We start from the raw sequence: 57242 nt of genomic DNA, 5'->3' as shown, positions 1-57242 counted from the left end.
ATAGTCGCGGTTCTTGTAGTACGAAAGTGGGATGAAACCGAGATTGGCAAATTCAAACTCGCGCGTTTCCGGGATCATCACTTCGGAAGGGATCTTGACCTGATTGCCAGTGCCCAAGTCGTAGAGGTGGATCGGCAACTCAGTGACGGCACCGCCCGATTGCGGCCCACGAATCTGCACGCACCAGCCGTTGGTGACGAAGCTCTTGACCATGTTGGCGGCAAAGGCAAACGACGCATTGGTCCACAGGTACTTGTCGTGATCTGGCCCTTTTACGCTTTCGATGTAATTGAAGCTGCGTACGGGAACGGTGTCGGGCCCATAGGGCAGCCGACCCAGAACGCGTGGCATGACCAAGCCGATATAGCGTGCATCATCACTGTCACGCAATGCCTTCCACTTGATGTATTCGGCACGGTCAAAGTAGTTGCCGATGTCTTTTATCGCGGCGACCTCTTCCATAGAATCTTTGCCAAAGAAGGCCGGGCCTACGGAACCCACAAACGGCATATGCGCAGCGGCGGCTACTTTTGAAATATTGCGCAACAAGGCAATGTCCTGAGGACTGCGGTCGAATTCGTAGTTGGAGATGGCCGAGGCAATCGGCTCACCCCCCGGGGTATCATATTCCTGAGTATAAGTATGCAGATACAAACCACTCTGGGCGATTTCCGGAGCATCCTCGAAATCCTGCACCAGGTGATCCTTGCTAATATCCAACAGTTCTATACGAACGTTCTGACGGAAGTCTGTCTGGTCGATCAGCGATTTCACGCCACGCCACGTTGACTCAACGCGTTGAAAGTCAGGATGGTGCATGACCACGTCAAGTTGGCGACTGATCTGCATATCCAGCAAAGCGATGTGCTCGTCCAGCAGAATCTTGTCCAGCCGCTCGACTTTTTGTGTAGATTGCTTAATCAACTTTAAAAAGACATTCACGGCGGCCGTTACCCGCTCATCAGCCGAGACCTCAGACAGCGCCTCAGAATTCTGGAAAACTTCGATACCTCCCAACTCAGTAACTGGGCTTAAGTTGATCTTGTTAAACAAGGTGGCATAAACACCACTGTTATGTTCAGACAATACTGTAGCGCCGTGCGATTGCACGCTGGAATTTTCTGCAGGCATGATGGAACTTCCTTTTAAAACTACCGATATGAATTAACGTTCTTCCTTGGGCGCCAGAGCAGCCAGCTCGGCTCGAAGTTCATCACTGAGTGCGTCATCCTTAAGGATGCGCTCCAGCTCATGACGAAAGGTCACGTTATCCAACAGGTTCGATTTGAGGTCACGCAACAGGTTGCGCATGGCCAACAAGGCGCGCAGTTGCGGAATCTGCCTCGCTACCTGCTCGGGCTCGAAGTCCTTCATGCTCTGGAAATTCAACTCGACGGAGGTGTCAGACGCATCGCCGGCCAATGTGTTATCGACTGCGAGTTTCACGCTAGGCGAAAACTCACCCAGAACATTGTCGAAGTTGTTTTTATTGATGTTGACCTTGCCTCGCTCAGAGAGCGGGCGTTGCTCCTTGCCATTGCTGTAATCACCCATGATCATCAGCTTGAGCGGCAACTCGACTTTCTTCTGGGCACCACCAGTATGCAAATCAAGCTTGATGTTGACTCGCGCCTTGGGCACTTCACTCTGAAAACTTTTTGAAGCCATGATCCCACCTCTCCAGACACTTTTTTAACAGCAGTTGCTGCCGTAAATAAAGTAAGACTGGAGCCTATACCTCCAGCCTACTCGCCAGCGCATCCACCGGCCGCAGTACATAAACTCCATTTCATGAGATCAAAAAGTGCTACGTACGATGTACTTATTTCCTTCCTCATTACAATGAAGTATCCCAATCAACCTTGACCAGCCCTCAAAGCCCTAGAGGGAACTTTCGACAACGAATTGGCGAGTTTTCCCACATGAACTGAATCGCCCCGGGTCTCGTAGACACCTCTTTGCCTTAAACTGAAGCCAATTGGGAGATGCCATGAGCAACCCGCGTTACCCCGAAGAATTCAAAATCCAAGCAGTCAATCAAGTGACCGAAAAGAAGCTGCCTGTCGCTGAGGTAGCGGGCCGTCTTGGCGTGTCGACGCATAGCCTCTATGCCTGGATAAAGCTCTACAGCAAACCTCAAGAAGAACGGCAGCAGGACGATGATCAGCACGCTGAACTGCGTCGTCTGCGAGCGGAACTCAAGCGCGTCACTGAAGATCGAGGCATATCAAAAAAATCCGCAGCGTACTTTGCCAAGGAGTGCGGCTGAAGTACGCCTTTATCAAGCAGCGCACTGGCGACTATTCGATTCGAAGGCTTTGCCTCACGCTGAAAGCCCATCCCAGCGGTTATTACGCGCGGCTGTCTGAGCCGCAATCTGTACGCGTCCAACACGAACAACGACTTCTAGGGTTGATCAAGCATTCCCGACTGGAGAGCGGCGGCGTTTACGACTATCGCAAAATCCATGACGATCTGCGCGATGAGGATTGTGGTCGTCATCGTGTGGCGAGGCGGATGCGTCTTGAAGGTCTGCATTCTCAGACAGGTTATCTACGCCGCCCTGGAAATTACGGCGGTAAGCCAGCGGTCGCCTCACCCAGTTTGCTTCGATGTCGTGGAACCCAACAAGGCTTGGGTCAGCGACATTACCTACATTCATGCGTATGAAGGCTGGTTGTATTTGGCGGTGGTGCTGGATCTGTTTTCTCGCCAGGTTGTAGGCTGGCCAATGAAGTCGCAGATGACCAGTGATTTGGCGATTTATGTGTTGTTGATGGCGGTTTGGACGCGTAAACCGAAACAAGAGGTGATGGTTCATTCCGACCAAGGCCCAGTACAGCAGTTCCGATTGGCGCAGCTTTTTGAAGGCAAACAATTTGGTTGCCAGCATGAGCCACTGAGGCAACTGCCATGATAACGCCGTGACCGAGAGCTTTTTCCAACTTCTATAGCGGGAACGGGTCAAGCGGAGAATCTACACCACGCGGGAAGATGCCAGTAGTGATGTATTCGATTACATCGGAATATTCTACAACGTAAAACGCCGCCATGGTTTCAACAATCAACTTTCACCGGTAGAGTTTGAAAAGCGTTACTCAATCAGCTTGCAAGGTGTCTAGAGAATCCTGAGCGATTCGTACAGCCTGCCATACTCGAAGATCCATTTACGATTCCCTCATCAACGTTAACGATACAAAGTCAAACACCATATCAAAATCAACACGCCTACGTCCGCTAGGTCGAACGTAATTTGCAATCTTCGACACATTGCGACGCAACTCGAATCTCTATGTTTATAGACGCTCTCTCGGCATGATTGATAGCGTTAAACGCCCGCTACATAAGTATCGACGTCCGAGGAGAAGCATATGGCAGAGTCTGCCCACTTTTACATATACAAAGACATCAAAAACGAATGGCGTTGGCGATTCATCGCTAAAAACGCAAAGATCATCGCCGTCAGTTCCGAGAGTTACCACAACCTCAAGGACTGCGAACACTCTATTGAATTAGTGAAAACACAGGACTTCGCCACCCGGGTTATTGGCGACGATTCCTTCATGCGGTTACGTACACAGTAATCAGCTTCGGCCCGTGCAGCACTGCATAGTGCTATCTCGAATCACCTCCACGCTTGATCCAGACGATCAACACCCGCCTATAAGGGGCTGCGCCCGTTGCCGATTGACGCTGCCCCGCCACCCACCATCCTCTCCAGGCTAGCGCCCAGCACTACCGACTCGTTCCGCACCCGCCCAGGTAGCCCAGATCTTCAAGGCTACGGCGCAGCAGCACCTGGATGACGAGCAACTCGAACGTCGACCTTGTCTGTTCAATGACACCCATGCGCTGATCATCACCTCAAACGCTGCGTCGACGGTGGATGACGACAGCCACCCAAATCCGGGAATAGTGGTGCAGGTGATCTACGGAGTATTTGCCCACGATTAATCACCGCCCCTCCTGGTGGGCGATCTCTATTCCGAACATCCCTTTCTACTTTTGCCTTCTTTACGGACAGTGCATTAGAAGACTGATAACCCGTCCTACTCTCGACGCCTTGGTTCAACCGCCAAATCTGCCGCGACCAAACCGCGTCCTCGAGCTGCCAAGCCACGCGCTGTTTCCACGGCCCCGACCTTGCAGACCCTCAGCTACATCGAAGCGCGCCTGGGCAACTTCAACAGCCTGATCATGATGCGCGTGCGCGAGACCGCCACCGCCGAACTGCTGATCCAGTAACTGCCTAAGGACGCGCCTGGGGATTGACCCCTTGAGCCAATAATTTGCCCGCTTCGTCCTGAAGGGAACGCGCATCACGCAAACTGACCTGCGGATAGGTGTCCAGCGACATGCGTTTTTGCTTGCCGTTCCAGCAGTAACGGAAGTGCCACGAGCGCCCGCCCGAGGCTGTCACCGCCAAGGACAGGCCGTCAATATCGCCGAGGGTGTAGTCTTTGCCAGTGGGCGTGGCCTGCCGGACGGCAGCATATGAAAGAGCCATGCTTCTAGCCTCCTGAAGGTTGAATTCAGGGCTAGATGTTCAGCAAACGACTCGTTGGGCTCCTGCAACAATCCGATCTCGAAGCCCGCCATTTTCATGGACTAGATTCTGGACTAAACACGTCCGGGTACCCGTGGCTTTCGATGAATGCTGACGGAACGAAAAAAGACGCCTAAGCGTCTTTTTTCAATGATCTACAGACTTCAATGGAACCCTGTAGATCGATATTTGGAGCGGGAAACGAGACTCGAACTCGCGACCCCGACCTTGGCAAGGTCGTGCTCTACCAACTGAGCTATTCCCGCGTCTTGGTGATGCGCATTCTATAGAATCCTCACCACCCGTCAACCCCTTGATTCAAAAAAGTTTTATTTCTTTTCCACGGTGGTGCGCAGATGGGGCCAGGCGGCGCGCAGGTATTGCAGCATGGACCACAAGGTCAGGCCGGCGGCGATCAGCAGCAAGGCGTAGCCCAGCAGCACCCAGAACGTGAAATTCGACGGGTTGGCCAGCAGGATGACCAGCGCCAGCATTTGCGCGGCGGTTTTCCATTTGCCCATGTTGGACACGGCCACATGGGCGCGTGCGCCGATTTCGGCCATCCATTCGCGCAAGGCCGAGACGACGATTTCACGACCGATGATCACGGCGGCAGGCAGGGTCAGCCACAGGTTGCCGTGCTCTTGTACGAGCAGCACCAGCGCCACGGCGACCATCAGCTTGTCGGCTACGGGGTCGAGGAACGCGCCAAACGGCGTGCTCTGCTCCAGGCGTCGTGCCAGGTAGCCGTCTAGCCAGTCGGTCGCGGCCGCGAAGGCAAAGACCGAACTGGAGGCCATGTAGCTCCATTCATAGGGCAGGTAAAACAGCAAAATGAAAATCGGAATGAGCAGGACGCGTAGAACGGTGATCAGATTAGGGATATTCATCGGCACAACTGGCTACGAGGTGAGAGGGCATTCTACTCGCTGTGTAGGTTTGCATAAATCAACTCAGCGAGCTTTTTACTGATACCAGGAGCTTTGGCTATTTCTTCAATGCTGGCACGGGACAATTCCTGCAATCCACCGAAATGTTTCAACAGTTCACGCCGCCGCTTTGGTCCTACACCCGCAACCCCTTCCAGGGTTGAGGTGCGCCGGGTCTTACCACGGCGGGCACGGTGGCCGGTAATGGCAAAGCGGTGTGCTTCATCGCGGATCTGCTGAATCAGGTGCAGCGCCGGTGAGTCGCCCTTCAAGGTGAACTCATGGGCCGCATCATTCAAGTACAACGTTTCAAAACCGGCCTTGCGCGTCGCACCCTTGGCCACGCCGAGCAGGATCAGGTCGGGCACCGCCAGTTCGTTGAGCACATCACGGGCCATGGACAACTGGCCCTTGCCGCCGTCTACCAGCAGGATATCCGGCAGCTTGCCCTCGCCGTCCTTGAGTTTGCTGAAGCGCCGGGTCAGGGCCTGGTGCATGGCGGCATAGTCATCACCAGGGGTGACGCCTTCGATGTTGTAGCGTCGATAGTCGGACTTGATCGGCCCTTCCGGACCGAAGACCACGCAGGACGCCACGGTCGCCTCGCCGCTGGAGTGGCTGATGTCGTAGCACTCCAGGCGTTGCGGCGGCTCGTCGAGCTTGAGCACGTCGGCCAGCGCCTCAAAGCGTGCGGCCACATGCTGGCGGTTGGCCAGGCGCGCGCTCAGGGCCTGCTCGGCGTTGGTCACCGCCAATTGCTGCCAGCGCGCACGGGTGCCGCGCACCCGGTGGCTGATGTCCAGTTCGCGGCCGCGCAGGGCGTGGATCGCATCGATCAGCGCAGGGAAGTCTTCGTGAACCACGTTGACGATCAATTCGCCCGGCAAGTCGCGCTCGGGGCTGCTGACGTAATACTGGCCGAGAAACGCAGCCATGACTTCGGCCACCTCCTCCTCGATCCCCGTCTGGGGAAAGAAGTTCTTGCTGCCCAGCACCCGACCGCCACGCACGCTGATCAGGTGCACACAGGCCCCGCCCGGGTTGACGAAGGCCGCAATCACGTCGACGTCACCGGTGCCGCCCTCCATGCTCTGCTGGTCCTGTACCCGGCGCAACAGCGACACCTGGTCACGCAGCTCGGCGGCCCGTTCGAAATCCAGGACACTGGCCGCCTGCTCCATGGCCCCCGACAGTTCGTCGGCCAGGGCGTTGCTGCGCCCTTCGAGGAACATCACCGAGTGACGCACGTCTTCGGCATATTCCTTAGGCTCGACCAGCCCGACACAAGGCGCCTTGCAGCGCTTGATCTGGTATTGCAGGCACGGGCGGGTACGGTTCTTGTAGAAGCTGTCTTCACATTGGCGCACGAAGAAGGTCTTTTGCAGCAGGCTCAGGCTCTCGCGGATCGCCCCGGCGCTGGGGTACGGGCCAAAATACTTGCCCTTGCGCTTCTTCGCCCCGCGATGGATGCTCAGGCGCGGAAAGTCACCGTCCGACAGAAACACGTACGGGTAGGACTTATCGTCACGCAACAGAATATTGTAGGGCGGCCGCCATTCCTTGATCAGCGTCTGCTCAAGCAGCAACGCCTCAGTTTCATTGGCGGTGATGGTGGTTTCGACCTGGGCGATACGCCCCACCAGCGCGGCGGTCTTCGGCGCCAGGCCGGTCTTGCGAAAGTAACTGGCCAGGCGCTTCTTGAGGTTCTTGGCCTTGCCGACGTACAGCAGGCGCGCCTCGCTGTCGAACATGCGATACACGCCAGGCCGGCCACTGCAGGTCGCTAGAAATGCACTGGGATCAAACGCTGCGGTTATTTCAGTGGCTTGCATTTCAGGCGCTGGCGTCCACCATGCCGTGGCGAACCGCGAGCAAGGTCAGTTCAACATCACTGCTGATGGATAGCTTCTCGAAGATTCGATAACGGTAGGTGTTCACGGTTTTCGGCGACAGGCAGAGCTTGTCCGAAATCGACTGGACCTTCTGGCAACCGACAATCATCAGGGCGATCTGGATCTCGCGCTCGGACAAGGCATCAAACGGCGAATCGCTGACCGGCTGGAAAGACTTGATCGCCAATTGCTGGGCAATCTGCGGACTGATATAGCGCTGGCCGGCAAATACCAGCCGGATAGCCTGGACCATCTCCGCAAGCCCCGCGCCTTTAGTCAGGTAACCCGCTGCACCTGCCTGCAGAAGCCTGGTAGGAAAAGGGTCTTCCTCACAAACCGTAACCACGACAACCTTGATATCCGGATGACTGCGCAGCAACTTGCAGGTCGCGCCAAGACCGCCAATCCCCGGCATCTTGACGTCCATCAAGACCACATCGGGTTTCAATTCACGCGCTTTGATAAGGGATTCCTCCCCCGACTCGGCCTGACCGACTACTTGCAGGCCATCGATGTCAGCCAGCATTCGTGTAATGCCTGTACGAACGAGATCATGGTCATCGACTACTAGCACCCTAATCAAGCAGACACCTCGCGAAATGGTCTTATAGGTTGCCGGACACCTTAGCAAAAAACCACGGCACAGACCTAGCTGAACGCGTCATATATATAGAGTTTCAATCCACTACGAACGCCTGCCGAGCGGCAGGCGGGGTTGTTTCCTGGGCAAAAGGTCAGGATTCCTTGGGGATCGGCCGGGATTTTCCGTTTGCCACAGAGCAATGCTCTGCCAAGGTGCTGGTCAGCCTGCGGATTGCATCCTGATCCTCTTTAAACATCGCGCGGTAGTTGCCCAGGACTTTTTCTTCGATCTGGCTCAGGTTGTCCAACTGGATGGGAGTTGGGCTACCTGTCAAAACAAACAGAATATCGACACCTTTTTCTGCGACGCGGGATAAGTAATCGGCCTTGGGTGCGCGGCCACCACTTTCATATTTACCTTGCGCGTTAGCCTCCACGCCTCCTATTTCACCAAAAACCTTTTGCGACAAGCCAAGTCGCTCTCTTTCTTGCCGTAAGCGCGAACCTATTCCACTCATTTGGATGTAATATCCTTTCTGGCACACCCCAAGAGGTGACGATGTCATCTCGTTTTACACAAACTTGAACGGTTTTGAACTATGCCCGGAATCCGTACCGCTGCACAAGCCAAAGCCTGGCTGGAACATCAAGGCAAATCGGTCCAGGCATTCGCCAGGGAACATGGCGTGGATCCGGCGACCACCTATCAAGTGCTCGCTGGGCGTAAAAAGGGGCGGCGGGGAGAAGCCCATAAGGTCGCGGTCCTTTTGGGCATGAAAGAGGGGATCATCCTTAACGAGGCAAAAAGCCCGGGCAATGATCAGGAGATTGGCTCCTAAGAGCAGTATGCACCGATTCAAGTCGAGCGCGAGGTTTACCGGGACGACTGCGCTGATAGACAAACGGACTCCATGCGCCAGAAACACCCCTCCTCACCGACAATACTCAGGCCCTGTCGCTGATACAGCCTTCTAGCCGGATTGGTCTTGAATACCGTCAAGCGCAGATAACCCCGCTTTTCGACATGCGCCTTGCAGATCATCTGCTCCAGCACCCAACTGCCTGCGCCCTGGCGGCGAAAAGCCTCGAGAATGTGCAGTTCGCGAATGTATAGCGCATTGTCATCGCGGCTGAGGCTGACGAACCCTACCAGCCTGTCATCCTGGCAAATCAACCAGTTTTCCCGCCCGGCCCAGGCGGTGTCGAAGCCTTTGTCGGACCATGTCAGATCGTACTGCCGATAGTAATGGCCCATCGCCTGGTGTGTCAGGCTGCGCGCAAAGGCCAGGTGTTGATCCGATGCTGCCTTGAGGGTGAATGCCATAGCAGTGGGCTCCATTGCGTCACAGGTCGCGTCCAGGCAATCATTGTGAGTATCCATCCAGCATATCGGGACATCCGCTATAGTGGTAAGCCCCTCCTCGCGATAGAAATTACTGATTGAATCCAGCGGCATGCGTCAGTTAAGCTCCACCCCATCATTTGGAGAAACACCATGTTGCAACTCACCCTCACCCAGGCTTGCCCTACTGCCAACGCACAGCGTTCGGTCGTGGCTACCCGCGTGAACGGTTTGAGCGCACTGGCCAGCTTTTATTTTGGGTATTGGTTTAGCCACTGGCGCGCCTGATACCTGAAATCGGCGCCCACTACTCAAGGGGTCGCCTGCCAGAGAAATCTAACCCCCGGTCGGCTCCCCGACCGGGGGTTTTGTTTTTTCAGCCCTGAACATTTTTTGCTACACACCGAACTTAAAGGAAACCACACCATGAACTTCAGCACTTATTACCGTTACGACACCTGCACCGCCTGGCGATTTAGCAAGCTCCGTTCGGGACAGCCTGCCGCCTCCGATCGGTCACCTCTTGGTGGCAAGCCAACACACGCAGCCAATACGGCCAATTGTCGAACACCCCAGTAGGGCAGAGCGCGCGGGAACAGCCCGCCGCTTGCCCAGGAAGCAGAACATATGAACTCCTCCATCGCCGCCCTGCCCGTCACCACCCTGTCCAGCGCCAATGAAGCGCTGACCCAGCGTTTGCCCAGCGCCCTTGAGCTCAAGCACCAATTGCCTCTGAGCCCGTTCCTGACCGAGCAAGTCAACGCTCATCGCCAGGCGATCCGCGCGATTCTCACGGGTGAAGACTCGCGCCTGCTGGTCATCGTCGGCCCCTGCTCGATCCATGACCCCGAATCCGCCATGGAATACGCGCGCAATCTGAAGAAACTGGCCAATGACGTCAGTGACCAGATGCTCCTGGTAATCCGCGCCTACGTCGAAAAACCGCGCACCACCATCGGCTGGAAAGGCCTGGCCTACGACCCGCACCTCGATGGCAGCGATGACATGGCCGCCGGCCTCACGCTGTCACGGGAATTGATGCGCGAAATGCTGCGCCTGGGCTTGCCGGTCGCCACCGAGTTGCTGCAACCAATGGCCGCCGGCTACTTCGACGATGTGCTCAGTTGGGTCGCCATCGGCGCCCGCACCACCGAATCGCAGATCCACCGGGAAATGGCCAGCGGCCTGGGCATGCCTGTCGGCTTCAAGAACGGCACCGACGGCGGCGTGGCCATCGCCTGCGACGCCATGCGTTCGGCAGCCCATCCGCACCGCCACTTTGGCGTCGACAGCCAGGGCCATCCGGCGATCATCCAGACTCCGGGCAACGCCGACACCCACCTGGTGTTGCGCGGCGGCCATCGCGGCCCGAACTACGACCGCCAGAGCGTGGCCCAGGTCAAGACCGACCTGGCCAAAAGCAAAGTGGCCACGCGGATCATGGTCGATTGCAGCCACGCCAACAGCGGCAAGGACCCGATGCGCCAGCCAGCGGTGTTCAATGACGTGCTGGAGCAGCGCTTGCAGGGCGACACCTCGCTGATCGGCATGATGCTGGAGAGTCATTTGTTCGAAGGCTGCCAGCCGCTCAGCCCGTCGATGCGCTACGGCGTCTCGGTGACCGACGGCTGCTTGGGTTGGGATGGGACTGAGCAGTTGCTGCGTGAAGCGGCCGCACGTCTGCGCGATCAAGCCTGATGTAAATCAGTGGAACTTTGCCGGGAAATAACCGCCTGAATCCGGTACGCTCACCTTTTTTATTCAAGGAGTTACCCATCATGGCTAAAGCTACCGCCCGTCACATCCTGGTTGCCACCGAAGACAAGTGCAACGAACTCAAAGCCCAGATCGAAGGCGGCGCTGATTTCGCAGAAATCGCCAAAGCCAACTCCAGCTGCCCATCGAGCCGTGATGGCGGCAACCTGGGTTCGTTCGGCCCTGGCCAGATGGTCAAGGAATTCGACACTGTCGTGTTCAGCGCCCCGGTCAACACCGTGCAGGGCCCGGTGAAAACCCAGTTCGGTTATCACCTGCTGGAAGTGACCAGCCGCCAGGACTGATCCACATCTTTGCAAAACACAACGGCCCGCCTTTTGGTGGGCCGTTGTGTTTGTGTGCCAGTGGGGTGACTGGCGACCCGCGTGCGGTTAGGGTACAAGTCCCCTTCCTTCTTCACCCGGCGCTCAAGGCTGATAATGCGACTGGACTTACTCACGTTAGTTGGCTCTACCCTGGCCCTGCTGTTGGCGAGTTCCATCTCGTTTGCTGCCCCGCAACAGGCATTGACCGTCTACGGCGAACCTGCCAAGTACCCCGCCGATTTCAAGCATTTCGACTATGTGAACCCCGATGCCCCCAAGGGCGGCAGCCTCAAGCGCTCGGCCCTCGAAGTCGGCCGCTTCGACCATGTACTGCCGTATATCGACAAAGGCATCGGCGTCAGCCAGCTGGACGGCTGGGTGTACTCGCCCCTGGCCTACCGCTCGCTGGATGAGCCCTATACCGTCTACGGCCTGGTCGCGCAAAAGATGGAGCGCGCCGAGGACGGCCTGTACCTGCGTTTTTTCCTCAACCCCAAGGCGCGATTTGCCGACGGCAAGCCGATCACCGCAGAAGACGTACGCTATAGCTTCAACCTGCTGATGACCCAGGGCAGCCTGCGCTTTCGCACGCTGTTTGCCGACGTCAAGCACGTCGAGGTCGAAGGCCCCCTGCAAGTGCGCTTTGACTTCTCCAGCAACGAGAACCGCACCCTGCCCCTGGATATCGCGACCCTGCCGGTGTTCCCCGAACATTGGTGGAAAAGCCGCGACTTCGCCAACGGCGGCGGCTATGAGGTGCCCCTGGGCAGCGGTCCGTACAAAGTCAGCAAGATCAATTCCGGCAGCACTATCACCTTCCAGCGCGACCCCGACTGGTGGGGCAAGGACTTGCCCGTGAGCCGCGGCCTGTACAACTTCGACCGCTTGAGCCTGGAGTACTTCGGCGATACCGAAGTCGCGCGCCAGGTCCTGCGCGGCGGCGCCTATGACTTCAACCGCGAGTTCTCCGCCACCGGCTATTCCATCGGCTACAACGGCCCGGCCCTGGACGATGGCCGCCTGCAACGCGCGCACCTGGCCAAGCAAGCCCCGCAAGCGGCCCAGGGCTACGTGTTCAATATGCAAAAGCCGATATTCCAGGACCGCCGCGTGCGCCAGGCCCTGGCCATGCTCTGGGATTTCGAGTGGGCCAACCGGCAGATGATGCGCAACCTGTATATCCGCCAGCAAAGCTACTTTTCCAACAGCCCGCTGGCCGCCACCCAACTGCCCGACGCCCAGGAACTGGCGATTCTCGAACCCTTGCGCGGGCAGATCCCCGACGAAGTCTTCACCCAAGTGTTCAAGGCGCCGACCACCGACGGCAGCGGCATGATCCGCGACAAGCAACTGCAAGCCCTGGCCTTGCTGGAAGACGCCGGCTGGACGCCCAAGGGCGACAAGCTGGTGAACGCTGCCGGCGAACCCCTGGAGTTCACCTTCCTAAATGTGCAAAACGGCCTCGAACGCCTGCTGCTCCCCTATAAACGCAACCTGGCGCAGATCGGCATTACCCTCAACATCCGGCGCATCGACTCATCCCAGTACGTCAACCGCCTGATGACCCGCGACTACGACATGATCGTCACCGGCTTCCCGGTCACCACCTCGCCAGGCATGGAGCTGTACAACTACTTCGGTTCATCGTCGGCCTTCGACCCGGGCAGCAACAACTACATCGTCCTGCAAAACCCGGCGGTCGACACCCTGGTCACCGGCCTGGTGCGTGCCACCACCCAGGCACAGATGCTCAGCTACGCCCATGCCCTGGACCGGGTGCTGCAATGGAATTACTACTGGATCCCCAATTACTACCCGCCCGGCACCTCGGCCGCGTGGTGGAACCGCTTCGGTCGCCCGGCCATCGAGGCCAGCAACGACGAGGCGCTGGAGTCGTGGTGGGAGGTCAGCCCCACACCCCTGACCAATGAGCAGATGAAAGCCGAACTGAACAAGCCGCGAGGTGCCCGCTGATGTTTGCCTATATCGTGCGGCGCCTGCTGCTGATCATCCCGACCCTGGTGATCATCCTGCTGGTGAACTTTGTGATCGTCCAGGCCGCGCCCGGCGGGCCGGTGGAGCAAGCCATCGCCCACTTGCAGGGGATTGGCGGCGGGGGCATCGGCGGCTCGGCCGGCGACGGCGTCAGCAGTGGCTCACGCGCCAGTCGCGGCCTGGACCCCAAGCTGATCAAGGACATCGAAAAACAATACGGCTTCGACAAATCCGCGCCCGAACGCCTGTGGCTGATGCTCAAGAACTACGCCCAGCTGGATTTTGGCAACAGCTTCTTTCGCGGCGCCACGGTGATCGACCTGATCCTGGAAAAGATGCCGGTGACCCTTTCCCTCGGCCTCTGGGCCACGCTGATCACCTACCTGGTATCGATCCCCCTGGGGATCCGCAAGGCGGTGCGCCACGGCAGCAGTTTCGATGTGTGGAGCAGCACCGCCATCGTCATTGGCTACGCGATGCCGGCCTTCCTGTTCGCGATGTTCTTGATCGTAGTCTTTGCCGGCGGCACCACCCTGAACTGGTTCCCGGTGCGGGGCCTGGTGTCGGAGAACTTCGAGCAACTGAGTACCCTGGGCAAGGTCGCCGATTATTTCTGGCACCTGGTGCTGCCGGTCAGCGCCCTGGTGATCGGTGGTTTCGCCACCTTGACCATCCTCACCAAAAACTCGTTCCTCAATGAAATCACCCGTCAGTACGTGGTCACCGCACGCGCCAAGGGCCTGAGCGAACGGCGCGTGCTCTACGGCCATGTGTTTCGCAACGCCATGCTGCTGGTGATCTCCGGGATCCCCCAGGCGTTTATCAGTGTGTTCTTCGCCGGTTCGCTGCTGATCGAGGTGATCTTCTCCCTCGACGGCCTGGGCCGCATGAGCTACGAAGCGGCGGTGTCGCGGGACTATCCGGTGGTGTTTGGCTCACTGTTTATCTTCACCCTGTTTGGCCTCTTGATAAAACTGATCGGCGACCTCTGCTACACCCTGGTGGACCCGCGTATCGACTTTGCCGCGAGGAACGCCTGATGCGCAATCTGTCTCCCGTAGCCCGTCGGCGCTTCGAACGCTTCAAGCAAAACCGTCGGGGTTGGTGGTCGCTGTGGCTGTTTATCGGCCTGTTTATCCTGACCCTGGGCGGCGAGTTGATCGCCAACGACAAACCGCTGGTGCTGAGCTATCAGGACCAGTTGTATTTCCCGGTGTTCAAGCGCTACACCGAGCAGCAGTTCGGCGGGCAACTGCCATTCCAGGCCGACTACCGCAGTGACTACGTGCAGCAACTGATCAAGCAAGACGGCGGCTGGATGCTGTTCCCGCCGATCCCCTTCAGCGATGACACGCCCAACTACGAACTGACCCGCCCTGCCCCCAGCCCGCCGTCCACGGTGAACTGGCTGGGCACCGACGACCAGTCCCGCGATGTGCTGGCGCGGGTGATCTTCGGCGCGCGGGTATCGATCCTGTTCGCCCTCGGCCTGACCGCGATCAGCGCCGTCATCGGCATTGCCGCCGGTGCCTTGCAGGGTTATTACGGCGGCTGGGTCGACCTGCTCGGCCAGCGCATCCTCGAAGTGTGGTCTGGGCTGCCGGTGCTGTACCTGCTGATCATCCTCTCGGGGTTTGTCGAGCCCAACTTCTGGTGGCTGCTGGGGATCATGGCGCTGTTTTCCTGGCTGGCCCTGGTGGATGTGGTGCGCGCCGAATTCCTGCGCGGGCGCAACCTGGAATATGTGAAAGCCGCGCGAGCCCTGGGCCTGAGTGACGGCAAGATCATCCGCCGGCACATCCTGCCGAACGCGATGACCGCCACCCTGAGCTACCTGCCTTTCATCCTGACCGGGGCGATTTCCACCCTCAGCGCCCTGGATTTCCTCGGCTTCGGCATGCCGGCGGGCAGCGCGTCCCTGGGTGAATTGATCGCCCAGGGCAAGCAAAACCTGCAGGCGCCGTGGCTCGGGCTCACGGCCTTTTTCACCCTGGCGCTGATTCTGTCGCTGCTGGTATTTATCGGCGAGGCGCTGCGTGACGCCTTCGACCCACGATCATGAAGGGCGATGCATCCATGACTGACAACCTGATCGAGATCCGCGACCTGTGCGTCGCCTTCAGCGGCCAGACCGTGGTGCGCAACCTGAGCCTGGATATCCGCCCCGGCGAGTGCCTGGCGCTGGTGGGCGAGTCGGGCTCGGGCAAATCGGTGACGGCCCATTCGATCCTGCAACTGCTGCCCCAGGCCGGCACCGCTACCACAGGGTCGGTGCGCTATCGCGGCCAGGAACTGCTCGGCGCCACCGCCAGCACCCTGCAAAAACTGCGGGGCAACCGTATCGCGATGATCTTCCAGGAGCCGATGACCTCCCTCAACCCCTTGCACAGCATCGAAAAGCAGATCGGCGAAACCCTGCTGCTGCACAAGGGCCTCGGCGGCAAGGCGGCCCAGGCGCGTATCCTCGAGCTGCTGGACCTGGTGGGCATCCGCAATCCCCAGGAACGCCTCAAGTCTTACCCCCATCAGTTGTCGGGCGGCCAGCGCCAGCGGGTGATGATTGCCATGGCCCTGGCCTGCGAGCCGGAACTGCTGATCGCCGACGAGCCGACTACCGCCCTGGATGTGACGGTGCAGCGCAAGATCCTGCTGCTGCTCAAATCCTTGCAGCAACGCCTGGGCATGTCCTTGCTGCTGATCAGCCATGACCTCAACCTGGTGCGCAGCATTGCCCAGCGCGTATGCGTGATGCAGGCCGGGGAAATCGTCGAGCAGGCCGACTGCCAAACCCTGTTCAATGCCCCACGACACCCCTACAGCCGCCTGCTGCTGGATGCCGAACCGGTCGGCACGGCACTGTGCCAGGATGCACGCGAGACGGTGTTGCAGGTCGACGGCCTGAGTGTGCGTTTCCCCATCGCTGGCGGGCTGTTCCGGCGCAGGCAGTACCTGCAAGCGGTGGATGGCATCAGCCTGGAACTGCAACGGGGCAAGACCCTGGGGATCGTCGGCGAGTCAGGCTCCGGCAAGTCCACCCTCGGCCAGGCAATCCTGCGCTTGCTCGACTCCAGCGGCAGCATCCGCTTCCAGGGCGAGGCCCTCGATAGCCTCAGCCAGAAACAGATGCGCCCGTGGCGCAAGCAGATGCAGGTGGTGTTCCAGGATCCCTATGGCAGCCTCAGCCCGCGCATGTCGGTGCAACAGATCATCAGCGAAGGCCTGGAGGTGCACGCGCCCTGCAGCCTGCAGGAGCGTGATGCGCAGGTGATCAAGGTGCTGCAGGATGTGGGCCTGGACCCGGCCAGCCGCCATCGCTACCCCCACGAATTCTCCGGTGGCCAGCGCCAACGCATCGCCATCGCCCGCGCCCTGGTGCTGCGCCCGGCCTTGATGCTGCTGGACGAGCCCACCTCGGCCCTGGATCGCACCGTGCAAAAACAAGTGGTGGCGCTGCTGCGTGAATTGCAGGAAAAGTACGGCCTGACCTACCTGTTTATCAGCCATGACCTGGCCGTTGTGCGGGCCATGGCCCACGACATGATCGTGATCAAGGACGGCAAGGTGGTCGAGCGTGGGCCGAGCCAGGCGGTGTTCGACTCACCACAGCACCCCTACACCCAGGAACTGCTGGCCGCCACGCAACTCCCTCTGTAGGAGCCGGCTTGCCGGCGATGGCGCCAGTAAAATCGCCATCGCCGGCAAACCGGCTCCTACAGGGGATCAGGTCATTCATTCATCTTTTTTGTTGGCGCCCCGAGCATGAACACCACCGAAAGCCTCAAGGACTACCCGCACGTTCGTGGCCTGGCGATCCAGTCCCTGTTCGAGATCATCGAGCAGTCCAGCGAAGGCACGGTAATTGTCGATCGCGACGCCAACATCGTGTGGATGAACGAGCGCTACGCCAAGCGCTTCGGCCTCAAAAGCGCCGACCAGGCCATCGGCCAGCCGTGCGAACAGGTGATCTCCAACAGCCTGCTACGCCAGGTGGTGCGCAGTGACCAGCCGATCCTCCTGGATATCCAGGACACGCCCAAAGGCCCGTTGGTGGTGATGCGCCTGCCGATCCACGACGATGCCGGCAAGGTCATCGGCGCCATCGGTTTTGCCCTGTTCGATGAGTTGCGCAACCTCTCGCCGATGATCGAGCGCTACCTGAGCATGCAACAGGAGTTGGCCTCGACCCGTTCGCTGCTGCGCTCGCGCCAGAGCAAATACAACTTCGCGCACTTTATCGGCACCAGCGCTGCCAGCCTGGAGGTCAAGCGCCGGGCGCGGCGCAGTGCCAGTGCCGAGTCGCCGGTGTTGCTGCTGGGCGAAACCGGCACCGGCAAGGAGCTGTTGGCCCAGGCCATCCATGGCGCCTCGCCACGCGCCCATAAGGCCTTTGTCAGCATCAACAGCGCCGCCATCCCCCACGACCTTCTGGAAGCCGAGTTTTTCGGCACCGCGCCCGGCGCATTCACCGGCGCCGACCGCAAGGGCCGCGCCGGCAAACTGCAAATCGCCCAGGGCGGGACGTTGTTTCTCGATGAAATCGGCGACATGCCGCTGCCCCTGCAAAGCAAACTGCTGCGGGTGCTGCAGGAGAAAGAGTTCGAGCCGGTGGGCTCCAACGAAATGATCCACAGCGACGTACGGGTGATCGCCGCGACCTCCACCGACCTGGAAGCCGCGATCAAGCGCGGCGAATTTCGCGCCGATTTGTATTACCGCCTCAACGTATTGCCGATCCAGGTCCCGCCCCTGCGCGAACGCCTGGATGATATTCCGGCGTTGAGCGAAGCGATCCTTGAAGAACTGCGCAGCCAGCATGAACTGGACCGCGAAGCCCTGGCGCTGCTGGCCGAGCATGCCTGGCCAGGAAACATCCGTGAGTTGCGCAACGTGCTGGAGCGCGCAGCGTTGCTCAGCGATGACCTGGTGTTGGATGCGCGGGAAATTCGTGCGGCGATTGGTACGTTCAGCCCGGTAGAGCGCAGCGCCGTGGCGCCAGTCGAGGTCCAGACCTTCAGCGCGGCACGGCAGCGGTTTGACCGGCAGTTGATTGCTGCCGCGTTGCGCCAGTGCGAGGGCAATGTGATCGAGGCGGCCAAGCAATTGGGGCTTGGGCGCTCGACGCTGTACAAAAAGATGGTGGCGCTGGGCATCGCTCAATCTCAATAAAGAGACACAAATCTATTTACCAAGACACCCCCCCTGTGGGAGCGGGCTTGCCCGCGAATGCGGTCTATCAGCAACAAATCATTGCCTGACACAGCGCTTTCGCGAGCAAGCCCGCTCCCACATTGGAATTTCATCTGTCTTGAAATAGAGACTGCGCATGAAAATCACAGCACAGAAATTATAAATATCTATATACATCAACAACTTACAAACTTGGCACGCTTCCCGCTATAGCCCCTTCCTACAGCATTACCCCACAACAATAACAATCCGATGGAGACACACCATGAGTGTGATCATTGCCCTGGCGGCGCTCGCGCTGCTGATGCTGGCCGCCTACCGTGGCTATAGCGTCATCCTGTTTGCCCCCATCGCCGCCCTTGGCGCCGTACTGCTCACCGACCCTTCCGCCGTCGCCCCCGCCTTTACCGGGGTGTTCATGGAAAAAATGGTCGGCTTTATCAAACTCTACTTCCCGGTGTTCCTGCTCGGCGCGGTGTTCGGCAAGCTGATCGAGCTGTCGGGCTTTTCGCGCTCGATCGTCGCGGCCGCCATCCGTCTGCTCGGCACCCGCCAGGCGATGCTGGTGATCGTGCTGGTGTGTGCCCTGCTGACCTACGGCGGCGTGTCGCTGTTTGTGGTGGTGTTTGCGGTGTACCCGTTCGCCGCCGAGATGTTCCGCCAGAGCAATATCCCCAAGCGCCTGATCCCGGCGACCATTGCCCTGGGCGCGTTCTCGTTCACCATGGACGCCCTGCCCGGCACGCCGCAGATCCAGAACATCATCCCCAGCACCTTCTTCAACACCACCGCCTGGGCCGCGCCGTGGCTGGGTCTGATCGGCACGATCTTTGTGTTCTGCGCCGGCATGCTGTACCTGGCACGCCAGCGCAACAAGGCCCAGCGTGCCGGCGAAGGCTATGGCACCGACTTGCGCAACGAGCCGGAAACCGCCGAAGACCTGAGCCTGCCCAACCCGTGGATCGCCCTGTCGCCGCTGATTCTGGTGGGGGTGATGAACCTGCTGTTCACCCACTGGATCCCGCAGTGGTACGGCAAGACCCACAGCCTTGCCCTGCCGGGCATGAGCGCGCCGGTGACCACGGAAATTGCCAAGCTCACCGCGATCTGGGCGGTGCAGGCCGCCTTGCTGGTGGGGATCATCATGGTCCTGGTATTCGGCTTTTCGGCGATCAAGAGCAAGCTGGCCGAAGGCAGTAAAAGCGCAGTCAGCGGCGCGCTGCTGGCGGCGATGAACACGGCTTCGGAATACGGCTTCGGTGCGGTGATCGCTTCGCTGCCGGGCTTCCTGGTGTTGGCGGACTGGCTCAAGGGCATCCCCAACCCGCTGGTCAACGAGGCGATTACCGTGACCCTGTTGGCCGGTATCACCGGCTCTGCTTCCGGCGGCATGAGCATCGCCCTGGCGGCCATGTCCGAGAGCTTTATTTCCGCGGCCCATGCCGCCAATATCCCCCTGGAAGTGCTGCACCGGGTCGCGGCCATGGCCAGCGGCGGCATGGACACCCTGCCCCACAACGGCGCGGTCATCACGCTGCTGGCGGTGACCGGGCTGACCCACCGCGAAGCCTACAAGGACATTTTCGGCATCACGATCATCAAGACCCTCGCGGTGTTCGTGGTGATCGGTACTTTCTACGCCACCGGCATTGTGTGAGGTTTTCATGACGACATTGAACGGCAAGACCGCCCTGGTCACCGGCTCCACCAGCGGCATCGGCCTGGGCATTGCACTGAGCCTGGCCAAGGCCGGCGCCAACCTGATCCTCAACGGCTTCGGCGATGCCAGCGCGGTGATCGCCCAAGTGCAGGCGTTTGGCGGCAAGGTCGGCCATCACCCGGCCGATGTCAGCGACCCGGCGCAGATCGCCGAGATGGTCGCCTACGCCGAGCGCGAGTTCGGTGGCATCGACATCCTGGTCAATAACGCGGGCATCCAGCATGTGGCGGCGGTGGAAGATTTTCCGGTGGAGCGCTGGGACTCGATCATCGCCATTAACCTGTCGTCGGTGTTCCACAGCACGCGCCTGAGCCTGCCGGGCATGAAGGCCAAGGGCTGGGGGCGGATCGTCAACATCGCTTCGGTGCACGGCCAGGTCGGCTCGGTGGGCAAGGCGGCCTACGTCGCGGCCAAGCATGGGGTAATCGGCCTGACCAAGGTCGTTGGCCTGGAAACCGCCACCAGCAACGTGACCTGCAACGCCATTTGCCCCGGCTGGGTCTTGACCCCGCTGGTGCAAAAGCAGATCGATGACCGCATTGCCGCAGGCGTCGACCCGCAACAGGCCCAGCATGACCTGCTGGCCGAGAAGCAGCCGTCATTGGAATTTGTCACGCCACCGCAGTTGGGTGAGCTGGTACTGTTCCTGTGCAGCGAGGCCGGCAGCCAGGTGCGTGGCGCGGCGTGGAACATCGATGGCGGGTGGTTGGCCCAGTAAACCCAAACACCGCAAACCCCCTGTAGAAGCTGGCTTGCCTGCAATAGCGGTCGGCCAGCCACCACCGCTATCGCAGGCAAGCCAGCTCCCACAGTTTAGATGTGTGATGCCTGGCAGATTTCATACAAGAACAAGAGAGTGCGCCATGTCCGATATCCTCTGGCAACCCAGCCCGGAACGCATCCACAACACCCGGATGGACCAGTTCCGGCGCTTTATCAATGATCGCCACGCCTTGCAGATCAACGATTACCCCAGCCTGCACCAATGGAGCATCGACCAGCGCCCGGCGTTCTGGGCGGCGATTGTCGAGTTCTTCGACGTGCAGTTTCGTACGCCGCCCGGCACAGTGCTGGTGGAAGGCGCGCAGATGCCCAGCGCGCAATGGTTTCCCGGCGCCACCCTGAACTTTGCCGAGCACCTGCTGCGCCGCCGCGATGACCACCCCGCCGTGGTCACCATCAGCGAAGACGGCCAGCGCGAACAACTGACCTATGCCGAACTGGCCCGCCACGTCGCCGGCCTGCAGCGCAGCCTGCAAGCAGCCGGCGTGGGCCAGGGAGATCGGGTGGCGGCGTGCATGCCCAATACCTGGCAAACCCTGGTGGGCATGCTTGCCACTACCAGCCTCGGGGCGATCTGGTCGTGTTCCTCGCCGGATTTCGGCACCCAAGGGGTGATCGACCGCTTCGGCCAGATCGAACCCAAGGTGCTGATCACCTGCGCCGGCTATCGCTACGCTGGCAAGCTGATCGACCAGAGCGCCAAGCTCAATGAAATCCTCGAGCGCCTGCCCACCCTGCAACAACTGATCATCGTGCCCTACGCCCGGCCCGAGGCGCGCGTCGAGGATTACCAGACCCAGGCCAACGTAGCCCTGTGGGATGACTTCTACCGCGCGGGCGGCGAACCGCAGTTTGTCGCCGTGCCCTTCGACCACCCGCTGTACATCCTCTACTCCAGCGGCACCACCGGCGTGCCCAAGTGCATCATCCACGGCACCGGTGGCGTGCTGCTGACCCACCTCAAGGAACACGGCCTGCACGCCGACCTGTCGCGCGACGACTGCTTGTTCTACTACACCACCTGCGGCTGGATGATGTGGAACTGGCTGGTCTCGGTACTGGCCATCGACGCCACGGTGGTGCTGTATGACGGCTCGCCATTTCATCCGGGGCCCGAGCGCCTGATTGACCTGATCGACCAGGAGCGCATCAGCGTGTTCGGCACCAGCCCGAAATTCCTCGCCACCCTGGAAAAAGCCGGCCTGCAACCGCGCCGCAGCCATGACCTGGGTAGCCTCAAGGGCCTGATCTCGACCGGCTCGCCACTGTCGCCCCAGAGCTACGACTACGTGTACCGCGAGATCAAGCAGGAGCTGTGCCTGTCGTCGATGTCGGGCGGTACCGACATCGTCTCCTGCTTTGTCATCGGCAACCCGGTGCTGCCGGTACGGCGCGGTGAAATGCAATGCAAGAGCCTGGCGATGGCCATCGAAGTGTGGGACGACCAGGGCCGGCCGCTGGTCGGCGAAAAAGGTGAACTGGTGTGCACCCGGCACTTCCCGGCCATGCCCATCGGCCTGTGGCATGACCCCCTGGGGGAAAAACTGCGCGCCTCGTATTTCAGCCAGTTCCCAGGTGTGTGGGCCCAGGGCGACTATGCCGAGCAACGCGCCAATGGCAGCCTGCTGATCCACGGGCGTTCGGATGCAGTGCTCAACCCCGGCGGCGTACGCATCGGCACGGCGGAGATCTACCGCCAGGTGGAAAAAGTCCCGCAGGTCCTGGAAAGCCTGGCCATCGGCCAACGCTGGCAGGACGATGTGCGCGTGGTGCTGTTTGTGCGGCTCAATGACGGCGAACACCTGGACGCCACACTCGAACAGCAGATCCGCGAGGTGATCCGCGCCAACACCACGCCGCGCCACGTGCCGGCGAAGATTCTCAGCGTGAGTGACATCCCGCGCACCATCAGCGGCAAGATCGTCGAACTGGCGGTAAGAAATGTCGTGCATGGCGAACCGGTGAAAAACACCGATGCCTTGGCCAACCCCGAGGCCCTGGAGCAGTTTCGCGACCGCCCTGAGCTGGCATAAAAGATGAAAGGTTTCAGCGCCCACACACTCATTTGAAGATAAACCCCTCAAGCATGCTATTTTTCGAGGGGTAGCCAGCCGTTTCCGCAGCACGGGATAATCGGCTTCTGTCATTCTTCAAGACGTTACGCGCGGGACACTTACATGAACGGATCACCCACCGGCAGCGAGGCCGCGGCCCTGATCGCACGGCTGGACTGGGCCACAAGCCCCCTCGGTGATGCCAGCCACTGGCCACAAAGCCTGCGCACGGCAATCGATATCGTCATCCACTCACCGATGCCGATGCTGTTGCTGTGGGGCGACGAACTCACGCAGATCTACAACGATGGCTTCGCCCTGCTGGCCGGCAACAAGCACCCCCAGGGCTTTGGCCAGCCGACCCACCGGGTCTGGCCGGAACTGCAACACTTCACCGCCCCCATCTACAGCGCCGTGCTGGCCGGCCAGGTGCGCACCTTCAGCGAGCAGCGTTTTGTCCTGCAACGCAACCACCGCGACACCGAAATCTGGCTGGACCTGACCTACAGCCCGATCCGCGACGAACGTGGCCGGGTCGCCGGGGTCCTGGTGACGGCGATTGAAACCAACGAGCGCCGGCAACTGGCCCAGGAGCTGCAACAACGCTCCGAGGCCAGCCTCAAGGCCCAGCACGATACCGAGCAACGCTTGCAACTGGCCCTGGCCGCCACCGATGCAGTGGGCACCTGGGACTGGGATATCAGCGAAGACCGCTTTATCGCCGACAGCCATTTTGCCCAATTGCATGGGGTTGATCCGGTTAACGCCCACCAGTTGCCCATCAGTGACTACCTGCAAGGCGTGCACCCGGAAGACCGCGGCATGGTGGCCCGCAGCATCAAGCATTGCATCACCCATGGCACCGAGTACGCCGAAGAATATCGCCTGCTCCAGGCCGACGGGCAGATACGCTGGGTGTTCGCCCGGGGCCGCTGCTACAAGGATCACCACGGCCGACCGGCGCGTTTTCTCGGTGCAGCCCTGGACCTGACCGAACGCAAGCACACCGAGCAAGCCCTGCGCCAGAGCCAGACCGAGCTGCAACTGATCATCAACGCGATGCCGGTGCTGATCGGCTATGTGGATCACCAGGAGCGCTTTCGCCTGAACAACAGCGCCTACCTCGACTGGTACGGCCTGACCCCGCAAGAGCTGTATGGCAAGACCATCCTCGAAGTGATCGGTGCCCAGGTGTACGCCGGGCGCGCCGACAAAATCGCTGCTGCGCTCAAGGGCAAGGCATGCAGTTTCATCACCGTCACTCCCCATCGCGACGGTCGGCCCCGGCATGCGCTGATGAAGTACCTGCCACGCTTCAGCGCCGATGGCTCGGTCAATGGCTTCTACATCTTTGTGATCGATGAGACCGAACGCAAACTCACCGAAGAAGCCCTGCGCCACCTCAACGACAACCTCGAAGAACGCGTGGCCCAGCGTACCCAGGCCCTGGCCGAGGCCAACCAGCGCCTGCAAAACGAAATGTTCGAGCGCGAGCGCGCTGAAGATGCGCTGCGCCATGCGCAAAAAATGGAAGCGGTCGGCCAGCTCACGGGCGGGATCGCCCATGACTTCAACAATATGCTCACCGGCATCATCGGCAGCCTGGACCTGATGCAACGCTACATCGCCGCCGGGCGCAGCGATGAGATCGGGCGCTTCACCGATGCCGCCGTATCCTCGGCCCATCGTGCGGCGGCCCTGACCCATCGCCTGCTGGCCTTCTCCCGGCGCCAGTCGCTGGACCGCCGGCCCCTGGACCCAAACCAGTTGGTTGCGTCCCTGGAAGACCTGTTCCGCCGTACCAAAGGCGCCCATATCGACCTCAAGGTGCAACTGGGCAGTGATATCTGGCCGGTGAACACCGACGCCAGCCAACTGGAAAACGCCCTGCTCAACCTGGTGATCAACGCCCGCGACGCCATGCCCGATGGCGGCCAACTGAGCATCGAGACGGCCAACAGCTACCTCGACGGCACCGACATCACCACCCTGGAACCGGTCAAGGCCGGCGACTACGTGATGCTCGGCGTGTGCGACAACGGCGCCGGCATGACCCCCAAGATCCTGGCCAAGGCCTTCGACCCGTTTTTCACCACCAAGCCCATCGGCCAGGGCACCGGCCTTGGGTTGTCGATGATTTATGGCTTTGCCCAGCAATCCGGCGGCCACGTCACGATCCACAGCGAACCGGGGCGTGGCACCTGCGTGCGCCTGTACCTGCCGCGCCTGCACGGCACCGCCCTGGAAAAAGTCCTGCCGCAAATCCCCGTGGAAGCCCCCGTGGCGCTGGATGGCGAAGCCGTGGTGGTGGTCGAGGACGATGCCGCAGTGCGCATGCTGGTGGTCAACCTGCTCGATGAGCTGGGCTACACCGCCCACCAGGCTGCCGATGCACGCGCGGCCTTGCCGTTGCTGGAGTCTGACCTGCGGGTGGACTTGCTGGTGACCGATGTCGGCCTGCCCGGCATGAACGGCCGGCAACTGGCGGAAATCGCCCGCCAGCACCGCCCTGAGCTCAAAGTGCTGTTCATGACCGGCTATGCCGAAACGGCCGCCGAGCGCCGCGGCTTCCTGGAAGACGGCATGGACATGGTGGCCAAGCCGTTTTCCATCGACCAGTTGGCCACGAAAATCCGCAGCATGATCGGCGTCAATGGCCAAGTTGATGCATAATCCCGCGCCTTCAAGCCCGACCGTTGCAAGGTAACTGCCCGATGAAAGCCCAAGCCCGCCATATCCTGGTCAAGACCAGCGAAGAAGCCGAACAGCTCAAGCAGCGTATTGCCAAGGGCGAAGCCTTTGATGTGCTGGCCAAGAAGTTCTCCACCTGCCCGTCCGGCAAGCGCGGCGGCGATCTGGGTGAAGTGCGGCCGGGGCAGATGGTCGGGGTGATCGATGCGGTGATCTTCAAGAAACCGCTGCGGGTGGTGCATGGGCCGATCAAGAGCAAGTTTGGGTATCACTTGGTGCAGGTGTTCTACCGCGACTGAGGGGTTGGCTCAAGGCCGCTATCGCAGGCAAGTCAGCTCCCACATTTGGATGTGTGAACCCGGCCAAATGTGGGAGCCGGGCTGGCCCGCGATCCGCCGCAGGCGGCCTTATAGCCTGGGAATCAGCGCACCCGGAACCTGGATCACCTGGCTCGCCAACCGGTGCCCCGCCAAGCCCGCTTCTTGTGGCGACCCACCCCTGAGCCGGCTGGCCAGATACGCCGCACTGAACGAATCCCCCGCCGCCGTGGTGTCCACCACCTTATCTACCACCACCGCCGGCACCGCAAAACGCTCGCCGCCCCGGCGAATCAGACAGTCATCCGCCCCGCGCTTGAGCACCACTTCATCAATCCCCGGATAGGCGGCGAACACCTGCTCGCTGTCGGCATAGCCAAACAGCGCACGCTCATCGTCCTCCGTGAGCAAGGCCATATCCACCAGCGCCAACACCTGCTGATAGGCCTCACGAGCGGCTTCGACACTGGCCCACAGACGCGGCCGATAGTTGTTGTCGAACACCACCCGGGCGCCACGTTGCCGGGCTTGCAGCAGCGTGGCCAGCAAGCGTGCGCGCCCCACTTCACCCAATACCGCCAGGGTGATGCCGCTCAAATACAGCACGTCGTAGCTGGGCAAGGCGGCCAGGACCGGTTCGGCCCCTGGCGTGGTGAAGCAATCGCGCACCGCCGCTTCGTTGCGCCAATAGAGGAATTTGCGCTCGCCATTGGCATCGGTCTGGATGCAATACAAACCCGGCAGGCGGCCTGGCAGGCGCTGGACGCGGTCCAGGCCAAGGCCTTCGGCGGCCCATTGCGCGCACATGGCATCGCTGAAACTGTCATCGCCCAGGGCGGTGACGTAATCCACCGTGCTGTTGGCGCCCAGCTCGCGGCGTAGGTAGACGGCGGTGTTCAGGGTGTCGCCACCGAAGCTCTGTTGCAGGCTGCCGTCGGCGCGGTGTTGCAGTTCGATCATGCATTCGCCGATCAGGGCGATGCGCGGGTGTGGGGTCATGTTCGGACTCTCGGCTGGGTTTTGGGGCCTCATCGCAGGCAAGCCAGCTCCCACATTGGGATTTGTGAACACATTCAAATGTGGGAGCTGGCTTGCCTGCGATGGCCGCGACGCGGTCTAGAAACAGGTGTGCAATGTCTCGATCACCTGCAACTGCTCATCCACCAAACACCCCACCTGCCACTTATCAAAGGTCAGGCACGGGTGCGAAGTGCCAAACGAGATGATGTCGCCAATACGCAGTTCAACCCCCGCCGCCACGCTCATGAAGGCGTGCTGGTCCATCACCGCCGTAACCTTGCAAGCACTCACGTCATCGCCCACCGCCGGCAACACGCCGGCCTTGTAGCGCTTGAGGGGCACCGGCAGGCCGGCGTCGTAGGCCACGTCACGCTTGCCCAGGGCAATCACTGCAAACCCCGGCTGCGGCAACGATTGCACATGGGCCCAGACTTCCAGGGCCGGGCGCAGGCCTTCAGTGAGGTCGCTGCGCCGGTCCAGCACACAGCATTGCGCCTCCTTGTAGATGCCGTGGTCGTGGGCCACATAGCTGCCGGGGCGCAGCACACTGAGGAAACGCCCTTCGGCGTTTTGTGCAGCGAAGGACTCGGCGATCAGGTCATACCAGGCCGAGCCCGATGCGGTGATGATTGGCTTGCCCAGGTCAAAGGCACCGCTGTTCTGCATATCCACCGCCAGGCGCACCAGGGACGCAGCAAACTCGCGAATACCGCTGACGGCATGCTCGCCGTGGATCACCCCTTCGTAACCTTCGATGCCGGTGAGCGCCAGGGCCGGCTGGGCCTTGATTGCCCGTGCCAGGTCCAGCACCTCTTGCTCGCTGCGGCAACCGCAACGGCCGCCGACCACGCCGTATTCGATCATCACGTTCAGGCGCAGGCCACGGGCAGCGAAGAACGCGCCCAGGTCAGCCACGTTGTCCGGGTGATCGACCAGGCAATGGAAGTCAAAGCCGGGGTCAGCCAGCAGCTCGGCGATCAGCGCCATGTTCGGCGCGCCCACCAATTGGTTGGCCATCAATACCCGGCGCACGCCACCGGCATAGGCCGCGCGGGTCTGCACGGCGGTGGCCAGGGTGATGCCCCAGGCGCCCTGCGCCAACTGACGCTGGAACAGCGCCGGCATCATGCTGGTCTTGCCATGGGGCGCCAGCTGCGCGCCGCTGCTGCTGACAAAGTCCTGCATCCAGCGGATGTTGTGTTCCAGGGCCGCGCGATGCAGCACCAGGGCGGGCAGGCTGACGTCGCGTACCAGGTGGGCACCGCTGGCGGCGGCACCTTTTTCAACGGCATTGAAGGCAGACATGGCGTTACTCCGTTTCGCTATTCATTGATGCGACGGGCCAGGTTGTTGGCGCTTTCGATCAGCACCCGGCGGTAGTCGGCGTAATTGTTCTTGGCGTCGGCCCGTGGAGCGACGATGCACAGGGTCGCAATGGCGACGCCCTGGGCGTCACGCACCGGGGCGGCAAAGCAGTGGGTAAAGGTGTCGGCAACACTGTCGAAGGAAAAGAACCCATCGACAGTGGCCTGGCGGATCTGCCCGAGGAAGGTGTCCAGGGGTAAACGCTGGCCGTCCGGCAGGATAAAGTCGTCGTGGTCGATCAGGTCGATGATCTGCTGGTCGCTCAAATGTCCCAGCAACAAGCGCCCGGAAGCGGTCCAGGGAATCGGCGCGTTTTCACCGATATCCGAAGAAATCCGGAAATGCCGCTCGCCCTCGCGCATCAGCGCCACCGTGTACTTGCGCCCGTTGAGCAGGCACATCTGCGCGGTCTCGTGGGTTTGGCTGACGATCTCCTGCAAGGCGTGATCGGCCTCGCGGGTCAGGTCGAAATGGCGCAAGTGGGCCTGGCCGAGGAAGTACAACTGACGCCCCAGGTACACGTGCCCGTCCTTGCCCACGGTTTCGAGAATCCGCCGCTCCAGCAGGGAGGCGACCAGTTCGTAGACCGTGGACTTGGGGCTGCCGATGCCACTGGCAATATCGTTGGGGCGCAGGGGCTGGCCGACTTCCTTGAGAAAATCGAGGATATCGAACGCCCGGTCCAGGCCTTTGGCGCGGCGTTTGATGGTGTCTTCGGTCATGGCGGTCTTCATCAGCGTAAGAGGTCCATGTGGGGCGGGGCTGTTGTGGGAGCGGGCTTGCTCGCGAAAGCGGTGTGTCAACCAACCATTTAGCGACTGACACTATGCTATCGCGGGCAAGCCCGCTCCCACCCACAGCCAGTCCACATTGGATTTGTGTGGTCTTGAGATCGGGCATTTAGCCTTTTTTCTTGTAGGCCACGCAATCGATCTCAACCTTGCAATCGACCATCATATTCGCCTGCACACAGGCCCGTGCCGGGGCGTGTTCGGGGGTGAAGTACTCGCCGAAGACTTTGTTGAAACTCCAGAAATCCCGCGGGTCCTCCAGCCATACGCCGACCCGGACCACGTCTTCAAGCCCGTAGCCGGCCTCTTCAAGGATCGCCACCACGTTCTTCATGGTCTGGTGGGTCTGCTCGACAATCCCGCCATTGATGATTTCGCCCTCCACCGCCGGCACCTGGCCCGACACGTACAACCAGCCATCGGCCTCCACCGCACGGGCGAATGGGCGGGGTTGGCCACCACCGGCGGTGCTGCCGGCGCCGTAACGAGTAATGCTCATAATGTTGCTCCTTGATTAAAAACGAATACTTTTCAGAAATTCCGCCAGGCGTGGCGATTGCGGGCGCTCGAAGATGTCTTGGGGCGGCCCCTGCTCTTCAATCCGGCCCTGGTTCATAAACACGATGTTGTCCGAGACCTCGTAGGCAAAGCGCATTTCGTGGGTCACCAGCAACATGGTCATGCCCTCTTGCGCCAGGCCCTTGATCACACTGAGCACCTCGCCGACCAACTCCGGGTCCAGCGCCGAGGTCACTTCGTCGAACAGCATCAGGCTGGGGTTCATCGCAATCGCCCGGGCAATCGCCACGCGCTGTTGCTGACCGCCGGACAACTGACCGGGGAAGTGGTTGCGCCGTTCCAGCAGGCCCACGCGCTCCAGCCATTTTTCCGCGAGGGCCACTGCCTCGTCCTTGCCCATATGCTTGACCTTGAGCAGGCCCAGGGTGACGTTCTGCAACGCGCTCAGATGGGGGAACAGGTTGAATTGCTGGAACGCCATGCCGGTCATGGCGCGGTGTTGGGCGATGAGTTTTTCCGGGTGGCGTACGCGCTTGCCGGCAACATCGGCATAGCCAATGGACTCTCCGTCGAGGGTAATCTGCCCGCCCTGGAACTCCTCCAGCAGGTTGACGCAGCGCAGCAGCGTGGTCTTGCCCGAGCCGCTGGAGCCGATCAAGGTCACCACGTTGCCGCGCTGCAACGACAGATCGACGCCCTTGAGGACTTCCACCGCGCCGTATTGTTTGCGCAGGCCGCTGATGTTGAGCAATGGTTGATTCATGGCAAGGCCACCCGCTTTTCAATGTAGCGCCCGAATAACTCGATGGCGTAGTTGATGACAAAGAACAGAAACCCGGCGAACAGGTAGAACTCCAGGGTCATGAAGGTCCGGGCGATCACTTGCTGAGTGCTCAACAGCAATTCGGCGACGCCGATCACCGACAGCAGGGTCGAGGCCTTGACGATCTCGGTGGAGGAATTGACCCAGGTCGGCAAAATCTGCCGCAGTGCCTGGGGCAGCAACACATAGCCCAGGGACTGATAGAAGGTCAGGCCGATGGCCTTGCCCGCTTCCAGTTGCCCACGGGGAATGGCTTGCAGCGCACCGCGCACAATCTCGGCGACGTGGGAGCCGCAAAACAGCGTCAGGCCCAGGGCGCCGGCCTGGAACGCACTGATCTGCCAACCGAGCGCCGGTGCCATATAGAAGCAGGCCAGCACCAGCACAAACACCGGGGTGCCACGGATCAGGTCAACGTACAGACGAAACGGCGCGCGCATCCAGAACTTGCCGTAGGTCAGCACCAGCCCGGCGACAATGCCGATCAGGGTGCCGAAGATAATCGCCAGCACCGAGCAATACACACTGGTCTGGAACCCCGCCCACAGGGTTGCCCGGGCGATCCACAACTCATGCAGCCAATACATGCAAAACCCCTCTCATCGACGAATCGCCAGGCGCTGTTCCAGGTAACGCAGCAGCAGGGCGATGAGGTAACAGGCAGCCACATAGAGCGCGGTCGTCACCAGCCAGGTTTCAATCACCCGGTAGCTTTCGACGTTGATCTTGCGGGCGTAATAGGTCAGCTCCGGCACCGCAATCGCCGCCGCCAGGGAGGTGTCCTTGAACAGCGAGATAAAGTTGTTCGACAGCGCCGGCAGCACGTTGCGCAGCATCACCGGCACCGTGATATAGGCGCGGATCTGCCACTCCCCCAGGCCAATCGCCAGGCCGGCTTCGCGCAGGCCCTTGGGAATATTCAACAGGCCGGCACGAAACACTTCGGTCAGATACGCCCCGGCATACAGCGACAGGGTGATGATGAACGAGGGGATCTTGTCCAGGCGGATACCCAGGCTGGGCAAGGCGAAGTAGATCAACAGGATCAGCACCAGGATCGGCGTGTTGCGCACCACCGTCACATACACCGAGGCCAGGATGCGCAGCGCACGGTGCCGGGACAGCATGGCAAAAGCCATCAACAGGCCGATCACGCAGCCGATGGCAATCGACAGCAAGGCCAGTTGCAGGCCCAGGCCGAGGCCCGCGAGCAAGGTGTCGAAATCGCGCCAGACTGCGGCAAAATTCAACTGATAGTTCATGGTCGGCAGTACCTTGAGCGGGGCGCCCGCTGCGACGCCGCGCGCTCAACAATCATTTGAATTCCACCGGAAAGCCAATCGCCGGGCTCGGCAGGTCGACGCCAAACCACTGCTTGAACGAGGCCGCATAGGTGGGGAACTCGACGCCGGTCATGGCTTCATGCAGCGCCGTGTTGACGAAGTTCAGCCAATCCTGGTCGCCACGCTTGACCGCGCACGCGTAGGTTTGCGGGCTCCAGGCGTAGGTGGGGCTGCGGTAGCGGCCGGGGTTCTGCACCATCAGGTACTTGACCGAAGACTGGTCGGTGGCAGCGGCGTCGGCACGCCCGGAGTTCACGGCCTGGTACATCAGGTCGACGCTGTCGTATTGGTCGACCTTGGCCTTGGGCAGCGCCTGGTGCACCAGTTCTTCGGCGTAGACGTTTTGCAGCACCGCCACGGTGACGTCGTCGCCCGCTGCCTGCAGGTCTTCGAGTTGCTGGTATTTGCTGTTGGCCGGCAACAGCAGGCCCACGCCTTCGCGGTAGTACGGCAGGGTGAACGCCACCTGTTGCGCGCGGCTGGCGGTGACGGTGATGAACTGGCAGCTCATGTCGACTTTGTTGGTCAACAGGTTGGGAATCCGCGCATCGGAGGACTGCACCACAAACTCGACCTTGCTCGGGTCGTTGAACAGGCCCTTGGCGACAATACGTCCGATATCGATATCAAAACCCTGCAACTTGCCATCCGCTCCCTGGAAGTGCCACGGCGCATTGGTACTGCCTGTACCGACGAGCAGATGCCCACGTTTGAGCACTTCATCGAGCTTGCTGTCGGCCTGCACTTGGCTGGCGAGGGAAGCCGAGGCGGCGAACAGAAAAACACAGGCTTTAAACACGGAAGGTCGGCGATGCATGACAAGCACTCCAGGAGTTGTGTATTCCGCTATACCGGAACATGGTATGTAACAACGGAATAGACAGCAGAAAGTGTGCCACAGCCAGTAACAGAAAAATATTGAAGAGTTAAAGGTGTTTTAAATCAGCCAGATAAGGACGCATCGACGAACCAGCGCCGCGCCAGTCACACCAGACACACTGCTACCGTGCGCCCCAATCCGTTGCGATCCGTCACATTTGGGTGCGTTACCTGTGAATTCTCACAGTAGACCGTCCGGCCCGCCCGGCTTAGGGTTTGGCCACCGGCCTATAAGGAGATTGTCATGGGACTGATCAACACGCTGATCGATAACGCAGATGCGTATAGACAGGCGCTGCAGACACAACGCACGGTGTTCATGCTCTTTGTATCGCCCCAGTGCCCGGCGTGCGGCGCGGCCAAGCCACTGTTTCGCAAAGTGGCCGGCCGCTATCGCCGTCAGGTAGCGCTTTATGTACTCGATACGAGCCAGACCCCACGGCATCCCGAGGTGACCGGCACACCGACGCTGCTGATATTGAAAAACGGCAGGCTGGTCGAAAAGCTCAAGGGGTTCGGCCCCTGGGAGACCCAGGAGCAGACCCTGAAGAGAACCTTCGAGCGGCACACCCGGGGTGTGCCGACCAAAAGGGCAAAACCCCGTTAACCCGCCGTGACAGGCATCAGCAACACCTGCGTCACCCGGCGCTCCTCCACCGCCGCCACCGTCAAGCGCCAGCCTTCGTATTCCAGGCTGTCACCCACCACCGGCAGGCGATCCAACAGGCTCATGACCAGGCCAGCCAAGGTCTGGTAATCCTCGGTGGCCACCGCCTGGAAACCCGTGCGCTGGCGAATCAGGTTCAGGTTCAACGCACCGTTGGCACGGTAACCGCCCTGCTCCTGGACGATGTCCGGGCCTTCGACTTCACTGGCATCGGGCAACTCACCGGCGATGGATTCGAGGATGTCAGTCATGCTCAACACCCCCATGAAATCGCCGAATTCGTTGATCACAAAGGCGATGTGCGTCGACTCCTGGCGCATCTGCTCCAGGGCGTTGAGGATCGAGAAGCTGTCGAGCAGGTTGATTGCCCGCCGCGCCAGGTGTTCCAGGTTCGGCTCGTTGCCGGCCAGGTACTCCTTGAGCAACTCCTTCTTATGCACGAAGCCCAGGGGCTCATCCACCGCGCCATTACGGATCAGCGGCAAGCGCGAGTAGGACGAGTGCATCAATTTCAGGCGAATCGTCTCCGGGTCGTCGGCCAAGTCGATGTAGTCGACATTCGCCCGCGGGGTCATCAAGGTGCGGATCGGCCGCTCGGCCAGCTGCAATACACCGCTGATCATCACGCGCTCACGGCGGTCGAACAGCGGGCCTTGACTGCCCTGGGAGTCGCCCAGCAGGTCCGTAACGTCCTCACCCACCTCTTCCACCGCCAGGCTGCGACCACCCAGCAAGCGCATCACCGCATGGGCAGTGCGCTCACGGATCGGCCGCACGCCTTGCGCCGACTTCTTGCGGCGCGCCCGGGCGATCTGGTTGAACACCTCGATCAGGATCGAGAAACCGATGGCCGCGTACAGGTAGCCTTTCGGGATGTGGAAGCCCAGGCCTTCGGCGGTCAGGGCGAAACCAATCATCATCAAGAAGCCCAGACACAGCATGATCACCGTCGGGTGCGCGTTGACGAAGCGGGTCAGCGGCTTGCTGGCCACGATCATCACGCCGATGGACACGATCACCGCGATCATCATCACCGCCAGCTCGTCCACCATGCCGACCGCAGTAATCACTGCGTCGAGGGAGAACACGGCGTCCAGCACCACGATCTGCGCCACGATCGGCCAGAACATCGCGTAGGCCGCATTGCCGGTACGTTCGGTGACATGCCCTTCGAGCCGCTCATGCAATTCCATGGTGGCCTTGAACAACAGGAACACACCACCAAACAGCATGATCAGGTCGCGTCCGGAGAAGCTCTTGTCGAACACCTCGAACAACGGCTGGGTCAAGGTCACCAACCAGGAAATACTCGCCAGCAAGCCCAGGCGCATGATCAGCGCCAGGGACAAACCGATCAACCGCGCACGGTCACGCTGCTCCGGCGGCAGCTTGTCCGCGAGGATCGCGATAAACACCAGATTGTCGATACCCAGCACCAGTTCCAACACAATCAAGGTCAACAGGCCGAGCCAGGCCGTTGGATCCGCTAACCATTCCATATAGAAGTCTCTGTCTCTTTATTGATTTTCAGAATGCCGGGCACAACAAGACGCGGTCGGGTGACCGGGAAAAGGTTAGCAGTCTGAATAGAGGATGTTTCAGCGGGAACGTCGGCAGTAGCGGTCTTGGGGAAAGACGACTGGGGGGCTCCGAGAGGGTGTTCATGCAAGTCCTGCAGTGAGAAAAGGACTTTAATCCTACAGCGTAAATACAAATCTCCTACAATTTAAAACTATTACAAGATCTGTAAAAGCCACCCCCAGAAGCCTGTGCTGTGAGCTTGTGTAGGAGCTGGCTTGCCAGCGATGCAGACACCTCGGTGTATCAGGTAGATCGAGGCGATGCTATCGCTGGCAAGCCAGCTCCTACACAAGCCAGCCCCCTCACACACGCCAGTGCCCATATTTTGAGAGGAGACAGGTCAGGTTTTACGGGTAGCGTCGTCCAGCGCCAGGATGGTGTGGGCATTGGTAACCGTGGTCGCCAGGGTATTGATCACCCCCGAGCGCAACGCCCCCAGGGTCGCGGCGGCCTTGGTGTTTTCACTGGCAATCGCCACCACATCGGGAATGCGGAACAACTCCTGCACCGTCAAGCCGATCACCCGCCCCTGGATGGCGTTGACCGCCGGCTGGCCGTGGATGTCGATAAAGTCGTAACCCATCATGTCACCCACCGTGCCGGACAAGCGCGCCTGGGCGATTTCCTGGGGTGAGAACCAGCCCATGCGCACCATGTTGCTGTTTTCGCTCATGTCACCAATACCGATCAGCGCCATATCGGCACGCCGTGCGCGGTCGAGGGTCGAGCGTACGGTGTCGTTGCTGATCAGCACGCTGCGCAGTTCCGGGTTGGCCACCAGCGCCGGGGCGTACAGGCTTTCGCTCTCGCCACCAAAACGCAGGGCCAGGCGGCGGCAGATATGGTCGGGGTTCATGTATTCGCCGGCCTTGAGCGAACCGCCAATGGCGCAGACAAACGTGCAGTTGCGCGTTACCGGCAAAAACACGTTATCGGCCACCGCCCCCACATTGCGCCCCATGCCCACGGCGACAATCATGCCGTCGCCCAGGGTCTTGTTCAGGTAGTTGGCCACCAGGCTGGCCACGGCGGAACGCTGGGTGTCGGCGTCGCTGTGGTCGACCGCGATCAACGCGCGATCCAACTGGAAACGCTCCACCAGCGCCTGTTCCAGTTCGTTGTTCATCGCCGGATGCTGCAGCACCCGCACCTCGACAATCCCTTCATCGCGCGCACGCTTGAGCAGCCGGCTGACTTTCGCCCGGGACAGGTCAAAGCGCTTGGCGATGGCTTCCTGAGTGACGTTCTCCAGGTAATAGAGCATCGCCACTTCGGTCATCAGATCGATATCGCTGGCGGTGCGCAGGGTACTGTCACTCATGGGGACGGGCTTCCGTTTCGGCGTCAAAGGCGCATTCTCCCGACTCTTACCCTGCTCCGTCCACTACTGATGCCCATCACGCTCAATGGCATTGATGCGCTCGACCTTGGCCCCGGACCGCGCCGCCTCGAACTCCGAGGCCAGAAACGCGGTGACGATGCTCTTGGCCAGTTCCGCCCCCACCACCCGCGCACCGATGGACAGGATCTGCGCATCGTTGCTCTTGCGCGCGCGCTCCGCCGAATAGGTGTCATGGGCCTGGGCCGCGCGAATACCCAAGACTTTATTGGCCGAGATCGCCATGCCGATGCCCGTGCCACACACCAGCACCCCCAGGCGCTGCTGCCCGGCATTGATGGCCGTGGCCACCGCCAGCGCAATATCCGGGTAGAGCACCGGCGCTGTGGAATGGGTGCCAAAGTCGGTCACCGGATACCCCAGCGCCTCGATATGGCGCTTTAACAGCTCCTTGAGCTCAAAACCCGCTTCGTCACATCCGATAGCCACCGGGAAAGGTGTGTTCATGGCATTAGGCTCCGCTGCCGTGGTGAAGCTTAAGACTGATCATATGATCACTCAATGAAATTTCGATCAGTCATTTCTCGGATATTCCCTCGCAACTGTCAAGCACGTTTTAACTGACCCTCCAGTCAAACCCCTCTAAAACGCCATACATCAAGAAAACCTTGGCGATTACAAGTTTTCAATGAAAGAGATTGACTGATCAGAATTTCATTTGATACACATATGATCACGCAGCAACACGACTGTGTACCTAATAAGAACTCACAGCACGAGGACACGCCGATGGCCACGCCATTACTGCTCCAGGCTGAACACGTCGCCAAGGCCTACGCCGGCATCCCTGCCCTGCGTGACGGCCGCCTCTCGCTGCGGGCCGGCAGTGTGCATGCCCTGTGCGGCGGCAATGGCGCCGGCAAATCCACGTTCCTCAGTATCTTGATGGGCATCACCCAGCGTGACGCCGGCAGCATCCTGCTCAATGGCGCCCCCGTGCATTTCCATCGCCCCAGCGAAGCATTGGCGGCGGGGGTCGCGATGATCACCCAGGAGCTGGAGCCAATCCCCTACATGAGCGTCGCCGAAAACATCTGGCTGGGCCGCGAACCTCGGCGCGCCGGCTGCATCGTCGACAGCAAGGAACTGCACCGGCGCACCCGCGAACTCCTGGAAAGCCTGGAGTTCGAGGTCGACGCCAGCGCGCCCATGCACCGCTTGAGCGTGGCGCAGATCCAACTGGTGGAGATCGCCAAGGCATTCAGCCATGACTGCCAGGTGATGATCATGGACGAACCCACGTCCGCCATCGGCGAGCGCGAAGCCGAAACCCTGTTCAAGGCCATCCGCCGCCTCACCGCCCGTGGCGCCGGGATCGTCTATGTGTCCCATCGCCTCAGCGAGCTTGCGCAGATTGCCGACGACTACAGCATCTTTCGCGATGGCGCCTTCGTCGAAAGCGGGCGCATGGCCGATATCGACCGCGCCCACCTGGTGCGCGGCATCGTCGGCCAGGAACTGACACGCATCGACCACAAGGTCGGCCGCGAAAGCGCCGCCGAGTGTTGCCTGGACGTCCAGGGCCTGAGCCGCAGCGGCGAGTTCCAGGACATCAGCCTGCAATTGCGCCAGGGCGAAATCCTCGGCATCTACGGCCTGATGGGCTCGGGGCGCAGCGAGTTCCTCAACTGCATCTACGGCCTGACCACCCCGGACGCCGGCAGCGTCACCCTGCAAGGCAAGCCGATGCCCATCGGCCTGCCCAAGGCGACCATCCGCGCCGGCATGTCCCTGGTCACCGAAGACCGCAAGGAAAGCGGCCTGGTGCTCAGCTCCAGCATCCTCTCGAACATCGCGTTGTCGGCGTACAAGCAGCTGTCGAACTGGTCGCTGATCAACGCGCGCAAGGAAAACCAACTGGCCGAGGACATGGTCAAGCGCCTGCAAATCAAGACCACCTCCCTGGACCTGCCGGTGGCGTCCATGAGCGGTGGCAACCAGCAAAAGGTGGTGCTCGCCAAATGCCTGTCGACCCAACCGGTGTGCCTGCTGTGCGACGAGCCGACCCGGGGCATCGATGAAGGCGCCAAGCAGGAGATCTATCACTTGCTCGACCAGTTCGTGCGCGCCGGTGGCGCGGCCATCGTGGTGTCGTCCGAGGCCCCGGAACTGCTGCACCTGAGTGACCGTATCGCGGTCTTCAAGGGCGGCCGCCTGGTGACTATCAGCAGCGACACCGCCCTTTCCCAGGAAGCCTTGTTGAGTCTTGCCTCATGAACGCCAAAACCCTTGCCACGCCACTGACCACCCCCGCGCGCAGCCGCCTGCGGCTTTCCCTCGACCGCTTTGGCCTGCCGCTGGTGTTTATCCTGCTGTGCGTGGTCATGGCGTTTGCCAGCGAATACTTCATGACCTGGCGCAACTGGATGGACATCCTGCGCCAGACATCCATCAACGGCATCCTGGCGGTGGGCATGACCTATGTGATCCTGACCAAGGGCATCGACCTCTCGGTAGGCTCGATCCTCGCCTTCGCCGGCCTGTGCAGCGCCCTGGTCGCGACCCAGGGCTACGGCCTGCTCGCTGCCGTCAGCGCCGGGATGTTTGCCGGGGCGATGCTGGGGGTGGTCAACGGGTTCATGGTGGCCAACCTGTCGATCCCGCCCTTTGTCGCCACCCTCGGCATGCTGAGTATTGCCCGAGGCATGACCTTTATCCTCAACGACGGCAGCCCGGTCACCGACCTGCCGGACGCCTACCTGGCGCTGGGCATCGGCAAGCTCGGACCGATTGGCGTACCGGTCGTCATCTTTGCCGTGGTCGCACTGATTTTCTGGATGGTGCTGCGCTACACCACCTACGGGCGCTATGTGTACGCGGTGGGCGGCAATGAAAAAAGCGCGCGCACCTCAGGGATCGGCGTGCGCAAGGTGACGTTCTCGGTGTATGTGGTTTCGGGTTTGCTGGCCGGCCTGGCAGGCGTGGTGCTGTCCGCGCGCACCACCTCCGCCCTGCCCCAGGCGGGTATGTCTTATGAGCTGGATGCGATTGCCGCCGTGGTGATCGGCGGCACCAGCTTGTCCGGCGGCGTCGGCACCATTGTCGGCACGCTGTTCGGCGCGCTGCTGATCGGGGTGATCAACAACGGCCTGAACCTGCTCGGCGTGTCCTCCTATTACCAACAGGTCGCCAAGGGCCTGATCATCGTGCTCGCGGTGTTGATCGACGTGTGGCGCAAGAAAAAACGCTAGTCGCTTTTGCTCTGAACCGAACTGAACGACCACAACAATAAACGGGGTTCTCATCATGAAATTCGCTACATCGTTTGCCGCCGTGGCGGCCCTCTCCCTGCTCGCCAGCAGCGTCACCCTGGCCGCCGATGGCAAGACCTACAAAGTCGGCGCCGCCGTGTACGGCCTCAAGGGCCAGTTCATGCAGAACTGGGTGCGCGAGCTCAAGGAACATCCGGCAGTCAAGGACGGCACCGTGCAGTTGACCGTGTTCGACGGTAACTATGACGCGCTGACCCAGAACAACCAGATCGAAAACATGGTCACCCAGCGCTATGACGCGATCCTGTTTGTACCTATCGACACCAAGGCCGGCGTCGGCACGGTGAAGCAGGCGATGTCCAATGATGTGGTGGTGATCGCCTCCAACACCAAGGTCGCCGATGCCAGCGTGCCGTACGTGGGCAACGACGATGTCGAGGGCGGTCGCCTGCAGGCCCAGGCCATGGTCGACAAGCTCCAGGGCAAGGGCAATGTGGTGATCATCCAGGGCCCGATCGGCCAGTCGGCGCAGATCGACCGCGAAAAGGGCGAGCTGGAAGTGCTGGGCAAGCACCCCGGAATCAAGATCATCGAGAAAAAGACCGCCAACTGGGACCGCGCCCAGGCCCTGACCCTGACTGAAGACTGGCTGAACGCCCACCCCAAGGGCATCAACGGGGTGATCGCGCAAAACGACGACATGGCCCTGGGCGCCGTGCAGGCCCTCAAATCCCATGGCCTGACCTCCAAGGAGGTGCCCGTCACCTCCATCGACGGCATGCCCGACGCCATCCAGGCGGCCAAAAGAGACGAAGTCACCACCTTCCTGCAAGACGCCCAGGCCCAGTCCCAGGGCGCACTGGACGTGGCCCTGCGGCAACTGGCGGGCAAGGACTACAAACCCAAGTCGGTGATCTGGGAGCGTTATGCCAAGGACGTGACCTGGGGCGACGGCACCGCGAAGAACTACATCCTGCCGTGGGTGCCGGTGACCAATGCCAATGCGGATGCGCTGTACCAGCAGGTCAGCGGTACTAAATAGCAGTTCGACCTATAAATGCTATCCAAATGTGGGAGCGGGCTTGCTCGCGAAGGCGGTGGGTCAGCCAACTGATGTGTCAACTGACACACCGCCTTCGCGAGCAAGCCCGCTCCCACATTTGAATCTCCAGCGACTGAGAGAATGGAGTTAAACCAATGTCTGGATTCTGGAACCAAGCCTTCGACCTCACCGGCCGTTGCGCCGTGATCACCGGCGGGGCCGCCGGGATTGGCCTGGCGTGTGCCAGCCTGCTGGCAGAGCGTGGCGCGCGCGTGGCCCTGCTCGACCGTGACCCAGCCGTGGTTGAAGTGGCCGCCAGCCTGGGCAGCGGGCATCTGGGCCTGGCCGTCGACCTGCGCCAGCTCGACCAGGTGCAAAGCAGCATCGATTACGTGTTCGCGCACTTCAAGCGCCTGGATTATTTGGTCAACAGCGCAGGCGTGGTGATGCTCGACAAGGCCATCGATGTCAGCGAAAACGCCTGGGACATCACCCTGGATATCAACCTCAAGGCCAGCTTTTTCGTGGCCCAGGCCTGCGCCCGGCACATGCTCGCACAGGGCAGCGGGCGCATCGTCAACCTGGCATCCCAGGCGGCGGTGATCGGCCTGGATCGGCATGTGGCCTATTGCGCGAGCAAGGCCGCGATTGTCGGCATGACCAAGGTCCTGGCCATGGAATGGGCGCCGCACATCACTGTAAATGCCATCTCCCCCACCATCGTCGAAACCGCCCTGGGCAAGAAAGCCTGGGCCGGTGAAGTAGGCGAACGGGCCAAATTGCAGATCCCGGCGGGCCGTTTTGCCCAGCCGGATGAAATCGCCGGGCTGGCGTTGTACCTGCTCAGCGACGCAGCCCAGATGATCACCGGCGCCAATATGGTGATCGACGGCGGCTACAGCATTCAGTAACCCTTCTATTCGTCGTGAGGCCTGTCATGTCCACCGCTACCGAACGTACCGCCGAACAACTCCACCCGGTAATCCCCAAGACCATGCAGGCCGTGGTTTGCCATGGCCCGGAAGACTATCGCCTGGAAACCGTCGATGTACCGACGCCAGGCCCCGACGAGATCCTGACCAAGGTCGAGCTGTGCGGCATCTGCATGGGCGATATCAAGACCTATCGCGGCGCGCCGTCGTTCTGGGGCGACGCCGAGCAGCCGCGCTACGTCAAACCGCCGATGATTCCCGGGCATGAGTTTGTATGCCGCGTGGTCGCCCTGGGCCCCGGCGCAGAAAAGCGTGGGGTGAAGGTCGGCGACCGAGTGATTTCCGAGCAGATCGTACCGTGCTGGGGCTGCCGCTTCTGCAACCACGGCCAGTACTGGATGTGCCAGAAACACGATCTCTACGGCTTCCAGAACAACGTCCAGGGCGCCATGGCCCAGTACATGATTTTCACCAAGGAAGGCATCATCCACCAGGTGCCCGACTCCATCGCGCCAGACGAAGCGATCCTTATCGAACCCCTGGCCTGCTCGCTGCACGCGGCGGAACGGGCCAATGTGGATTTCGACGACGTGGTGGTAGTCGCCGGCGCCGGCACCCTGGGCCTGGGGATCATCGGCGCGGTGCGCATGCGCAACCCCAAACGCCTGATCGTGCTCGACATGAAACCCGAACGCGCCGAACTGGCCCTGCGCATGGGCGCCGACGAAGTCTGGAACCCGGCCGAGGTCGATGTACTGGCGAAAATCCGCGAAATCACCGACGGTTATGGCTGCGATATCTATATCGAAGCCACCGGGCACCACAAGGCGGTGAACCAGGGCCTGGCGATGCTGCGCAAGTTGGGGCGCTTCGTCGAATTCAGCGTATTCAACGACGAGGCCACGGTAGATTGGTCGATCATTGGCGACCGCAAGGAACTGGACGTACTCGGCTCGCACCTGGGCCCTTACATGTACCCACGGGCCATCGACTTTATCGGCAAGCGCAAGATCGACATGCGCGACGTGGTCACCCACAAGTTTGCGCTGGCGGATTTCAAGGAGGCGTTTGCGGTGATGGAGCGTGGGGACAAGTCCTTGAAGGTTGTGCTCGAACCCTAAAACACCCCAACCGCTTTTTACTGTAGGAGCGAGCTTGCTCGCGAAAAACCTGAGGGCGACGCACTCATCCAGGTAGCCCGCGTTAGCGTTAACGTTTTTCGCGAGCAAGCTCGCTCCTACAGTTAGTTGCTCACAACAAGAACAGGAACCCGCGTTATGAATCGAGTCATCAACGATCCGGACCAAGTGGTCGAAGACATGCTGCGCGGCATTCTGGTCGCCCACCCGGAGCTGCGCCAAAGCGACAGCAACCCCCGTGTGATCAGCAAGGCCAAGCCCTCCGGCCAGGGCCGCGTAGGTATCGTCACCGGCGGCGGTTCCGGCCATGAACCGGCGTTTCTAGGCTATGTCGGCCCCGGCCTGGTGGACGCGGTGGCCGTCGGCGAAATCTTCTCCTCACCCACCGCCAAGAGTTTTTTCGATGCGTTTCGCGTCGCTGATCACGGTGCCGGCGTGGCCTGCCTGTACGGCAACTATGCCGGCGACAACATGAACGTGAAGCTGGCAATGAAAATGGCCGCCAGCAAAGACATGCGGATCCGCACCGTGGTCGCCAACGATGACGTGGCGTCGGCGCCCAAGGCCGATATCGCCAAGCGGCGCGGGGTGGCCGGGGAAATCTTCATGTGGAAAATCGGCGGGGCCGCCGCCGCGCAGCACTATGACCTGGACGGGGTGATCCGCGTCGCGCAGAAGGCGGTCGATCACTGCCGCTCCATCGGCATCGGCCTGACGCCCTGCACCATTGCAGCGGTGGGCAAGCCGAACTTCCAGATCCCGGACGGCCAGATGGAGTTGGGTATCGGCCACCACGGCGAACCCGGGATCGAGGTGATCCCGATCGAATCCGCGGCGGCCATGGCTCAACGCATGCTGGCACCGATCCTCGCCGACCGCGATTTCAGCCAGGATGACAGCGTGGTGGTGCTGGTCTCGGGCCTGGGCGCGACGCCGGTGATGGAGCTGTACATCTTCTACGCCGAAGTCGAAAGCCAGCTCAAGGCCAAGGGCCTGAAGATCCATCGCTGCTACGTCGGCAACTACTTCACCTCCCTGGAAATGATGGGCGTGACCCTGACCCTGCTGGGCCTGGATGCCGAGCTGAAAACCCTGATCGACCAACCTTGCCGCTCCATCGGCATGACCCAGGCGGAATAAACCATGAGCCAGCATTTTTCCACCCACGACGGCAGCGCGATTGTCACCGACCTGGTCAGCGTGATCGTCGCCAACCGTGAATACCTCAGCGAAGTTGACGGCGCGATTGGCGATGGCGACCACGGCATCAACATGGCCAAGGGCTTTGCCCATTGCGGCCGTACGATCGAAGGCCGGCAACTGACCCTGGCCGAGGCCCTGGATGAACTGACCCTGAGCCTGATGGAAGGCATCGGCGGCTCCATGGGCCCGCTGTATGGCAGCCTGTTTATCGGCATGGCCGACGAGGTGCGTGGCAGCGACAACATCGACGCCGCCACCTTCGCCCATCTGCTGCGCGGTGGCCTGACTTCATTGCAGGACATCACCGAAGCCGGCGTCGGCGATAAGTGCCTGATGGACACCTTGATCCCGGCGGTGGAGGCGTTTGAGCGGGCGCAAACGGCGGGTGCGTCCTTCAGCGACGCCCTGGACGCGATGAAAAGCGCCGCCTCCCAGGGCCGCGATTCGACCAAGGACCTGGTGGCCAGGATCGGCCGGGCCAGCCGCCTGGGCGAACGCTCGCTGGGGGTGCTGGATGCCGGGGCGGTGTCCTGCTGCCTGATCCTCACGCAACTGGCAGACTCGATCCAGCCGCGCCTGGCCCGGTAGGAACCGGATTGCCGTCGCCGGCAAGCCGGCGCCTACGGGGTGGGGTTTTGCTTGATGTGCTGGATGTAGCGCGCCACCGCCGGGGCTTTTTCAAAGCGCCGGTAAATCAGCGACAGCCACGACGATGCATCGCTGCCCTGGAGGGTGCGGTAGTGCACACCCGGCAGGCTGACATGCCCCACCACCGACTCCGGCACCACCGCCACGCCCTGCCCCAGCGACACCAGGGCAATCACCGCCACCAGGCCGCCCGGCTGCGGTCCCAGGCGCGGGGCATAGCCGCCTTGTGCGGCCACCTGCAAGGTGCCGCTGATTTGCTCGGGCAGGATGAAGGTCTCGTTCTGCAAGTGCGCGCAGGTGATCGCCTTCAACCCCAGCAGCCACGAGCCCTGGGGCAGCGCCAGGACAAAACCCTCACTGCCCAGGCGCAGCGCCTCCACACCGTCGGGCAAGGTCATGGGTGAGCGAATGTAGCCAATGTCGTAGCGCCCTTCGGCCACCAGCCCCGGCAACAGCGCCATGGGGCTTTCCCGCACGCTGAGGCTGACATCGGCAAACTGCGCGCAAAACCCCTGCACCTGGCGTTGCAATACCCCGGAATACACCGCCGACGCGACATAGCCCAATTCGATATGACCGATCTCGCCACGCCCGGCGCGCTGGGCATTGCGCTGGGCGAACTCGAACTGGCGCACGGTGCTTTCGGCTTCACCCAGCAACGCGCTGCCCGCCTCGGTCAGGCTCACGTCACGCTGGCGCCGGATAAACAGGCGGGTGCCCAGGGCACGTTCCATATCCTGGATCTGCCGGCTCAAGGTCGGCGGGGCAATATCCAGTTGCTCGGCGGCACGCGTGAAATTGCGGTGCCGGGCAACGGCCAGGAAGTAGCGGAAATGACGTATTTCCATATAAGGATTAGCTCAAAGGTAATGATGTGCTTGGCTTCGGCTAACAGAACCACCGGAAGTTGACGTTAAGCTCAGGGGACGCCCACAGTAGAGAACCCTCATGATGCCCGTCAAATCCAGCTTGCCTGTTGCCTGCCAGGTAATCGCGCCATGAGTCGGGTCAGCCCACGCCTTACCCTGTTGACCGCCTCCGGGGTCTGTTCGCTGATTGTCCTCGACACCAACATCGTCGCGGTGACCCTGCCGACCATTGCCCGCGACCTGGGCGCCAATTTCGCCGATATCGAATGGGTGGTCAGCGCCTATATGCTGGCCTTCGCCGCCCTGCTGTTGCCGGCCGGGAGCATTGCCGACCGCTTCGGCCGCAAGAAGACCCTGGTGTGGGGCCTGGGTATTTTTATCCTCGCCTCCCTGGGCTGTGGCGCTGCGCCCAGCGTGCTGCTGCTGGATATTGCCCGCGCCGTGAAGGGTGTCGGTGCCGCACTGCTGCTGACCTCGGCCCTAGCATCCATCGGCCATGCCTTTCACGATGAGCTGGAACGGGCCAAGGCCTGGGCGTTCTGGGGGGCCTGCATGGGCGTGGCGATGACCGCCGCCCCAACCCTCGGCGGCCTGATTACCCATTACATGGGCTGGCGCTGGATTTTCTACCTCAACCTGCCGGTGGGCCTGGCGTTGCTGGCGCTGGTCCTGCATGCCATCCCGGAATCGCGCGACAGTCACTCGGCGCGCCTCGATCCTTGGGGCAGCCTGACCTTCAGCGCCAGCCTGCTGTGCCTGATCTGGGGCCTGATCGAAGCCAACCGGATCGGCTGGGACAACCCACTGACCTATGCGCGCCTGCTCGGCGGCGCGTTCCTGCTGGGCCTGTTTGTGCTGGTGGAGCGTGTGCAGCGACGGCCAATGGTAGACCTGCAACTGTTCCAGTACCCGCGATTTATCGGCGCGCTGCTGGGGATGTTTGCCTACGCCGGGTGCGCCCAGGTGATGATGACGCTGCTGCCGTTCTACCTGCAAAACGGCCTGGAGTTTTCTGCGATTGCCTCGGGCCTGGGAATGCTGCCGTTTGCCCTGACCATGCTGATCTGCCCGCGTATCGGCGCACGCCTGGCCAACCGCTTCGCCCCCGCGACCATGATGGCAACCGGGCTGGCCCTGGTGGGCTGCGGCAACCTGTTCAGCGCCTGGGCGGTCAGTGTCGGCGGTTACCTGCCGTTCGCCCTGGCGATAGCCGTGACCGGCGCCGGTGCCGGCCTGCTCAATGGCGACACCCAGAAAAACATCATGGCCTGCGTACCGAGGGACCGTGCGGGCATGGCCTCGGGCATGAGTACCACCATGCGTTTCAGTGCGATCATGTTGGCGATTGGGGTGTATGGCGCGCTGCTGGCCAGCCATAGCGAGCATCTGCTGCACGCCAGCCTCGGCGCGCAATGGCAGGCACAGGTACCGGGGATTGCCTCGCGGGTGGTGGCCGGGGATATGCCAGCGGCCATGGCGCTGCTGCCGGAATCGGCGCAGGGGCCGGTGCAACCCTTGGCATGGCAGGCATTTGTCGGTGGGTTTGGCAGGGTGTTGTGGGTGGCGGGGCTATTGAGCCTGCTGGGAGCGCTGGTAGTAGGCCTGTTGATGAGGCATCCGATTCCACTGCTGCAGCCCGTAGCCCCAGTCAAGTGAGCGTCAGCAAGATCCCGAAGCTCACCAGCAATGCGCCAAAAATCCGGTCGATCCACTGTCGCGCGGCCAATAACCTGGCGCGCACCGCCCCGGCGGAGAAGCACAGTGCGACGAGGCTGAACCACACCACATGCGCTCCAGCGATAAATAGCCCGTACCCGATTTGTGCCGTCACAGCGGTGTCCGGCCGTACGACTCCCATGAACAGACTGACGATGAAGATCGATGTCTTAGGATTCAACGCATTTGTGAGAAATCCCGTACGCAGCGCTCCCAGATCAGACATGGCGGGCGGTGGCGCATCCGACGGTTCAGTGGCCGGCCCGGAGCGAAGCATCTTGATGCCCAAGTAGACGAGATAGGCCGCTCCAGCCAGCTTCAACACATTGAACAACCAAGGCGTTTGTTGCAGCACCAAGCCCAATCCGAGCAGCGTGTAGCACACGTGAACAAGCACCCCCAGGCCAATTCCGACAGCGGTGAGCACGCCCGCCCTTCGAGACAGGAGCAATCCGTTGCGAGACACCATGGCGAAATCCGGCCCTGGACTGATGCACGCCAGTAGTGTGATGGTGATTACCGCTATCCATTCGCCCATGCTGTACCCTTTGAATTCTTGGTGGTGTAGGGCAATATTTACAGATCCTACGCCTTGGTAAAAACGATGATTTCTGAAGCAAATGGTGACTACAACTCACCGACTTCTGAGACTCGCATGCCGTCTCTGCTGGCATTGCGCTGCTTCGAAGCAGCCGCACGCCTGGAAAACTTCGCCCGCGCAGCTGACGAGTTGCACCTGACACCGGGGGCCATCAGCCGCGCAGTGCGCCTGCTTGAAGAGGATTTGGGTGTTGACCTGTTCGAGCGGCGTGGCCGAAGGGTGTTTTTAACCGATGCCGGAAGACGCCTGGCAAAAGCCACCAGTGAAGGGCTGGGGTTGATGACCCAGGCCGTACGCGAGATACGCACCGACGCCCGTCGAGCTCGCCAGCTCGTCCTGTCCTGCGAGCCCACGCTGTTGATGCGCTGGTTGATTCCTCGCTGGAGCGACTTCCAGACCCTTCACCCAGGCCTGGACATTCACCTGGTTGCTGGCGGCGGCCCCTTTTCATTCAACCAGGGTATCGACCTGGCCATCCGGCGCGACGATTTTCCCTGTCCTCCCGGCTACCATACCGAGACGCTATTCCCAGAGCAGGTCGGCCCCGTATGCCGGCCAGAAAAGGCAGATCAGTGGTTTGGCAAAAATCGCAAATCCCTGCTCCCCTCTGCCCCGCTACTGCAAACAGCTAGCCGGCCCACGGCTTGGCACGAATGGGCTTACGCAAAGCAACTGCCTGCTCCAGAAATGGAAATGCAATCTTTCGAGCACTTCTATTTCAGCATCCAGGCCGCCGTTGCAGGCCTTGGGGTAGCCATCGGCCCATGGCACCTGGTGCGCGACGATATCCAAAGCGGTGTGTTAGCCGCGCCATTGGGCTTTGTTGAAGATGGCTCGCGGTACTGCCTGCTATCGCCTACAGCGCCGAGGCCGGGTAGCGTGGAGATGGCGCTACTTGAATGGTTGCAAACTGTGGGGTGAGATGTCTGGGTGTTCAATCATACCCCGGCGAACTAGCCAACTTGCCGAACGCGAAGCCCCTAAATAACAGGCGATAGAAAAGGACATACCGTGCTTATCGTATTCAGCGGCCTTCCCGGCACCGGCAAAACCACAATCGCCAAGGAGCTTGCGGCTAAAACCGGCGCCGTTTACCTGCGGATCGATACGATTGAGCAAGCGATCCGCAACTGCGCAGTTCTTGCACAAGACGTGGGGTCCAGCGGCTATAGGGTCGCGAATGAACTTGCCCTGAGTAATCTTCGCCTTGGCCACACGGTCATCGTTGACTGCGTAAACCCTGTAAGCGAAAGCCGAATAGCCTGGAGCGAAATCGCCGTAAAGGCGGGTATCGAGTTATTCAATATTCAAGTGATTTGCTCTGATAAAAATGAACACCAGCAGCGGGTGGAAACCAGGAAGAGTGATATTGCGGGGCTGATCCCACCCACCTGGCAGTCTGTGCTGGATCATGAATACGAAGCCTGGGAAGAAGCTCCGTTTTGCATAGATACTGCGCTGGTTTCACCGGCGCAAGCGCTCTCGATGATCACCGACCGATTACTGTCTTAGCGGGTAATGACGTCTATAAAGCTTCAAACATAGGATTGATGCACAGCGACTCTGGAGATGCATATGGACTTGGCAACACTCGCGTTATTCCTGCCCGCATGCTTTGCGCTGAATATGGCGCCAGGGCCCAACAATCTGCTGTCTATCAGCAATGCAACCCGCTATGGCTATCGCACATCCTGCATGGCCGGCGTAGGTCGCTTGCTGGCGTTCGCAATCATGATCGCACTTGCCTCGGCGGGCTTGGCCGTGGTGTTGCAAACTTCAGAGCTAGTCTTTTACGGGATCAAAATAATTGGCGCGGCTTATCTTTTCTACCTGGCGTATCAACTGTGGAACGCGGCACCGCAAGTAGCAGCCGAATCCGAAACCCCTCAGGTGGGACTGTGGGGGTTGGCAAGACAGGAATTCCTCGTGGCCGCCGGCAACCCCAAAGCCATTCTGATCTTTACCGCGTTCTTACCTCAATTCGTTGACCCAGCGGTAGACGTGGGCTCCCAGTTCACGCTGCTGGGATTGCTGTTCCTGGTATTGGAATGGATTGCCATTGGCATCTACGCATACATCGGACTGCACATGCGCCGCTGGTTTACCCAGCCTCGAGGCAAGAAGATTTTTAATCGTTGCTGCGCGGGTTTGTTGTCCGTAGCTGCCTCGATGTTATTGATGGCGCGGCGTGGGTGAGTCTCATCAACAAAACAAAAACGGGACAGATTGATCTTCAAGCGGACGCAAGCTGAATCGCCCCTAGTTTCGTAGACGCCATCAAGCTACAAGGAAGGGTTGCTAACCCTGCATAACTGTCCGCTTTTGGCCGATTTCTGCCGGTGACAACCGACTGAAAACGGCCAAAAGCAGACGCTCAGCGATGGGGGCTAAGCGATGTATTTCATCCCATAATAAGCTTCAGAAAGCTTTCAGCCTCAGAACGGCTATGGAACATCAAAGTGAAGGTGCCCAGCGTAAGCAAGCAGCAAGGGGGAGATTCGATTTCTTCGAAAACGATTTTCACAGACGTCCTCCAGTCAAACCTTAATTACGTAGTTACAGGAAGTAGCGGTTTGACCTGCCTTCCATCCTGAAACACCCGATCCTTACCATCATGCTTGGCTTTATACATATTGCTGTCGGCGCATTTGAGCACCGTTGACATGTCCGATGTCGCTCGGAACGGCGCGACGCCCGCGCTGCAAGTGAATTGATGCGGAGGCAATACGCTGCTACGGATGTTGGCCAGCAGGCGCAACGCATATTCATTAGCAACCGCATCATCTTCGCCTAACAACAAGACACCGAACTCCTCACCTCCAATCCGTCCGACACAGTGGCTGCCAGCGGTGGTTTTCAGGCACCCGGCCATGGCACACAAAATCTTGTCACCGACATCGTGACCGTACTGATCGTTTTTTAATTTAAAGTCGTCAATGTCCAACATTATGAAGTAGCCGCTGGGACCTTCAGCCAATGCCTTTTTTAAGGTCTCTATAAAGGCCCGCCGGTTAAGTAAGGAGGTGAGAAAGTCTGTCTCCGCCAATGTCCTGAACTCACTTTCGACCAACAATACCGACCGCATGCTTCTTAAAAAGGTAAAGCTAAGAGTAAAACCAATGGACATGGAGGCAACGCAAAAAATTACCACATAAACTTCCAGCCCCCGGTAAAAGCCAACGTCCAAAGTGGGCCACATCAGCATCCAGACCAGTAATGTAGAAAAAAGATAGTCCTGAACTGTGACAAATAAGATAGCACTGCTTACCACGATGATCACAGCAAGGGGCAGCGTAAAGACGCGTAACTGCACATTGGTGTCAATCACATATGCAAAGCCGAGTGACAAAATCAATATATAGACGCCGCCGAGCATTCTCCATATGCGGAAATCAGCAACTACGCGATGGACGTACCAAATAACAAACAACAATGTTGTGACCAATAGGTTCGGTAGATTTAACGTTGTCGCAGGCTCAATCAGCAAAACGCAAAGCCAGGAAACAATTCCTGCCATTTCAATCTTGGTAACCGCTGGTGACAGCAGCGTTCGCATTCTTGGTCGGATTTTGAAAATCGCCGGCATCCCTAAACTCCTTTTCCGAAACGGCCTGAATGTGACGTGAACGTGTGAGCAATACCTGACCAATGACTTAAGTGTATTTCGGCATCTATACTCCTGTTATCAATCGGAAAAGACTGCACGCAAAACTTTCATATTGCTTTCACCATCAACGAAGAGGCGTTACCGCGACGCAGATAGAGCATTCAATGCAGGTCGCTGGTGACTCTGCCAATGGCTTTCACGACTTGCTTTGCGCCTGACTGGATAGCCACCATCGCCATACCTGCCTGTTCGGACAGTTCCAATAAAACGTCGGCTTGGTCTCTGCTGCACTGGACATGCAACGCTGCTGCGCCGGCCAATTCTCGGTTTTGCCTGACCACGCCGTTAATCTCCCGCGTGGCTGCACTGGTACGGCCGGCGAGCTTGCGCACTTCATCCGCCACAACAGCGAATCCTCGCCCATGCACTCCAGCACGTGCAGCTTCGATAGCGGCGTTAAGCGCCAAAAGATTGGTCTGGGTGGCAATGGCGCCAATCGTGTCGACGATGGAACCGATCAACTGCGACTGCGATTCAAGCGCGGTCATGCTGGCGGTCACCAAGGCCATCTGTTGGGCGATATTCTGTGTTCCAAGTACGGAGTCGGCGACCAATTCCATACCTCGGTTAGCTTTTACATCGGTATCTAGCGACACCTCGTAAGCCATGGTCGCTGCTTGTTTGATTTGGTCGGCTTTTTCAACTTGCTCGGTCACTACACTGGCGAATTTGGCAATTTTATAAACCCGACCGGAAGCGTCTCTGATGGGATTGTAAGTGGCCTCTAGCCACACCACTTTTCCGCTTTTATCTACCCGGCGAAAGCGACCAGCGTTAAACACGCCCTTGTTCAGACTCTTCCAGAACTCGGCGTAATGCGCCGACGCCACGTCCTCCGCGAGGCAGAACAGGCGGTGATGCTTGCCCTGTATCTCCGCAAGGCTATAACCCATGGCCTGGACGAACGATTCGTTGGCGTAAATGACCTCACCCGCGAGACTGAACTGAATCATCGCCATCGAGCGGTTCAGTGCGTTGAACATTTCGATGACCTCCTGTTCGTCTTGCGCCAGAGGTGGTGCAACCATGCCGTAGCCTTGAAACGTCCGGTTCGCTGCAGCGATCCAACCTACATTGAGTGTCACAGCCCGGCCGTCGGAGGCACGATAGCGTTGCCGTTGGATGGCGTACAGGTTGGGTGCAAAATCATTCTGCGGCTCCGCGTTGATGTTACTCATTGCCATATTTGAAAGCTGTTCGAGCGAGTATCCCAGCGTTTGCGCAAACCGCTGGTTGGCCGAGATAATCCGACCAGCACCATCGACACCTATTGAAAGAAAAACCGCTTCGATACCGGCAACTGTACCGAGCGACAGGGACAGTTCCTCTTGGCAGGCAAAAAGAGCATTCTTTATCTGGCGATTAAACACGCTGAACTCCGGTATAAAAAATTACAACAGAAAAAGACATTGCTCAGTGTTTAAGTCGATCCCGAGAGGGAAGGTTAAATAACAAACGAACTCATTGGGGCCAGCGTCCACTAACAATGCAAATACAGCCAGACTTATTTTCCACTTCGCTTTCATCAACTCCCAGTTCCATGCTGACCCGTGCAACTGCGAAGTAAATTGACATGGCCCGCCGCATCAGTTCGAGAAAGGCCGGGCTCAACTCCACCAAGCGTTTATCGCATTTGAAATAGCCGTGTAACTGGCCTTCCTTGATCATGCGCTGCATGTGTGTTTTGGATACGCCCAGACGCGATGAAAGCTCAACATAAGAGGATACTTTGTAGCCAGTCTCTAACGAGCCGTTGCGCAAGGCATCAGCATAGAGTGCGAGCATCGGCAGGTGACCGCCATCCCGGTTGAGAATCCATTTCGCTTCAGGCAAAAGCTTGTGGAGCAGGAAGTCGCCTTCAAGTATTCTGGCAAAACCTCGAAAAAAAACGCGCAATAGATCCGCACTTTTCCCCATGCCCGACAACCAACTGTCGTATGGAGAAATCATCTGCGAAGGCAGTAGATACGATTTGATTAGCTGCGCGGTATTGCACAGCGCTTTATCCGTGGGTCGGAAGCTACGTTGGCGTCCGTCCTGGACATGTAACCGGACATCCAGATATCCGGCGATAGATAAGAACGAGCAATATGAGTCCAGGCTGTTGCGAGACATATAGCCACGTTCTTGGCAAAATGCTTTCACTTTGGATAAGGGAACTTGCTCATCTTTATAACTAAAGCTCAACAAAGACAGGGCTACCATGAACCGGTCATATTTCAACAGGTTTTTATAGAATGAAGGCTTTTGTCGATAGCTCTCCATAACCAAATCGAAATGCAGGAGAACAGCTTCGTCTATATTGCCTCGGGTCATTTCGTAACTGGTCTCTTTCAAATTCTCAAGCAGATCAGTCTTGTTCATCGAGTACACAACCCTTAATCGGTAATATCAAACGGCTACCATTCACAATACGCACAGTATATGTGTATTCGAACCGCTGGCAGGTTCACCCCAAAAATGTTTTATGACCTGACTCGCTTCGATTACCGGTCATCCGCAAGCGTGTCTGATCGATGCCCTCCGGCTTAAAGACGCGCTGCGTGCATGAATCCGTTCGACCAATTGCAGCCAACAACGCATCACGATAATTCCCGCCCGTTCTTGCATCATGATCCTAGCCACGTTCCCCTCGTGCCACCGAACTATAGTTGTAGGATCTAACCCATCTTGGAGTAGGCCAGCGCGAATTCATCGGCCAGGATCCTGACGGTTGTCTCGTCAGGTTGGTAGCGCGGTTGGGTGAGAGGCCGACTTACTCAATCTGAATTTGAATCTGAGCCAAGCCGATGTTCAGGTTTTGGGTTCAGCGGACGCAGTTCAACGTCCGCTAATGGCCGTTAGTGAACGCTCAGGCTCCTGAGTCTCGAGCACAATCCCACGCCCAATCGAGCAGAGCCATACCGATAACGGCGTCTTAAATTTCCCGTAAAAAGATAGGGTTGCGGAAGCGATCCGAAAAATTGCGGATGCGATGACCAAATCACAGGCAATAAAAAACCCCGTAGACGCTAATCTACGGGGCTTTCAAGAGTGGAGGCCGAGGTCGGAATCGAACCGGCGTAGGCGGATTTGCAATCCATCAATATATTGTTACATATCAATAAGATATGCTAAATTCAATTCCGCATCGGCAATATTCAAACGGTGCTTGAGCCCCCTAACATCGGGCAACTCTGTTTCAGTTGCGGAATGAATTTACTGTGCTTGATGCCTACATCAGAATAGCCCTACGATGAGGGGTTGGGCATAGCCTTCTTGTTCCCCACTTCTAGCAATGTTGCTAAACCAACTTTTGTAGAATTTAGGCTGCAGCAAGAATCCTTATAAGAAACTTAAAGCAACTATTCCACTTTGAGCACTTCCGATTATGTGCCCAGATGATTTCTACCTGCAATATTGTCAACAAGCTCCTTAATAGACAAAGGACGGTTTCGGTATCGTGATATTAACGAAGTCGCTGTTAGATAAAACGATATTGAAGCACCACAGATAAATATCATTCGCCAATACTCAGCCCGAATAATAAAATCTCGAAACTCACTTGTAAACAATGTCGTCGCCAAGGTAAGACAAATCCCAAGAGGAGCAACCCAATCTTGACTACTCAAAATACCACGCTGATAATCACCTAATATTCTATGTAACTTATCCTCTGTAATACCAATAATATGGGTATCTGTATTTTGTGATATGCCACTTGGATTTATCTTCACTTGATCCTCTTGCGGCTTTCCAGCCACAATCGGAGGAAGAAGCTGCTCGGGATCGGTTAGTTTCACTTGGTGGCACTCCACCAAAACTGAAGAGTCAGCTGATTCACGCCCCCTACAGCATAGTTAGCCATCATCAACTCTACAGTTCCTTCATCATTAATTTTCGCAAATGAAAATAAAGAATTCAAAACAGTACCCATGGAGCTATTCCAATTTTGCAAGGTCATCAGCGATCTATTCCCGACTGGAATGAAAGAGACATTCTGACCATCACCCTTATTTTCGAAAGCAATAGTCATACGAAGCGTAGTTGGATTTTTCGTATATTCGGGACCAATATACAAGTCAACTTCACACTTCATAGCATTGGGAACAATCACCTCATAAGTAGCAATAAGCTCTCGACCTTCCAAACGTACACTTGCAACCATCACCATGCTCCTTGCATCGTTATTTAGCAAAATCAGTAAGACATCAACAATACGTTACACGCTAAGCGGAGCCAATTTCAACAAACAAAGCGGAATTTATTTATTATTTCTCTACCTTAGCTTCGGGTCGACTCTGTTGAAAAAGTCAGTTTTCTCAAACTGCCCGAAGACTGATTCGTGAAAGCGCCTCACTAGCATGCTGCTGTGTGAAGTCTGAGTCCGATTGCCTCAGCGACGATTCCAGTTTTCAATCTTGGACGCGTACATTTTGCCCATTAAAACCAAGGCCGACCGTTTCAACAGAATCGGTCGAATGCGGTTGTTGGGTATGACCTTAAATGAGAGTTGTGGATAGGGATTTGAACCCGCCCAGATGGTCAGCAGGCCGCAACAGGCCCGTTTTTACTGACGTCTAACCCTATGGGATTGGGCTGGGGCGCCCTAATGCGACCCAGATTCCGCCCTAAATTTGCCCTAAGATTCCGGCATGCTAGCCACTTATCCAACTGCAAAGCGCGCTTCTGGTTCAAGGCTGTTTTTTCTTGGGCTGGCGCAGTAGCCAAGTGCTATCCTGGCATCTCCTTTTGACATCAGAGAATGAATCTATGACAGCTGAAGAGAAGGCGCTCGGTAAACTGCTTGAATACGGGCATTTCGATCAGGAAGAAAAAAAGGTTGAAGGCATCGCAAAGCGAGCCATGAGCCATGGTTACGACAGCCTTACTCAACCGCAGAAAGCAGTTCTCAGTAAACATCTCACAAGAGACTGCGAAGGCGTTACGGACCCGGGCGGACACCACAATGGCTGTCAAGCAGAGCTTGAGGGTGAAGCACTCGCCGAAGCGCTCGACAGAGAGAGCTACGGCGATGGTTTCATTTGTGACTCGTGCGACCAAGAATCACATGAGCATCAGCGTCAGTGGGACAAGATGAACGCTGAGTAAGTCATGGCCTGCACACGCCGATTGTGTAGGGGTATGCGGGGGATTTGGGGGAAAGGCCGGGGATTGCTGGATGTAATGCGCACATGCGGCAGATCGCATAACTGCATAATTGGCATTGGATGGCACTGATTGGCGTACGGTTTGCGCCATTTATGCCCCATGCTCGGCGTTCGTGGCGCCACAGAAACCATCCGCCCACGATGGATTGGACGTAGCCCGCCCCAAACTTCCCATAGGCACTCCTCACAATGCGTCGTGCGCCAGCTCCCGTAACAATTTCTAAGCAAGCTCTAGACCTAGCCTCCGCTTCGACCAGAGTTCAAGGTCGCGCTAGACAAGCTTGCTGACGGACAATATAGAGATTCTGCAAAGCCGCTATCAGTCAGTAACGGATCTTAGCCTAGGGGCTCTCCAGGCGAATACTGGCCGCTAAATGTATCTCTGAAATTAGGAGCAAGGCATCTGTCGGTTCCACCGCCTGCAGAGTAATTGTAGTGGTCTAATGAAACCGGACACCCATTTAGGCGAGAATGCTCGCCAGTTAGAGGTGTCTGATGACAAAACAACGTCGTTCCTTTTCCGCTGAATTCAAACGCGAGGCCGCAGGCCTCGTGCT

The 57242-nt window shown here is 59.3% G+C and carries 53 protein-coding genes, 1 tRNA gene and 3 pseudogenes (1 of these 57 running past the window's edge); 30 read left to right on the top strand and 27 right to left on the bottom strand.

Annotated features, from left to right (window positions below):
• On the bottom strand, positions 1–1131 hold the 5' portion of the coding sequence (gene tssC / locus HBO11_RS05170) for a type VI secretion system contractile sheath large subunit (protein ID WP_169956514.1). Its footprint begins 408 nt before the window's first position; the window shows 1131 of its 1539 coding nt (coding positions 1–1131); its start codon is at positions 1129–1131; the stop codon falls past the left edge of the window.
• A 33-nt stretch (positions 1132–1164) separates the two neighbouring features.
• Complete coding sequence (gene tssB, locus HBO11_RS05165) at positions 1165–1668, bottom strand: type VI secretion system contractile sheath small subunit (protein WP_169956516.1); 504 nt, start codon at positions 1666–1668, stop codon at positions 1165–1167.
• Between the two features lie 322 nt (positions 1669–1990).
• Between tssB and HBO11_RS05160 the strand changes: the two are divergent.
• Positions 1991–3122, top strand: a pseudogene (locus HBO11_RS05160) (IS3 family transposase).
• Between the two features lie 249 nt (positions 3123–3371).
• Positions 3372–3584: a DUF1508 domain-containing protein gene (locus tag HBO11_RS05155; protein WP_169956519.1), complete on the top strand. Its 213-nt coding sequence runs from the start codon at positions 3372–3374 to the stop codon at positions 3582–3584.
• Positions 3585–4261: 677 nt separating this feature from the next.
• Here the strand turns inward: HBO11_RS05155 and HBO11_RS05150 are convergent.
• The 6 genes and pseudogenes from HBO11_RS05150 to HBO11_RS05125 all read right to left on the bottom strand — a co-directional run.
• Positions 4262–4507 (bottom strand): annotated as a pseudogene (locus tag HBO11_RS05150) (Arm DNA-binding domain-containing protein); the annotation flags it as partial.
• A 229-nt stretch (positions 4508–4736) separates the two neighbouring features.
• Positions 4737–4812 (bottom strand) — tRNA-Gly (locus HBO11_RS05145).
• Positions 4813–4875: 63 nt separating this feature from the next.
• A complete protein-coding gene (gene pgsA / locus HBO11_RS05140; RefSeq protein ID WP_029293776.1) occupies positions 4876–5436 on the bottom strand; it encodes a CDP-diacylglycerol--glycerol-3-phosphate 3-phosphatidyltransferase in 561 nt (186 codons plus the stop codon).
• 32 nt (positions 5437–5468) lie between these two features.
• Positions 5469–7292 (bottom strand): excinuclease ABC subunit UvrC, encoded by a 1824-nt coding sequence (gene uvrC, locus HBO11_RS05135; RefSeq protein WP_169956616.1) that lies wholly within the window; start codon positions 7290–7292, stop codon positions 5469–5471.
• A 16-nt stretch (positions 7293–7308) separates the two neighbouring features.
• The gene (gene uvrY / locus HBO11_RS05130) at positions 7309–7950 is read right to left on the bottom strand and encodes a UvrY/SirA/GacA family response regulator transcription factor (protein ID WP_029293774.1); all 642 of its coding nucleotides are present in this window, start codon (positions 7948–7950) and stop codon (positions 7309–7311) included.
• Positions 7951–8101: 151 nt separating this feature from the next.
• Complete coding sequence (locus HBO11_RS05125; RefSeq protein ID WP_169956521.1) at positions 8102–8467, bottom strand: helix-turn-helix transcriptional regulator; 366 nt, start codon at positions 8465–8467, stop codon at positions 8102–8104.
• Positions 8468–8548: 81 nt separating this feature from the next.
• Here HBO11_RS05125 and HBO11_RS05120 point away from each other — a divergent pair, with 81 nt between their 5' ends.
• The gene (locus HBO11_RS05120) at positions 8549–8788 is read left to right on the top strand and encodes a DNA-binding protein (RefSeq protein WP_169956523.1); all 240 of its coding nucleotides are present in this window, start codon (positions 8549–8551) and stop codon (positions 8786–8788) included.
• A gap of 35 nt (positions 8789–8823) precedes the next feature.
• Here the strand turns inward: HBO11_RS05120 and HBO11_RS05115 are convergent, their stop codons facing one another.
• A complete protein-coding gene (locus HBO11_RS05115) occupies positions 8824–9273 on the bottom strand; it encodes a GNAT family N-acetyltransferase (protein WP_169956618.1) in 450 nt (149 codons plus the stop codon).
• A gap of 171 nt (positions 9274–9444) precedes the next feature.
• Between HBO11_RS05115 and HBO11_RS28605 the strand changes: the two genes are divergently transcribed.
• The 13 genes from HBO11_RS28605 to HBO11_RS05055 all read left to right on the top strand — a co-directional run bounded on the left by HBO11_RS28605 (position 9445) and on the right by HBO11_RS05055 (position 26101).
• The gene (locus tag HBO11_RS28605; protein WP_262376865.1) at positions 9445–9579 is read left to right on the top strand and encodes a hypothetical protein; all 135 of its coding nucleotides are present in this window, start codon (positions 9445–9447) and stop codon (positions 9577–9579) included.
• A gap of 339 nt (positions 9580–9918) precedes the next feature.
• A complete protein-coding gene (locus tag HBO11_RS05110; protein WP_169956525.1) occupies positions 9919–10989 on the top strand; it encodes a 3-deoxy-7-phosphoheptulonate synthase in 1071 nt (356 codons plus the stop codon).
• A gap of 80 nt (positions 10990–11069) precedes the next feature.
• Positions 11070–11351: a peptidylprolyl isomerase gene (locus HBO11_RS05105; protein ID WP_032861429.1), complete on the top strand. Its 282-nt coding sequence runs from the start codon at positions 11070–11072 to the stop codon at positions 11349–11351.
• Between the two features lie 135 nt (positions 11352–11486).
• On the top strand, positions 11487–13346 hold the full coding sequence (locus HBO11_RS05100; protein WP_169956527.1) for an extracellular solute-binding protein: 1860 nt from the start codon (positions 11487–11489) through the stop codon (positions 13344–13346).
• The gene (locus HBO11_RS05095; RefSeq protein ID WP_169956529.1) at positions 13346–14407 is read left to right on the top strand and encodes a microcin C ABC transporter permease YejB; all 1062 of its coding nucleotides are present in this window, start codon (positions 13346–13348) and stop codon (positions 14405–14407) included. Before HBO11_RS05100 ends, HBO11_RS05095 begins: the two co-directional genes overlap by 1 nt.
• Positions 14407–15429 (top strand): ABC transporter permease, encoded by a 1023-nt coding sequence (locus tag HBO11_RS05090; RefSeq protein WP_169956532.1) that lies wholly within the window; start codon positions 14407–14409, stop codon positions 15427–15429. Before HBO11_RS05095 ends, HBO11_RS05090 begins: the two co-directional genes overlap by 1 nt.
• A gap of 14 nt (positions 15430–15443) precedes the next feature.
• The gene (locus HBO11_RS05085) at positions 15444–17021 is read left to right on the top strand and encodes an ABC transporter ATP-binding protein (RefSeq protein ID WP_169956534.1); all 1578 of its coding nucleotides are present in this window, start codon (positions 15444–15446) and stop codon (positions 17019–17021) included.
• Between the two features lie 105 nt (positions 17022–17126).
• Positions 17127–18533, top strand: coding sequence for a sigma 54-interacting transcriptional regulator (locus tag HBO11_RS05080; protein WP_169956536.1), 1407 nt, complete (start codon positions 17127–17129; stop codon positions 18531–18533).
• A gap of 286 nt (positions 18534–18819) precedes the next feature.
• Positions 18820–20211: a GntP family permease gene (locus tag HBO11_RS05075; RefSeq protein ID WP_029293751.1), complete on the top strand. Its 1392-nt coding sequence runs from the start codon at positions 18820–18822 to the stop codon at positions 20209–20211.
• A 7-nt stretch (positions 20212–20218) separates the two neighbouring features.
• On the top strand, positions 20219–20992 hold the full coding sequence (locus HBO11_RS05070; RefSeq protein ID WP_057959252.1) for a 3-hydroxybutyrate dehydrogenase: 774 nt from the start codon (positions 20219–20221) through the stop codon (positions 20990–20992).
• A 145-nt stretch (positions 20993–21137) separates the two neighbouring features.
• Complete coding sequence (locus HBO11_RS05065; RefSeq protein ID WP_169956538.1) at positions 21138–23090, top strand: acetoacetate--CoA ligase; 1953 nt, start codon at positions 21138–21140, stop codon at positions 23088–23090.
• Between the two features lie 144 nt (positions 23091–23234).
• Positions 23235–25784, top strand: a complete 2550-nt coding sequence (locus HBO11_RS05060; protein ID WP_169956564.1) for a PAS domain-containing protein — start codon at positions 23235–23237, stop codon at positions 25782–25784.
• Between the two features lie 41 nt (positions 25785–25825).
• Positions 25826–26101, top strand: a complete 276-nt coding sequence (locus HBO11_RS05055) for a peptidylprolyl isomerase (protein WP_029293742.1) — start codon at positions 25826–25828, stop codon at positions 26099–26101.
• 108 nt (positions 26102–26209) lie between these two features.
• Here HBO11_RS05055 and HBO11_RS05050 read toward each other — a convergent pair whose 3' ends face one another.
• The 8 genes from HBO11_RS05050 to HBO11_RS05015 form a co-directional block, all read right to left on the bottom strand.
• Positions 26210–27118: a sugar kinase gene (locus HBO11_RS05050; protein WP_169956566.1), complete on the bottom strand. Its 909-nt coding sequence runs from the start codon at positions 27116–27118 to the stop codon at positions 26210–26212.
• 117 nt (positions 27119–27235) lie between these two features.
• A complete protein-coding gene (locus tag HBO11_RS05045; RefSeq protein ID WP_169956568.1) occupies positions 27236–28444 on the bottom strand; it encodes an amino acid deaminase in 1209 nt (402 codons plus the stop codon).
• 17 nt (positions 28445–28461) lie between these two features.
• Positions 28462–29226: an IclR family transcriptional regulator gene (locus tag HBO11_RS05040; RefSeq protein ID WP_169956620.1), complete on the bottom strand. Its 765-nt coding sequence runs from the start codon at positions 29224–29226 to the stop codon at positions 28462–28464.
• 178 nt (positions 29227–29404) lie between these two features.
• Complete coding sequence (locus HBO11_RS05035; protein WP_032857221.1) at positions 29405–29794, bottom strand: RidA family protein; 390 nt, start codon at positions 29792–29794, stop codon at positions 29405–29407.
• 15 nt (positions 29795–29809) lie between these two features.
• Complete coding sequence (locus HBO11_RS05030) at positions 29810–30577, bottom strand: amino acid ABC transporter ATP-binding protein (RefSeq protein WP_169956570.1); 768 nt, start codon at positions 30575–30577, stop codon at positions 29810–29812.
• Positions 30574–31224, bottom strand: a complete 651-nt coding sequence (locus HBO11_RS05025; RefSeq protein ID WP_057440845.1) for an amino acid ABC transporter permease — start codon at positions 31222–31224, stop codon at positions 30574–30576. The genes HBO11_RS05030 and HBO11_RS05025 overlap by 4 nt, the downstream gene beginning before the upstream one ends.
• 12 nt (positions 31225–31236) lie before the next feature.
• Positions 31237–31899 carry an amino acid ABC transporter permease gene (locus HBO11_RS05020; RefSeq protein ID WP_169956572.1) on the bottom strand — a complete coding sequence of 221 codons (663 nt, stop codon included), beginning with the start codon at positions 31897–31899 and terminating at the stop codon, positions 31237–31239.
• Between the two features lie 52 nt (positions 31900–31951).
• The gene (locus HBO11_RS05015; protein WP_169956574.1) at positions 31952–32797 is read right to left on the bottom strand and encodes a transporter substrate-binding domain-containing protein; all 846 of its coding nucleotides are present in this window, start codon (positions 32795–32797) and stop codon (positions 31952–31954) included.
• Positions 32798–33103: 306 nt separating this feature from the next.
• Here HBO11_RS05015 and HBO11_RS05010 point away from each other — a divergent pair, with 306 nt between their 5' ends.
• On the top strand, positions 33104–33466 hold the full coding sequence (locus HBO11_RS05010; RefSeq protein WP_169956576.1) for a thioredoxin family protein: 363 nt from the start codon (positions 33104–33106) through the stop codon (positions 33464–33466).
• Here HBO11_RS05010 and HBO11_RS05005 read toward each other — a convergent pair.
• From HBO11_RS05005 to rpiB, 3 genes are all read right to left on the bottom strand, one after another.
• Positions 33463–35025: a TerC family protein gene (locus HBO11_RS05005; protein WP_169956578.1), complete on the bottom strand. Its 1563-nt coding sequence runs from the start codon at positions 35023–35025 to the stop codon at positions 33463–33465. The two genes, HBO11_RS05010 and HBO11_RS05005, sit on opposite strands and share 4 nt — an antisense overlap.
• Before the next feature lie 422 nt (positions 35026–35447).
• Positions 35448–36428, bottom strand: coding sequence for a sugar-binding transcriptional regulator (locus HBO11_RS05000; protein WP_029293725.1), 981 nt, complete (start codon positions 36426–36428; stop codon positions 35448–35450).
• Positions 36429–36491: 63 nt separating this feature from the next.
• The gene (gene rpiB / locus HBO11_RS04995) at positions 36492–36953 is read right to left on the bottom strand and encodes a ribose 5-phosphate isomerase B (protein ID WP_029293723.1); all 462 of its coding nucleotides are present in this window, start codon (positions 36951–36953) and stop codon (positions 36492–36494) included.
• A gap of 282 nt (positions 36954–37235) precedes the next feature.
• Between rpiB and HBO11_RS04990 the strand changes: the two genes are divergently transcribed.
• From HBO11_RS04990 to dhaL, 7 genes are all read left to right on the top strand, one after another.
• On the top strand, positions 37236–38723 hold the full coding sequence (locus HBO11_RS04990; RefSeq protein WP_169956580.1) for a sugar ABC transporter ATP-binding protein: 1488 nt from the start codon (positions 37236–37238) through the stop codon (positions 38721–38723).
• Entirely contained in the window at positions 38720–39697 is a 978-nt protein-coding gene (locus HBO11_RS04985; RefSeq protein ID WP_169956582.1) for an ABC transporter permease, read from the top strand. The genes HBO11_RS04990 and HBO11_RS04985 overlap by 4 nt, the downstream gene beginning before the upstream one ends.
• A 55-nt stretch (positions 39698–39752) precedes the next feature.
• Positions 39753–40760 (top strand): substrate-binding domain-containing protein, encoded by a 1008-nt coding sequence (locus HBO11_RS04980; RefSeq protein ID WP_169956584.1) that lies wholly within the window; start codon positions 39753–39755, stop codon positions 40758–40760.
• A 155-nt stretch (positions 40761–40915) separates the two neighbouring features.
• A complete protein-coding gene (locus HBO11_RS04975; protein WP_169956586.1) occupies positions 40916–41671 on the top strand; it encodes an SDR family oxidoreductase in 756 nt (251 codons plus the stop codon).
• A 26-nt stretch (positions 41672–41697) separates the two neighbouring features.
• The gene (locus HBO11_RS04970) at positions 41698–42813 is read left to right on the top strand and encodes an alcohol dehydrogenase catalytic domain-containing protein (RefSeq protein WP_029293713.1); all 1116 of its coding nucleotides are present in this window, start codon (positions 41698–41700) and stop codon (positions 42811–42813) included.
• A gap of 156 nt (positions 42814–42969) precedes the next feature.
• Positions 42970–43971: a dihydroxyacetone kinase subunit DhaK gene (locus HBO11_RS04965; RefSeq protein ID WP_169956588.1), complete on the top strand. Its 1002-nt coding sequence runs from the start codon at positions 42970–42972 to the stop codon at positions 43969–43971.
• Between the two features lie 3 nt (positions 43972–43974).
• Positions 43975–44622, top strand: a complete 648-nt coding sequence (gene dhaL / locus HBO11_RS04960; RefSeq protein ID WP_169956590.1) for a dihydroxyacetone kinase subunit DhaL — start codon at positions 43975–43977, stop codon at positions 44620–44622.
• Between the two features lie 32 nt (positions 44623–44654).
• Here the strand turns inward: dhaL and HBO11_RS04955 are convergent, their stop codons facing one another.
• On the bottom strand, positions 44655–45530 hold the full coding sequence (locus HBO11_RS04955) for a LysR substrate-binding domain-containing protein (protein ID WP_169956592.1): 876 nt from the start codon (positions 45528–45530) through the stop codon (positions 44655–44657).
• A 150-nt stretch (positions 45531–45680) separates the two neighbouring features.
• Between HBO11_RS04955 and HBO11_RS04950 the strand changes: the two genes are divergently transcribed.
• On the top strand, positions 45681–47207 hold the full coding sequence (locus HBO11_RS04950; protein ID WP_169956594.1) for an MFS transporter: 1527 nt from the start codon (positions 45681–45683) through the stop codon (positions 47205–47207).
• On the opposite strand, the gene HBO11_RS04945 is transcribed toward HBO11_RS04950, so the two are convergent.
• Positions 47200–47805, bottom strand: a complete 606-nt coding sequence (locus tag HBO11_RS04945) for a LysE family translocator (protein ID WP_169956596.1) — start codon at positions 47803–47805, stop codon at positions 47200–47202. The genes HBO11_RS04950 and HBO11_RS04945 overlap by 8 nt on opposite strands.
• Positions 47806–47871: 66 nt before the next feature.
• On the opposite strand from HBO11_RS04945, the gene HBO11_RS04940 reads away from it, so the two are divergent.
• From HBO11_RS04940 to HBO11_RS04930, 3 genes are all read left to right on the top strand, one after another.
• Entirely contained in the window at positions 47872–48789 is a 918-nt protein-coding gene (locus tag HBO11_RS04940; protein WP_169956598.1) for a LysR family transcriptional regulator, read from the top strand.
• Between the two features lie 90 nt (positions 48790–48879).
• Positions 48880–49380: an AAA family ATPase gene (locus HBO11_RS04935; RefSeq protein ID WP_169956600.1), complete on the top strand. Its 501-nt coding sequence runs from the start codon at positions 48880–48882 to the stop codon at positions 49378–49380.
• A 63-nt stretch (positions 49381–49443) separates the two neighbouring features.
• Complete coding sequence (locus HBO11_RS04930) at positions 49444–50064, top strand: LysE family translocator (protein ID WP_169956602.1); 621 nt, start codon at positions 49444–49446, stop codon at positions 50062–50064.
• A 352-nt stretch (positions 50065–50416) separates the two neighbouring features.
• On the opposite strand, the gene HBO11_RS04925 is transcribed toward HBO11_RS04930, so the two are convergent.
• From HBO11_RS04925 to HBO11_RS04915, 3 genes are all read right to left on the bottom strand, one after another.
• Entirely contained in the window at positions 50417–51454 is a 1038-nt protein-coding gene (locus HBO11_RS04925) for a GGDEF domain-containing protein (protein WP_169956604.1), read from the bottom strand.
• Between the two features lie 182 nt (positions 51455–51636).
• On the bottom strand, positions 51637–52905 hold the full coding sequence (locus HBO11_RS04920) for a methyl-accepting chemotaxis protein (RefSeq protein WP_169956606.1): 1269 nt from the start codon (positions 52903–52905) through the stop codon (positions 51637–51639).
• 91 nt (positions 52906–52996) lie between these two features.
• Positions 52997–53899, bottom strand: coding sequence for a hypothetical protein (locus tag HBO11_RS04915; RefSeq protein ID WP_169956608.1), 903 nt, complete (start codon positions 53897–53899; stop codon positions 52997–52999).
• Positions 53900–54204: 305 nt separating this feature from the next.
• Between HBO11_RS04915 and HBO11_RS28600 the strand changes: the two are divergent.
• A pseudogene (locus HBO11_RS28600) lies at positions 54205–54303 on the top strand (VOC family protein); the annotation flags it as partial.
• A 600-nt stretch (positions 54304–54903) separates the two neighbouring features.
• Here the strand turns inward: HBO11_RS28600 and HBO11_RS04910 are convergent.
• Both HBO11_RS04910 and HBO11_RS04905 read right to left on the bottom strand, forming a co-directional pair.
• The gene (locus tag HBO11_RS04910; protein WP_169956610.1) at positions 54904–55317 is read right to left on the bottom strand and encodes a hypothetical protein; all 414 of its coding nucleotides are present in this window, start codon (positions 55315–55317) and stop codon (positions 54904–54906) included.
• Positions 55314–55682, bottom strand: a complete 369-nt coding sequence (locus tag HBO11_RS04905) for a hypothetical protein (protein WP_169956612.1) — start codon at positions 55680–55682, stop codon at positions 55314–55316. The genes HBO11_RS04910 and HBO11_RS04905 overlap by 4 nt, the downstream gene beginning before the upstream one ends.
• A gap of 605 nt (positions 55683–56287) precedes the next feature.
• Here HBO11_RS04905 and HBO11_RS04900 point away from each other — a divergent pair.
• On the top strand, positions 56288–56626 hold the full coding sequence (locus tag HBO11_RS04900) for a hypothetical protein (protein ID WP_170058840.1): 339 nt from the start codon (positions 56288–56290) through the stop codon (positions 56624–56626).
• Positions 56627–57242 lie beyond the last annotated feature (616 nt).

The sequence above is a fragment of the Pseudomonas sp. WS 5010 genome (genome assembly GCF_012985565.1).
In the GTDB taxonomy this organism is placed as follows: domain Bacteria; phylum Pseudomonadota; class Gammaproteobacteria; order Pseudomonadales; family Pseudomonadaceae; genus Aquipseudomonas.
The sequence above is the reverse complement of the archived record's forward strand: the minus strand, read 5'-3'. Positions and strand labels throughout refer to the sequence as shown.

What these genes read in the sequence shown, in the direction of transcription:
- HBO11_RS04975 (WP_169956586.1), top strand. Translation starts at nt 40,916, where the DNA reads ATGTCTGGATTCTGGAACCAAGCCTTCGACCTCACCGGCCGTTGCGCC.
- HBO11_RS05060 (WP_169956564.1), top strand. Translation starts at nt 23,235, where the DNA reads ATGAACGGATCACCCACCGGCAGCGAGGCCGCGGCCCTGATCGCACGG.
- HBO11_RS05100 (WP_169956527.1), top strand. Translation starts at nt 11,487, where the DNA reads ATGCGACTGGACTTACTCACGTTAGTTGGCTCTACCCTGGCCCTGCTG.
- HBO11_RS05055 (WP_029293742.1), top strand. Translation starts at nt 25,826, where the DNA reads ATGAAAGCCCAAGCCCGCCATATCCTGGTCAAGACCAGCGAAGAAGCC.
- HBO11_RS05125 (WP_169956521.1), bottom strand. Translation starts at nt 8,467, where the DNA reads ATGAGTGGAATAGGTTCGCGCTTACGGCAAGAAAGAGAGCGACTTGGC.
- HBO11_RS04900 (WP_170058840.1), top strand. Translation starts at nt 56,288, where the DNA reads ATGACAGCTGAAGAGAAGGCGCTCGGTAAACTGCTTGAATACGGGCAT.
- HBO11_RS05090 (WP_169956532.1), top strand. Translation starts at nt 14,407, where the DNA reads ATGCGCAATCTGTCTCCCGTAGCCCGTCGGCGCTTCGAACGCTTCAAG.
- HBO11_RS05070 (WP_057959252.1), top strand. Translation starts at nt 20,219, where the DNA reads ATGACGACATTGAACGGCAAGACCGCCCTGGTCACCGGCTCCACCAGC.
- HBO11_RS05010 (WP_169956576.1), top strand. Translation starts at nt 33,104, where the DNA reads ATGGGACTGATCAACACGCTGATCGATAACGCAGATGCGTATAGACAG.
- HBO11_RS05000 (WP_029293725.1), bottom strand. Translation starts at nt 36,428, where the DNA reads ATGAGTGACAGTACCCTGCGCACCGCCAGCGATATCGATCTGATGACC.
- HBO11_RS05155 (WP_169956519.1), top strand. Translation starts at nt 3,372, where the DNA reads ATGGCAGAGTCTGCCCACTTTTACATATACAAAGACATCAAAAACGAA.
- HBO11_RS05085 (WP_169956534.1), top strand. Translation starts at nt 15,444, where the DNA reads ATGACTGACAACCTGATCGAGATCCGCGACCTGTGCGTCGCCTTCAGC.
- HBO11_RS04950 (WP_169956594.1), top strand. Translation starts at nt 45,681, where the DNA reads ATGAGTCGGGTCAGCCCACGCCTTACCCTGTTGACCGCCTCCGGGGTC.
- HBO11_RS05025 (WP_057440845.1), bottom strand. Translation starts at nt 31,224, where the DNA reads ATGTATTGGCTGCATGAGTTGTGGATCGCCCGGGCAACCCTGTGGGCG.
- HBO11_RS05120 (WP_169956523.1), top strand. Translation starts at nt 8,549, where the DNA reads ATGCCCGGAATCCGTACCGCTGCACAAGCCAAAGCCTGGCTGGAACAT.
- dhaL (WP_169956590.1), top strand. Translation starts at nt 43,975, where the DNA reads ATGAGCCAGCATTTTTCCACCCACGACGGCAGCGCGATTGTCACCGAC.
- HBO11_RS05080 (WP_169956536.1), top strand. Translation starts at nt 17,127, where the DNA reads ATGAACACCACCGAAAGCCTCAAGGACTACCCGCACGTTCGTGGCCTG.
- HBO11_RS05035 (WP_032857221.1), bottom strand. Translation starts at nt 29,794, where the DNA reads ATGAGCATTACTCGTTACGGCGCCGGCAGCACCGCCGGTGGTGGCCAA.
- pgsA (WP_029293776.1), bottom strand. Translation starts at nt 5,436, where the DNA reads ATGAATATCCCTAATCTGATCACCGTTCTACGCGTCCTGCTCATTCCG.
- HBO11_RS05005 (WP_169956578.1), bottom strand. Translation starts at nt 35,025, where the DNA reads ATGGAATGGTTAGCGGATCCAACGGCCTGGCTCGGCCTGTTGACCTTG.
- HBO11_RS05050 (WP_169956566.1), bottom strand. Translation starts at nt 27,118, where the DNA reads ATGACCCCACACCCGCGCATCGCCCTGATCGGCGAATGCATGATCGAA.
- HBO11_RS05020 (WP_169956572.1), bottom strand. Translation starts at nt 31,899, where the DNA reads ATGAACTATCAGTTGAATTTTGCCGCAGTCTGGCGCGATTTCGACACC.
- HBO11_RS05095 (WP_169956529.1), top strand. Translation starts at nt 13,346, where the DNA reads ATGTTTGCCTATATCGTGCGGCGCCTGCTGCTGATCATCCCGACCCTG.
- HBO11_RS04905 (WP_169956612.1), bottom strand. Translation starts at nt 55,682, where the DNA reads ATGGTTGCAAGTGTACGTTTGGAAGGTCGAGAGCTTATTGCTACTTAT.
- HBO11_RS05015 (WP_169956574.1), bottom strand. Translation starts at nt 32,797, where the DNA reads ATGCATCGCCGACCTTCCGTGTTTAAAGCCTGTGTTTTTCTGTTCGCC.
- HBO11_RS04980 (WP_169956584.1), top strand. Translation starts at nt 39,753, where the DNA reads ATGAAATTCGCTACATCGTTTGCCGCCGTGGCGGCCCTCTCCCTGCTC.
- HBO11_RS05110 (WP_169956525.1), top strand. Translation starts at nt 9,919, where the DNA reads ATGAACTCCTCCATCGCCGCCCTGCCCGTCACCACCCTGTCCAGCGCC.
- HBO11_RS05040 (WP_169956620.1), bottom strand. Translation starts at nt 29,226, where the DNA reads ATGACCGAAGACACCATCAAACGCCGCGCCAAAGGCCTGGACCGGGCG.
- HBO11_RS28605 (WP_262376865.1), top strand. Translation starts at nt 9,445, where the DNA reads ATGTTGCAACTCACCCTCACCCAGGCTTGCCCTACTGCCAACGCACAG.
- rpiB (WP_029293723.1), bottom strand. Translation starts at nt 36,953, where the DNA reads ATGAACACACCTTTCCCGGTGGCTATCGGATGTGACGAAGCGGGTTTT.
- HBO11_RS04990 (WP_169956580.1), top strand. Translation starts at nt 37,236, where the DNA reads ATGGCCACGCCATTACTGCTCCAGGCTGAACACGTCGCCAAGGCCTAC.
- HBO11_RS04940 (WP_169956598.1), top strand. Translation starts at nt 47,872, where the DNA reads ATGATTTCTGAAGCAAATGGTGACTACAACTCACCGACTTCTGAGACT.
- HBO11_RS04945 (WP_169956596.1), bottom strand. Translation starts at nt 47,805, where the DNA reads ATGGGCGAATGGATAGCGGTAATCACCATCACACTACTGGCGTGCATC.
- HBO11_RS04925 (WP_169956604.1), bottom strand. Translation starts at nt 51,454, where the DNA reads ATGCCGGCGATTTTCAAAATCCGACCAAGAATGCGAACGCTGCTGTCA.
- HBO11_RS05030 (WP_169956570.1), bottom strand. Translation starts at nt 30,577, where the DNA reads ATGAATCAACCATTGCTCAACATCAGCGGCCTGCGCAAACAATACGGC.
- HBO11_RS04965 (WP_169956588.1), top strand. Translation starts at nt 42,970, where the DNA reads ATGAATCGAGTCATCAACGATCCGGACCAAGTGGTCGAAGACATGCTG.
- HBO11_RS05105 (WP_032861429.1), top strand. Translation starts at nt 11,070, where the DNA reads ATGGCTAAAGCTACCGCCCGTCACATCCTGGTTGCCACCGAAGACAAG.
- HBO11_RS05065 (WP_169956538.1), top strand. Translation starts at nt 21,138, where the DNA reads ATGTCCGATATCCTCTGGCAACCCAGCCCGGAACGCATCCACAACACC.
- HBO11_RS04985 (WP_169956582.1), top strand. Translation starts at nt 38,720, where the DNA reads ATGAACGCCAAAACCCTTGCCACGCCACTGACCACCCCCGCGCGCAGC.
- HBO11_RS04955 (WP_169956592.1), bottom strand. Translation starts at nt 45,530, where the DNA reads ATGGAAATACGTCATTTCCGCTACTTCCTGGCCGTTGCCCGGCACCGC.
- HBO11_RS05115 (WP_169956618.1), bottom strand. Translation starts at nt 9,273, where the DNA reads ATGGCATTCACCCTCAAGGCAGCATCGGATCAACACCTGGCCTTTGCG.
- HBO11_RS04970 (WP_029293713.1), top strand. Translation starts at nt 41,698, where the DNA reads ATGTCCACCGCTACCGAACGTACCGCCGAACAACTCCACCCGGTAATC.
- tssB (WP_169956516.1), bottom strand. Translation starts at nt 1,668, where the DNA reads ATGGCTTCAAAAAGTTTTCAGAGTGAAGTGCCCAAGGCGCGAGTCAAC.
- HBO11_RS05075 (WP_029293751.1), top strand. Translation starts at nt 18,820, where the DNA reads ATGAGTGTGATCATTGCCCTGGCGGCGCTCGCGCTGCTGATGCTGGCC.
- HBO11_RS04915 (WP_169956608.1), bottom strand. Translation starts at nt 53,899, where the DNA reads ATGAACAAGACTGATCTGCTTGAGAATTTGAAAGAGACCAGTTACGAA.
- HBO11_RS05045 (WP_169956568.1), bottom strand. Translation starts at nt 28,444, where the DNA reads ATGTCTGCCTTCAATGCCGTTGAAAAAGGTGCCGCCGCCAGCGGTGCC.
- HBO11_RS04930 (WP_169956602.1), top strand. Translation starts at nt 49,444, where the DNA reads ATGGACTTGGCAACACTCGCGTTATTCCTGCCCGCATGCTTTGCGCTG.